Raw genomic sequence first — 56,984 nt, 5'->3', positions numbered from 1 at the left:
GAAGGCCGCCGCCAAGAAGCCGGCCGCCAAGAAGGTCGTGAAGAAGGCCGTGAAGAAGGCCGCGCCGAAGAAGGCCGCTGCCAAGAAGCCGGCTGCCAAGAAGGTCGTGAAGAAGGCCGCGCCGAAGAAGGCCGCCAAGAAGTAGGCCCTTCGAGCCTGCACAACCTGGCTAATATCAGAGAGGCGCGTCGTCGCGCCTCTCTGAGCTGGGTGTCTTCATGAACATCATTGACCGTGTCTCCGCTCTCGAAGTGCTGGACAGCCGTGGGAATCCCACCGTGCTGGCCCGAGTGCTCCTTTCCGATGGAACGGCCGGTCAGGCCATAGTTCCTTCCGGTGCCTCGACGGGAAGTCGTGAGGCGTTGGAACGGCGCGATGGCGACAAGAAGCGGTACCTTGGCAAGGGCGTGCTCGGGGCCGTGGATGCGATCAACGTCGAACTCGCGGGCGCGCTGCAGGGCATGGATCCCTTCCAGCAGGCCGAGCTCGACGAGCTGATGTGCGATCTGGACGGAACCGAGAACAAGGGCCGTCTGGGTGCGAATGCCATCCTGGGTGTGTCCATGGCCCTCGCGGATGCCTCGGCGAAGGCGTCCAGGATGCCGTTGTACCGGTATCTGGGCGGCGCCACCGCCCGCCTGCTCCCCGTGCCGATGATGAACATCCTCAACGGCGGGGCCCATGCCGACAACAACGTGGACATCCAGGAATTCATGGTGCTGCCCGTGGGCGCGCCGAATTTCCGCGAGGCCCTCCGCTGGGGCGCCGAGGTCTACCATGCCCTGAAGGGCGTGCTGAAGGCCCAGAAGCTGGCCACGGGCGTGGGCGATGAGGGCGGCTTCGCCCCGAACCTGGCGTCGAACGAAGAGGCCCTGAACCTGATCGGAGAAGCGATCAAGAAGGCCGGCTACAAGCCCGGGAAGGACATCTACCTGGGCATGGACTGTGCCGCGAGTGAATTCCACACCGGGAAGGGCTACACCCTGGACGGTGCGAACAAGACCGTGCCCCAGATGGTGGCGTATTACGAGGGCCTCGTGTCCCGCCACCCCATCGTGTCCATCGAGGACGGCTTCGCCGAGGGCGACTGGAAGGGCTGGAAGGCTCAGACCGACGCCATGGGCGCCAAGACCCAGCTGGTGGGCGACGACCTCTTCGTGACCAACCCCGCCATCCTGGCCAAGGGCATCAGCGAAGGCGTAGCCAACGCCATCCTCATCAAGCTGAACCAGATCGGCACGGTCACGGAGACCCTCCGGGCCGTGGACATGGCCCACAAGGCCGGCTACCGGGCCATCATCAGCCACCGCAGCGGCGAGACCGAAGACAGCTTCATCGCCGACCTGGCCGTGGCCACCGGCGCGGGCCAGATCAAGACCGGCGCCCCCTGCCGCACGGACCGGGTGGCCAAGTACAACCGCCTGCTCCAGATCGAATGGGAGCTGGGGGCCGCCGCTCGCTACGCGGGCCGCGAAGCCTTCGGATCCCGCCTCAGCTAGGAGGGCCGCATGAACGCCAACTGGCTCCTGAAGTCCTCCACCCTGTGGGGAGTGCTGGGAGCCTCGGCGTTCCTGTCCCTCATGGCCATCCTCTTCTCACAGGGGGGGCTGCCTGAGCTGCGCAAGCGCGAGGCCGAGCTGCAGACGGCCCGGACGCGCCTGATCGAATTGAACCGCCGTAACCGCGAGCTGATGGACGAGGTCCAGCGGCTCGCGGCCAAGGACCCCGAACTGATGGAAGCCCTGGCGCGACGTCAGGGCTATGCGCGCAAGGGCGAGACGGTCTACACCTTCCGCAGCAACCGGGAGCGGTAGCTTGGAACTCCATCTCGCATCTGCCGCCGGCAACGTCTTCGGCTACCTCTGGGCTGAGGAGGCTAAAGGTTGCTCTGGCGAGGATTATGCAAAATTGCTCTGTCCTCGGGGGCATGGTTTTGGTTTAGATGGCTTTTTTTTGATGCAAAGGCCCGAATCGGGTCGCTGGATCCTGGAGCACTGGGATACAGATGGATCTAAATCCTTTTGTTCCAATGGTTCAAGGGCGGCGCTCGCGATTCCGGGGGCACCTGTGGAGCCCCTTGTCGAGGTGATCTCCAGCGGAGAGCGGATTCTCCTTCGTCGCGATGGGAAGGACATCGGCATTCGCATGCCCGAGGGTGAGGGGTTCGGATTGCGCGACGTCCCCATGGCCACGGCGGAGCCCGCAGGCTTCGGATGGATCGGCAATCCACAGCTGGTGCTGCGCGTGCCTTCGGTGGCCGCAGTGGATCTGCCGACCTTGGCGCCGCCGCTCCGCCATCACCCGGCGGTACCCGATGGAACGAACGTGAACGTGATCGAAGTGATCGCACCCGGCGAAGCGCGCATCCGCTCCTGGGAGCGGGGTGTGGAAGGTGAGACGCTCTGCTGCGGCACTGGCAGCGCGGTGGCGGCGGCCTGGCTGATGCGCACGGAAGGTGTTTCGAGCTGGCGCCTCCACACCGCGGGTGGCGAGACGGTGAAGGTGGAACTGGCCTTGGATGCGAACGGTGAATGGCGAGACCTCTGGCTGTCCGGCCCGGTCCGCCGTCTCGGAATCGTGCATCCCGATCCCTCGCTGCTGCTGGAGTTGCGGGGCCGGTGAACGCGGCGCTTCGCCGTGGAACCCAACCTGCTAGACTGGCATGTTCCACACCCGAGGGGATGTCGAGATGTTTGGTTCCGCCAGCACCTGCGTGACGAAGAGGGGCGCCTGATGCGCGCCCGCGTGGTGGCATTGGCGAACCAGAAAGGTGGCGTGGGCAAGACGACCACGGCGATCAACCTCGCCGCGTCTCTCGCGATGATGGAGAAGATGGTCCTGCTCGTGGATTTCGATCCCCAGGGGCACAGCACCACCGGCCTCGGCTTTCCCAAGCCGGACCATCGCGCGGGTTCGTACGCGCTGATGAAGGGCGCGCCGGCGGAGGCGCTGCTGCTGAGCACCGAAGTGCCGATGATGCAGGTGATCCCCGCGGGCAAGGATCTCGCCCAGCTGGAATTCGAACTCTTCGAGATGCCCCAGCTCCAGGTGCTCAAGCAGGGGCTTGCCCCGCTGATGAACCGCTTCGACTACATCCTCATCGACCCGCCCCCGAGCCTCGGCATGATCACACTGAACGCGCTCACGGCCGCCGACGAGGTGATCGTCCCCATGCCCTGCGAGTTCTTCGCGCTCGATGGCCTCGCGGAATTGACGGAGACACTGCGCCGCATCCAGTCCGGTCCGAATCCCAACCTGCAGCTTGGCGGCATCCTCCTCACGATGGCTGAAGAGCGCACCAACCTCGGCGCCGCGGTGGCCAACGAAGTGCGTCACGCCTTCCCGGGCAAGGTCTTCCAGACCATGATCCCGCGCAATATCCGCCTCGCCGAGGCGCCCAGCCACGGCAAGCCCGTGGCCTTCTACGATCTGCGCTCCAAAGGCGCCCAAGCCTACCTCAGCCTTGCGAAGGAGTGGCTTGGACTGGACATCCTTGCGAAGAGGGAAGCCTGATGACCCAGTTGAAGCGACCGGCCCTGGGCCGTGGACTCACCTCGCTCATGAGCCAGATGGCTCCTGAAGATGCCAATCAGCGGGAACTGCCCCTGGGCAGTCTCGTGCCGAACCGCGCCCAGCCGCGCACCCACTTCGACGAGACGGCGCTGGCGGAGCTGGCCGAAAGTCTGAAGCAGCACGGGATGGTTCAGCCCATCGTCGTGCGCAAGGTGGGCGAGCAGTTCGAGATCATCGCCGGCGAGCGCCGTTGGCGGGCCGCCCGCAAGGCGGGCCTCGCCATGGTGCCCGTGGTCATCAAGGAGGTTCCGGACGACCGCCTGCTGGAGATCGCGCTCGTCGAGAACATCCAGCGCCAGGAGTTGAACCCCATCGAGGAGGCCACCGCGTACTGGCAGCTCGGCGAGCACCTGCGGCTGACGCAGGAACAGGTGGCGGACCGCGTGGGCAAGTCCCGGCCCCAGGTCGCGAACACCCTGCGCCTGCTCCGCCTGCCGGCTGAACTCAAGGCCGAGGTGGCCGACGGCCGGCTCAGCACGGGCCACGCGAAGGTGCTGCTCGGCGTTCCGGATCCGCGCCTGCAGGAGCAGCTGGCCTTTGAAGTGGTCGACCAGCAGCTCAGCGTCCGCGCCCTGGAGGCCCGCATCCAGAAGCTTCAGAAACAGACCAAGGCCAAGGGCAAGAAGAAGCACCCCCAGGAGCTCTTCATCAAGGCCGCGGCGGAAGAACTCACCCAGTCCTGGGGCACGAAGATCGAAATCAAGGCCAAGGGCAAGACGGGCACCCTGGTGATGCACTACGGCAGCGAAGGCGAACTCGACCGCCTCTTCGAAGCCCTCAAGCACGGTCCGGCGAAGCGCCGCTAGCACCGCGTCTCAGTAAGGAGTCTCCATGTCGTGGTTCGTCAAGAAACGTCAGCAGAAAACCGCCGTAGAGGAAAAGACCGTCCGGGTGCCTGAGGGCCTTTGGATCAAGTGTGAAGCCTGCAAGGAGCTGATCTACCGCAAGGAACTGGTCAACACCCACAACGTCTGCCCCAAGTGCGGCTACCACTTCCGCATCGGCGTGGACGAGCGGCTCGAGAACCTGATGGATGAGGGCTGGACGACGCTCTTCAGCGACCTCAAGAGCGGGGACCCCCTCGGATTCGTCTCGACCAAGAGCTACAAGGACCAGCTGAAGAAGCTGGAAGAGGCCGGGCATACGGAAGATGCGGTGGTGGTGGTCGAAGGCGCCATCTCGGGCCATCCCGTGGTGGCCGCGGTCATGAACTTCGATTTCCTCGCCGCGAGCATGGGCAGTGTGGTCGGCGAGAAGCTCCGGCTGGCCGCCGAGCGGGCCCTCGAGAAGCAGTGCGCCTACGTCATCGTGAGCTGCAGCGGCGGTGCCCGCATGCAGGAGGGCACCCTGTCGCTGATGCAGATGGCCAAGGTGAGCGCCGCCCTCGCCAAGCTGGACAAGGCCGGCCTGCCCTACCTCAGCATCCTCACGGACCCCACCACCGGCGGCGTGAGCGCCAGCTACGCCATGCTGGGGGATCTCAACATCGCCGAGCCCAAGGCCCAGATCGGGTTCGCGGGGCGCCGCGTCATCGAGCAGACCATCAAGCAGACCCTTCCGGATGACTTCCAGCGCTCGGAGTTCCTCCAGGCCCACGGCATGGTGGACAAGGTGGTCAACCGCGATCACCTCAAGGACTTCATCGCCGCGACCCTGGCGTGGATGATGCCCTCGCCCAGGGACTGATGGCCGGCGAATTCGTACCCATCCACGTCCCGCGCCTCCAGGAGCGGGGCCACCTTGGCATCAAGTGCGGACTGGACAACATCCGGACCCTGCTGGAGAGCCTGGGCCACCCCGATCACGGGTTTCCGGTGGTGCTCATCGCGGGCACCAACGGAAAGGGCAGCACGGGCGCCTTCCTCGCCCACATGTTGAAGGCCGCGGGCTTCGTGGTGGGCTGGACCACCTCGCCGCACCTGGTCGACGTCACCGAGCGCATCTGGGTGGATGGCGAACCCATCGGCGTGGGCGCGCTGGACCTGCTGCTGGGTGAGGCTTTCGAGGCTGAGGAGCGGACCGGGCTGCAGGCCACGTACTTCGAACTGATGATCACCGCCGCGCTGTCCGCCTTCCGGATGACCGGCGTGGAGGTGGCCCTCCTGGAAGTGGGCATGGGCGGGCGCTGGGACGCCACCAACGCCACGGATCCCATCCTCACGGTGCTCACCACGGTGGGGCTCGATCACCAGCAGTACCTGGGGAACACGCGGGAAGCCATTGCGCAAGAAAAGCTCTGCACCGCCCGGGACGACCGTCCGCTCGTGCTGGGCCCGACACTGGATCCGGAGTGGATCCGCCCGCTGCTGCCCTGCCGGCCCACTCTGCATCCGGCCTCCCGCCTCGGGCCTGCCGACATCCGCTGGGACCACTCGCGCGTGGCGGGACAGCGCGTTGGGCTCGCGGGCCTCCACCAGCTGGACAACCTGGCCACGGCCTTCGAAGCCGTGCGCCAACTTCAGGCGCTGGGCTTCCCGATTCCCGACGACCGGCTCTGGGAGGGCGTGGCGGCGGCACGCTGGCCCGGACGCCTGTGGAAGGTGCCGAGCCTGGAAGGCGTGTGGATGGACGGCGCCCACAACCCCGACGGCGCGCGGGCCCTGGCCGATCATGCCCTGGCCTGCGGCGTGAGGCCCCACCTCTATGTCGGCGCCATGGGAGACAAGGATCTCGCGGGCGTGGCACGCGAACTCAAGCGCATGCATCCGTTGTCGGTGACCTTCGTGCAGGGGGATGCGGAACGGTACGCCACGGCCCAGGGCCTGGGCGAAGCCTGGGGACTGGAAGCACCCATGCTCACCCTGCGGCAGGCCGCAGTGCACCTGCGGGCCGCGGCGGAAGCCCCGCGCCTGGTGACAGGATCGCTCTACCTGCTGGGGGACCTCCTCCGCGAGATGGGCATCCGGCCGTACTAAGGAAGATGCCCCCCGCCGACCGATAAGCAGCCCATGCGGTGGTTCTCCCTCTGTCTCGCGCTCTGCGCCGTGCTCGGCGCCCAGGCCCCCCTCCACGTGGTGGCCGTGGAGCGGCGCGGTCCACCGCCCTACGAACCCGGCGATCGGATCTACTGCCTGGATGGCGCGCAGGAGCAGGGCCTCCACGTGGGGGACCGTCTGATCGTCAAGCGGGCGGGGGATCTGCGAACCCTGGGCTACGCCTATGTGACGGGCCTTCGCGGCGCCCAGGCGGAAACGCGCTTCGAGCCCAAGGAGGCGCTCTATCCCATGAAGGGCGACCTCGCCTTTCCAGCCCTTCCCACCTGGGTGCCCAAGGCCCGGGCGCTGAACGTCGATCCGATTCCGGCCGCTCCTGCGCCGATGATGACGTCCGCGGCGCCGCCTCGGGAGGGCATCCTCTATTTCCTGCCCCAGCAGGGCGAGCTCAGTCCGGCCGGCGTGAAGAAGCTGGAGGCCTGGGTGAAAGCCTGGGGCCGGGCGGGCCGCTGGGCGGTGCAGGTGCCCTCGGACAAGGCCACGCCGGCCCTTCAGAAACAGCGGGCGGAATCCCTGCAGGCCGCGCTGCGCGCCCTGGGGGTGGCGCAGGCGGCCGTCGAGGCAGAGCCGAGATCGGCGGACAGCAAGTTCGATCCGACCTGGATCCGTCACTGGGACTGAGGCGGGATCAGGGCAATTCGGAAGCGCCGAGGCGGAAGGTCTGTCCGAGAGCGCCATAGTTGGGGCCGACAACGGAGGCGAGTCGGGACAGGGGCGTCCAGAGGCTGGCATCCGCGCAATCGGCCTCGGCGCTCCAGATGCGCTCGGCCGCATGGCTCACCAGCACATCCAGCAGGACGAGGGTGCTGGCGGGTCCCAGCTCCAGCTCCTGGTTCAGGCGGCACTCCAGGGCCACGGGGGCGTCCTTCAGACGGGGCGGACCCACGCGGAGGGAAGGTTCCGTGGGCAGGCCCAGCCGCTCGACTTCGCTGACCTCCGGAGCTACTTCATCGGCACTGGCGTGAAGCGCTTCCAGCAGGGGCAGGTCCGCCAGGTGCACGACGGCTTCGCGCCGTTCCCTCAGGTTGCGGTGGGTGTCCTTGAGTGATCCGTCCCGCCGCCGACCCAGGGTGACGGCGAGCATGGGGGGTCCGAAGATGCCCATGAAGCTGCTGAAGGGCGCCAGGTTCACGGCCCCCCCTTCATTCAAGGTGGTGATCCAGGCGATGGGCCGCGGGATGACGAGGCTGGACAGCACGCGGTAGACGTCACGCTTGGGCAGGGAGGCCAGGTCGCGGGTGATCATGCTCATTCCCCGATGATCTTGATCAGCACGCGCTTGTCCCGGCGGCCGTCGAATTCGCCGTAGAAGATCTGCTCCCAGGTTCCGAAGTCGAGGCGTCCGCCCGTGATGGCCACGACCACTTCGCGGCCCATGATCTGCCGCTTATGGTGGGCGTCGCCGTTGTCCTCGCCTGTGCGGTTGTGCAGGTAGCCGCCCTGGGCGGGATCGGATCCGGCGTTGAAGGGGGCCAGCTTCTCCAGCCAGCGGAGGTAGTCCTGCTTGAGGCCCGACTCCTCGTCGTTGATGAATACGCTGGAGGTGATGTGCATGGAGTTCACGAGGCAGAGCCCCTCCTGAACCCCGCTTTCGCGCACGGCCTCGGCCACCTGGTCCGTGATGTTCACGAAGCCCGCGCGGCCGGGGAGGCGGAGGGTGAGGACGGTCCGGTGGCTCTTCATGGGTCGAAGCATAACGAAAAACCCCGGGCCGGGGCCCGGGGTTCTTGGCGGGTCGCGAAGGGTCAGTAGCCGGCGATGGCGAAGTCGTCGACGTTCATCCGGTTGGACGTTCCGTCCGTCTTGCGGATCTCGAAGCGGATGGTGCCCGTCACGTTCACCGTGAAGGAGGCCGCGGCCAGGGTGGTGGACGAGGTGGTCACGAGGTTGCCGGCCTGGATCCAGGTGGATCCGCCGTCGGTGGAGTACCAGAGGCCCCAAGTGCTGTTGCCGTCGGTGCCGAACTTGGCGTGCTTCACGGATACGGTCTGGGCGCCGGTGGCGAAATCGAAGCCCATGGTGACCTTGCCGCTGTTGCGGACGCGGACGCTCTGGGCGCCGTTCTTGGCGTCGCTGGTGCTGTTGCCGAGGAGGGCGTCGGTCAGGGTCCAGGTGCCCGTGGGCAGGGTTACGGGGCCCGCGGTGTAGGACGTCTTCGTACCCGTGTCGAAGGACTCGGCGAGCGACGAGCCGGTGGGGACGCTGTTGCTCACGGAGAAACTCAGGGCCGGGGAGCTCCCCACGTTGCCCGCGGCGTCATAGGCCTTGGCCGTCAGCGAGTGGCCGCCGTTGGCCAGGGTGGTGCTGTCCAAGCCCAGGGCGTAGGGCGAGGCCGTGTCCGTGCCCTTCAGGACGCCGTCCACATAGAACTCCACCTTCGTCACGCCCACGTTGTCCGTGGCGGTGGCATTGAAGGTGATGGTGCCGGTGGAGCCGCTCTCGGTGACGGAGACGGTGGGCGGCGTGGTATCCGAACTGCCGCCCGAGGTCGTGACGCTCAGGGCGAAGTCGTCCACGACGAAGGAGGTCTGGTTGGAGCTGTCTTCGGTGCCCACCAGGTAGATCTGGATGGTCTGGCCCTTGTAGGCGGTGAGGTCGAAGCTCTTCTGGGCGAAGCCCGTGCTGGCGTTCAGGTTGGAGTAGATGGCGAGCGTCGCCAGGACGGTACCCGAGCCGTTGCGGACCTGCACCTTCAGGGTGTCGTTGGCCGCCGTGGTGGTGGTTTCCGCGGTATCGACGTGGAGCCAGAAGGTCAGCGTGGCCGCCGTGGCCGTGGGATCGATGGCCACCTGCTGGTAGAGGGAGTCGGTGTGGCTGCTGCCGTAGCCGTCCAGCCAGGCCTTCCAGCTGCCGCTGTGGGCGGCCTCCGACGTGCTGTTGTCAAGGACGCCGGCAGAGGCCGTCCAGGGGCTGGCCGAGCCGGTCTCGAAGCCGGGGTTGCCCAGAATCTGGGTGGTGGTGCCGCCGCCCGTGGGGTTGTTCACGGAGAAGGCCACGGAGGCGGAGGTGCCGACGTTGGCGGCGGCGTCATAGGCCTTGGCCACCAGGGTGTGGGATCCGTTAGCCAGCTTGGTGGAATCGGAGGCCAGGGTGTAGGGCGAGGCCGTATCGGTGCCCACCAGGGCGCCATCCACATAGAACTCAACCTTCGTGACACCCACGTTGTCGGTGGCGGAGGCGCTGAAGGAGATCGTGCCGCTCGTGCCGGATTCAGAGACGGAGACGGTGGGCGGCTGGGTGTCGGCCGTGGGGCTCACCGTGACGGTACGCGTGGCGGAGGCCGCCTGGCCCTGGTTGCTGGTGGCCGTGAAGGTGGCGGTGTAGGTGCCCGCCGTCGTGTAGGTGTGGTTCACCGGGCCCTGGACCGCCGCGGAGGCACCGTCTCCGAAGGACCAGCTGTAGCTGAGGGCGCTGCCGTCGGAGATCGTCGCGCTTCCCTGGAAGCTGACGGACCCGCCGGCCGTGATGGTGGGGTCGGTGGCCGGGGAGCTGATGCTCACTACGGGCACGGGCGCCGTGGTGGCCGCGCCCGCCAGGTAGGCCGTGGCGTTCATGAAGAAGGCTCGGTTGCTGTTGATGGGCCAGCTGGCATGCAGGCTCTTGCCGGAGGTCGTGGTGGTTCCGTCGTCGGCCGGAGCGCTGTCGCTGATGGCCACGACGCGCCCGCTGCCGACGGTGCAGGTGACGATGAAGGAGCCGCTGTCGCCGCTCACCTGCGTGTGGAGGATCTCCTGCACGCTCGGGTTCTGCGCGGTGCTGTAGTTCAGGTAGGAGTAGGAGTGGAAGTCCATCATCCCCAGCGAACCGAAGGAGCCGTTGACGATGGTCTGGGCCGCGGGGGAGGAGCTGGTGGTGAAGGCGGTGCTGGTGGTGTTGGCCTGAGCGTCGCCGGGCCCGTGGCCGGGCACGAAGGTGAAGCCGTAGGGGTTGGTGCCGTTCACCTGGACCATGTCGTTGAAGACGGTGTAGGCGTCCGTGCCTCCGCTGTAGCGGGCGGCGCCCACGTGGTTGCCCACGACGAAGAGCCCGCCGCCGTGCTGGACGTAGCTGAGGATGGCCTGCTTCTCCGCGGCCGTGAACAGGATGTAGGGCTCGTCGATGATGTAGGCCGCGTAATGGGAAAGGTCCTGCGCATTGCTGGTGTCGCCGTAGGTGACTCGGCCCGTGGGCGGCAGGGACTGCACGGTGTAGCCCGCCTTGTAGAGATCGAAGGCCCAGGCGCTGATGCCGCCGTTCCAGTCCGTCTCCGTGGTGGGGTTGGCGGGGCTGGGATCGGGTTCGCTGGCGGTGCAGATCACCCACTCGGCGGAGGTGCCCGCCTCCTCGTGGCGCGTGTGGTCGAAGAGGATCCGTTTGGGTGTCTGCGCGCCCAGGCTCAGGGCCGAAGCCAGGGCCAGACAGCAGAGGGTTCGGAAGGGTTGCATGAGGTGCTCCTGAAAGGGGAATGGAATCCCCCATTGCACCCGGGAGGGATGTGAACGCGAGGTGAATTCACGGGGCTTAACAACAATTAACAACTCGGATGCGGAGGCCTCTCGCGGCACACTGGTAGACCCCCCAGGACGCACCATGCTCATCCTTCCCGCCCTTGTAATGATCCAGGCCCCGGTTCCCGTGCCCGCCGCCAAGCCCGATCCGGTGCCGCTGGCGCGCATCGAACTGACGACGCCCTTCCCCGTGCACCTCGGCAGCGTGGGCCCGCGCGAAGCCCGCGAGGCCCTCTTCGGCATCCGAAGCACCCACGATCGCCCCTTCCGATTCCGCGTGCTCGACCTGTCGCTGGGGCTGAGCCTCGACGAGGCCCAGCTCGCGGCGCCGATGCAACCGGGTGAAGTGCGGACGCTGCGCCTCAAGGTGGATCCCTCGGGGCTGGAAGGCCCCATCAAGGGCGCCGTGCGCCTGGGCACGGATGATCCCGCCCAGCCCAACTACATCCTGCGTTACGACATGACGGTCCGCCCCGAGGTGGCGGTGGACAACACGCGCAAGAGCCTCGGCGACGTGGCACCTCACGAGACCCCCGAGGCGCGCTTCCACTTCACGCGGGAAGGCGGCGACCCCCTCAAGCTCGTGCTGGCCGGCGAGCTGCCCCCGCATCTCGCGGCCGAACTCGTGCACGAAGGCACGACCGCGGATCTGCGGGTCACCCTGCGCCCGAATCGTCTCAAACCGGGCACCACGGCGGGTCTGGAGGTCCTCAAGGTGGAGACGAACGGGCCCCGGCAGCCACAGTTCACCCTTTACCTCGACTGGCGCATCGCCACGCCGGTGGTGCCCACGCCCTCCCGCCTGGTGTTCACGGACCTGAAGACGACCCTGCTGGGATTGGAACTGGCGGCGCGGGATGGCAAGCCCTTCCGCATCCTCGGCGCCGAGATCCAGGGCAGGGGCTTCGAACTCATCGACGCGCCGGGGCCCGAAGCCGTGCGCCACACCTTGCGTGTGCGCCGCACCGGGCGCCAGACCGAGGCTGTGCTGGTGCTTCGCTGCTCGAACCAGGAGACGCCGCTCCAGGTGCCGCTCCGTTTCCTGGATCCAGGAGCTCCCGCAACACCCGAGCCCCGACCTTAGCGATCTTTTAACGGGCCCCCGGCGGGGCCGGGCAAGGCGCCCTGTTAATCTGACGCGCCCCTTGGAGGTGCTCTTTGATCCTCATCGCCGTTCTGCTGCTCGTCGTCGGATTGTTGGCCTGGCGCTGGAAGACCAAGGTCGGGTTTCCGCTGTCGGCCCGCCTGGTGATCGTGCAGTGGGTGGGCCTGGGACTCGGCGTGGTGGTCTTCCTCGCCTCCATGGCCGTCATCGTGCAGCCCGGCCAGGCGGGCGTGGTGGTGCTCTTCGGCCACGTGCAGACCCAGGTGCTGCCCGCGGGCCTGCACTTCATCAACCCCTTCTCCCAGGTGGTGGAGATGGAGGTCCGCACCCGCAACTACACCATGTCCGGCATCGCCGACGAGGGCCAGAAGCGGGGCGATGATTCCATCCCCGTCATCACCTCCGACGGCCTGACCGTGAAGCTGGATTCCACGGTCTTCTACCACCTGGACCAGGAGTACTGCGCCAAGATCTACGAGAAGATCGGCACCGACGTGGAAGGGCAGATCCTCCGCAGCCAGATCCGCACCTCGCTGCGCGATGCGGCGGCGGGCCTCAGCGCCACCGAACTCTACACCACGCATCGCATGGGTTTCGTCGAGAACGTGACGAAGACGCTGACGGCGGCCTTCAAGGAGCGCGGCATCGTCATGGAGCAGGTGCTGCTGCGCAACGTGCTGCTGCCCGACCAGATCACCAAGGCCATCAACGACAAGATCGCCGCCGACCAGGACGCGCAGAAGATGGCCTTCGTGCTGCAGAAGGAAAAGCAGGAGGCCGAGCGCAAGCGCATCGAGGCCGAGGGCCAGGCCCGGGCCCAGCAGATCGTGAGCCAGAGCCTGACGCCCCAGATCATCGAGTACCAGCGCATCCAGGCCCTGCGCGACATCGGCTCCAAGGGCAACCTCATCATCACGCCCATGGGCGGGGCCACGCCCATGATCCAGGTGTCTGGGAAGAAGTGATCAGCCTTTCTAGATGCTGGCGGGCTGGGCTTTGACCTTCTTGCCCGCCTTGGTGTCCTTGAGGTTCAGCTCGATCCTGATGACCTTTCCGTCCCGCTGCACGTCGAAGACGACCTTGTCGCTGGGCGGAATTACTTCCAGCATGGCCATGAACTGGCCTTCGCTTTCGAGGGCCCGTCCTTCGTAGCCCAGCAGGATGTCGCCCATCGATTTGACCTGGCCCGACGCGTCCACCTCCAGTGGTCGGAGTCCGGCCCGCCCGGCCGGCGAATCCGGGTCCACGGTCATGACCAGCAGCCCGCGGGTGATGCCGAAAGTCTGCCGGGCGGCGGCGGTGGTGAAGACTTCGAAGCCCATGCGGGGGGGCTCCAACCGCCCGCGGGCGATGAGCTTGGGCACGATGTCATTCAAGGTGTCCACGGGGATGGCGAAGCCCACTCCCGCCGAACTGCCGCTCGTGCTGGTGATGGCGGTGTTCATGCCGACCAGGCGCCCGCCGCTGTCCAGGAGCGGGCCGCCGGAGTTGCCGGGGTTCACGGCGGCGTCCGTCTGGATGGCGTTCAGGATGCTCGAGTTGTAGCCGGTGTCGATCTTCCGGCTGAGGGCCGAGATGACGCCCCTCGTGAGCGAATGGTCCAGGCCGAAGGGATTGCCGATGGCGAGCACGGACTGGCCCACCTGCAGATCGCTGCTACGGCCGATGGGGATGGGCTTCATGTCCTTCAGCGGGGCGAAGGCCTGGATCACCGCGATGTCGTAGGCGAAGCTGACGCCGATGACGCGGCCCTTGTAGGTCTTCCCGTCGGCGAGGGTGACTTCCACCTCCTGGACCTCGCCGATGCGCAGGCCCTGATCCTCCACCGTGATGACGTGGTGGTTGGTGACGATGTGGCCCCAGTCGTCCCAGACGAAGCCCGTGCCAGATCCCGTGGGGATCTTGGCGATGTCGAGGGTCCGGGGATCCTGTCCCTTCACGATGGCCGACACGAAGACGACGCTGGATTTGGCCTCCTTGAAGCGGCGGATGATGTTGCGCTCTTCCGGGCTGAGCGGGGCCTGAGGCGCCACGGGGCGGGCCTTCGCATGGGCGCGGAAGCGCTCGATGGTGGCCTCTTCAGTGGGGGGCGCGGGCTTGGATGCCGTCTGCGCGGCCAGGGGTAGGGCCATCAGGGCGGTCAGGGCGGCACGGATCATGGGGGCTCCCGGGTCGATTATGGGGTCTCGGGGCGGAGCTGGTTGCCCCGAGTCGAGGCCAAGGGCCCGGATTCCTTTTTGTCTGCGTCACTTCACCAAGACCCCGTCGGGTTCTAAGCTGAGGGTTCATGCTCGACCTCAGGTCACGATCCCCGCGCACGGCCCTGTTTCTGGGGATCGCCTTCCTCGTGTTGCTGGGGGGCGGTAGCGCCATGGCCTGGCTGCTGGCGGGGCAGGGCGTCCGGGCCCCACTGCGCATCCTCCTCGTCACCCCGCCCGCGGCCCCGGCCTCGGGGCTGGAAGCGGCTCAGGGCCGGGCCCTCGGAGCCCTCATCCAGGATCATCTGGAGCACCTCGGCGGATTCGCCGTCACCAGCGTCACCGAGCTGCCCGCGGACCTGGGCCCCCTGATCGGCCAGGCGCGCACCCTGATGGTGCAGACCGAGCCCAGTCGCCAGGGCGAGGATCTGGCGCTCTCCTACCGCTTTGCCTGGGGCAAGCAACTCGCCAAGGGATCGCCGGTGCCCTGGGTGCGGCACGAGGCGGAGCCGCTGCCGCCTTCCCGGGCCTTTGATGCCTTCCTCAGGACCTTTCCCAAGCCCGTGAACCTGCCGGCCGGAAGCCTCGTGCCCAGGTCGGCGGCGGTGTTCTGGGACCTGGTGCGCTCGACCACCTGGCGGCTGCAGAACCAGCATCTGGACGAGGCGATGCAACTCGCCGAGCAGACCACCCGCCTGGAGCCCGACTGCGCGTCCACCTGGATCCTGCTCGGGAACCTCCGCTACCGTCAGATGCTCAACAGCCAGGCGGCTTTCCGTCAGGAGCAGACCGACGCGGAGGCCTGCCTCCAGCGGGGGCTCGCCCTGGCGCCGGGACATCCGCGCGGGACCTTCCTGCTCTCCCTGCTCAAGAGCGACATCGGGAACCAGCGAGAGGCCCTGGACCTGCTCCTGCGGGTGCGGCGCAAGCAGTCGCACAACCCGACCCTTCTCACGGGGATCGCCTACGCCGCGCGCGGGGCGGGCCTGCTGCCGATGGCGCGACGGGCCATGGACCTGCGGGACCGCCTCGCCTTCGCGCAGCTGCAGCCGCAGGCGGTGGATATCACCTGCCTCTACACCGGCGAGATCGCCCGTTTCGAGGCCAGCCTGCAGGAACAGCCGGGGCACCTGAGGAGCACCTCGGGCGTGCTGCCCTTCTACCGCGGCTATCTGGCCCTGGTCCGGGGCAACCAGGCCCTGGCGCACCAGGAATTCGAGGCGGCGGCCAACCTCAATGGCGGCTATCCCAACATCCTGCGCCTGAGCCAGATCTACGATTTGATCCTGGAAGGCCGCAAGGATGAGGCCTGGAAGAAGCTGCGGGAATATGACCAGGAGCGCATCGGCATGCGCGAACCCGACGGCGAGTTCACCATCCGCCTGGCGGAGGCCTACGCGATGATGGGCGACCGGGCCAGTGCCATGGAAATGGCCAGCCGGGCCTTTGCGCGCGGTTTCGGCTGCACCGCCTGGTACGAGCGGAGCCCCATGCTGGAGCCCCTGCGTGGCCTGCCCAAATGGCAGGCCCTCCTGCAGCACCTCCGGGAACGGCAACTCCTGATGGAAGACCGCTTTCCCATCGGCCTGCTGGAGGACCTCTGAGGGGTCGGAAACCATCTCTTCGAAGGAATGGAAAGGGCCGGTAAACTTGGGTTTTCCCCCAATCCGGGAGTCCCATGTCCACACTGACCGCGCCCGCGTCTCTCGACCCTTCTCTCGAGGGTTATGTACCCCAGCACAAGGTGCGCTTCGTCACCGCCGCCAGCCTCTTCGATGGCCACGATGCCAGCATCAACATCATGCGCCGCATCCTTCAGGCCACGGGCTGCGAGGTGATCCACCTGGGCCACAACCGGGCCGTGCAGGACATCGTCGAGACCGCCATCCATGAGGATGCCCAGGGCATCGCGCTATCGAGCTACCAGGGCGGTCACGTGGAGTACTTCAAGTACATGGTGGACCTGCTGCGGGAGCGCGGCGCGGGGCATATCCAAGTCTTCGGCGGCGGTGGCGGCGTCATCTCCCCCGAGGAGATCCGCGAACTGGAAGTCTACGGCGTCGCCCGCATCTACAGCCCCGAGGACGGCCGCCACATGGGCCTCCAGGGCATGATCGACGACATGGTGCGCCGCTGTGACATCGATCCCCGCACCACCCCCGAATTCCATCCGCTCGCCCGCCGCATCACGCGCATCGAGTTGGGTGAAGTGGCCGCCCTGCCTTCGGCCCTCGGCACCCAGAAGATCCCCGTGCTGGGCATCACCGGCACGGGCGGCGCGGGGAAATCCTCCCTCATCGATGAGCTGCTGCGGCGCTTCCTGGTGGACTTCCCCGACAAGCGCGTGGCCGTGCTCAGCGTCGATCCCACCAAGCGCAAGACCGGCGGGGCCCTGCTGGGCGACCGTATCCGCATGAATTCGCTCTACCACCCCGAGCTGCGGGATCGCGTCTTCATGCGCAGCCTCGCCACCCGCAGCGCCGCCCACCGTGCCACCAGCGAGGCCCTGGTGGCCAGCATCGCCGCCGCCAAGGCCGAGGGCTTCGACCTGGTGATCGTCGAGACGGCGGGAATCGGCCAGAGCGATAGCGAAATCGCGGACATGGTGGACCTCTCCATGTACGTGATGACGCCTGAATATGGCGCCGCCAGCCAGCTCGAGAAGATCGACATGCTGGATTTCGCCGACCTCGTCGTGCTCAACAAGGCCGACAAGCGGGGCGCCGAGGATGCCCTGCGCGATGTGCGCAAGCAGTACCAGCGCGCCCACAAGCGCTTCAGCGAGGCGGCCGATGACATGCCCGTCTACGCCACCTGCGCCAGCCAGTTCAACGACCCCGCCACCAACTGGCTTTTCGTGAACCTGGTGAAGGCCATCGCCGCCAAGGCCGGCCTGGACTGGATGCCCAAGCTCGAAGCCCAGGCCGTGAATCCCCGCCGGGCCGCCATTATTCCCCCCGAGCGGGTGCGCTACCTGGCCGAGATCGCCGATACCGTGCAGGGCTTCAAGGCCTGGGCCCGCCGCCAGGCCGACACGGCCGAGATCGCCTTCGCGCTGTGGACCAGTCTGCGGGCCCTGGGCGACAAGGTGCCGCCCGCGGGGGGCTTCTATGACGCCATCCACCTCACGGAGGCCGGCGAGGGCGATCAGGGCGCGGCGATCCTGCTGCTCCGCCAGCGCTACCAGGAGCACCTGGGCGAGCTGCACACCGAAAGCCGCCGCCTCATCCACGATTGGGCCGAGCTGAAGCGCAGCTACACCGAGCCGGAGAATGTCTACGTCGTGCGTGGCAAGGAGATCCGCACCGAGAACTACACCGCCTCGCTCAGTGGCACGCTGGTGCCCAAGGTGGCCCTGCCGCCCTACTCGGGCTGGGGCGAGCTGCTGCGCTGGCAGCTGCTGGAAAACCTGCCGGGCCGCTTCCCCTTCACGGCCGGTGTCTTCGAGTACAAGCGCGTGGGTGAGGATCCCACCCGCATGTTCGCCGGCGAGGGTACGCCTGAGCGCACGAACAAGCGCTTCCACTACGTGAGCCAGGGCCAGCCCGCCGTGCGGCTCAGCACGGCCTTCGATAGCGTCACGCTCTACGGCGAAGACCCCCACGTCCGCCCCGATATCTACGGCAAGGTCGGCAACAGTGGCGTCTCCGTCTGCACGGTGGACGACGCGAAGAAGCTCTACTCGGGCTTCGATCTGCTCTGCCCCACCACCAGCGTGAGCATGACCATCAACGGCCCCGCGCCCACCATGCTGGCCTTCTTCCTCAACGCCGCCATCGATCAGCGCGCCGAGATGTGGCTGAAGGAGCACGGGCAGATGGAAGCCGCCCAGGCCAAGATCGACGCGATGTACGCCGCCAAGGGCCTGTCGCGGCCCCGCTACGAGGGCGGTCTGCCCGAAGGCAACCACGGCCTGGGCCTGGCCTTGCTGGGCGTGACCTCGGACGAGATCCTGCCCGCCGACGTCTACGCCAAGCTCCGCGCCGAGGCGCTGCAGACCGTGCGCGGCACCGTGCAGGCCGACATCCTGAAAGAGGACCAGGCCCAGAACACCTGCATCTTCAGTACGGAGTTCAGCCTCAAGGTGATGGGCGACATCCAGTCGACCTTCATCGAGGAGAAGGTCCGCAACTTCTACTCGGTGAGCATCAGCGGCTACCACATCGCCGAGGCCGGCGCGAACCCCATCAGCCAGCTGGCCTTCACGCTGGCCAACGGCTTCACTTTCGTCGAGTACTACCTGTCGCGCGGCATGCACATTGATGACTTCGCGCCGAACCTCAGCTTCTTCTTCAGCAACGGCCTCGATCCCGAATACAGCGTCATCGGCCGCGTGGCCCGCCGCATCTGGGCCGTGGCCATGAAGGAGAAGTACGGCGCCAACGACCGCAGCCAGAAGCTGAAGTACCACATCCAGACCAGCGGCCGTTCCCTGCACGCCCAGGAGATCGACTTCAACGACATCCGCACGACGCTGCAGGCCCTCTACGCCATCTACGACAACTGCAACAGCCTGCATACGAACGCCTACGACGAGGCCATCACCACGCCCACCGAAGAAAGCGTGCGCCGCGCCATCGCCGTGCAGCTCATCATCAACCGCGAACTGGGCCAGGCGAAGAACGAGAACCCACTGCAGGGCGCCTTCCTCATCGAGCAGATGACCGAGCTGGTGGAGGAGGCGGTGCTCATGGAGTTCCGCCGCATCGCCGACCGCGGCGGCGTGCTGGGGGCCATGGAGACCATGTACCAGCGCGGCAAGATCCAGGAAGAATCCATGCACTACGAGCACCTCAAGCACAGCGGCGAGCTGCCCATCATTGGCGTGAACACCTTCCTGAACCCCCAGCCCGCCGAGCTCGGCGCACCGGAACTGATCCGCAGCACCGAGACCGAAAAGCGCCAGCAGATCACCAACCTCGAAGCCTTCCACGCCCGCAACGCCGACCGCGCCCCCGCGGCCTTGGAGCACCTGAAGGAGGTCGCCCGGGCCAACGGCAACCTCTTCGAGGAGCTTCTCGACGCCGCCAAGGTCTGCAGCCTCGGCCAGATCAGCCAGGCCCTCTACGAAGTCGGCGGGCAGTACCGGAGGAACATGTAAGCGACCGCTGGGTGGCGAAGCGGAGGACTGAATGTCCTCCGCGAAGCCGGGACCCAGCGAGGAGCTTATGCCACGAGACCGCTGGGTGGCGAAGCGGAGGACCTCCGCCGGAGGCTCAGGGCATCAAGCCCTGGGCTCCTGCGCGCCCTTCAGGCTTGCAGCGTCGGAGCCTCTGTCCTCCGCGAAGCCGGGACCCAGCGAGGAGCTTATGCCACGAGACCGCTGGGGCGAAGCCCAGGCGGGTGGCGAGGGGCGCTGCTGTGCAGCGTTCCTCGCCACCCGCCGGGCTGAGCATCACAGCCAGGTTGGCCACCCCGGTCTTCCGATCGAGGCCCGAATGGTCCCCCGACTTGGCACCTACCCTGCAAAGATCACTTGTGACGGGCAGGCGATGCCCCCTACAGGATGATGGGTCTCATCCGGGTCGGGGAGGTTGCCTGGCCCCTGGAGTTCTCGTGTCGCCGGAAGCCATCTCCAACGCCAAGCTGATCGCACTGCTGCGCCGCTTCATGATGGAGCACGCCAAATCCGCCAGCCGATCCATTTGCATGTGCCCCATCTGCGTGGATGCGCGGAAGGTGCTGGACAAGGTCTATGGGGAGAACCGCTGAGCGGGCTAAGTGGCTTTGAGCGAGCGGGGCCTCGAACGCGTCTGGCTCCGCCATCCGCCGGTCTCGTTCCGACGCCACATCTGTGGCGTCTCCACGATCCCACTCGCTGGCCCGAGTCCAACCGGGCGCTGGTGCGGTCGTAGGAAGGCGGGAGCCTCGAACCGCCACCTGCTGGCCCAAGTCCAACTGGGCGCTGGTGCGCCAGGGTGGTGGATATGTGGAGGGGCCTCGAACGCGTCTGGCTTCGCCATCCGCCGGTCTCGTTCCGACGCCACGCCTGTGGCGTCTCCACGATCCCACTCGCTGGCCCGAGTCCAGCCGGGCGCTGGTGCGCCAGGGTGGTGGATATGTGGAGGGGCCTCGAACGCGTCTGGCTCCGCCATCCGCCGGTCTCGTTCCGACGCCACGTTTGTGGCGTCTCACGATCCCACTCGCTGGCCCGAGTCCAGCTGGGCGCTGGTGCGCCCAGCTGGACTCGAACCAGCGACCTGCAGCTTAGAAGGCTGCTGCTCTATCCACCTGAGCTATGGGCGCGCAGCACCCAGTCTAGCGGGTTGCAGTGGCGGCGCCCATCAGGGCCAGCTGTTTCTGGAACTGGGGGCCCTTGTAGCCGAGGGCCTGGGCCTTCATGAAACAGTCCCTGCCCTTGGCGATGTTCTTGGGCACGCCGGGGAAATCGCCGTTGAAGTAACGGTCGCCCATCATGGCCCAGGCCTCCGGGATGTCGTATTTCAGGCAGGTGTCGAGGAAGGGCTGTCCCCTGGGATCGGAGAGCTTTCCGGGCTGGAGGCGCTGGAGGGGTTTCAGCCCCACGGGAATGCCGCGCCCCTGCCAGCTGGAGATCAGCAGGGCGGCGAGGTAGTACTTGGTGGCTTGTGCCGGGTCGGCGGCCTTGTCGCTTTCGGCGGGATCATAGCTCTCGGCGAGCTTCATGTAGTAGGCCACGTTGGGATAACGGTTATCGCTGTCCAGCACCCGGATGGCGGCCAGCCAATACTGGCGGGCCTTGGCGATGTCGCCATCCCGAGCGCTCCGGTCGGCGAGGATGTCCATGGCGATGGGATCGCCCTCCTGGATCTTCTGGTCGAGTTCGGCCTGTCCCATGATCGTCGGGATCTCCCCATAGATTTCCGGGCCTGCCTCGGCGCTGCGGTTGTACTCGACCACCATGGCACGGTAGAACCAGAGGGAGTTGTCGTGCTCGTTGACGAAGAGGCGCTTCAACAGCCCCTCCTGCTTGGTCTGGGTCTCATAGCCGTAGCGGGAATATCCGCTTGAGGATCCACTGGATGGCGTGTAGCTGCCCACGTAGTTCGTGCCGTTTCCGAATTGGTAGAGGTTCTGGACCTCATCGTTGAATCCTGAGTTGGTCTGGCCCAGGCCCTCCTTCTGGATGAAGTCGGTGATGCGGTTCATGTCGGTCAGCTGGGCCTTGACCAGGCTCACGAGCAGGCGTTTCCCCTCCAGCCGCCGGTTGTTCTGGATGAGCAGGCGGACCTTGTCCAGATTGACGTCCAGGTTGTTGGGATTGGCGAGGGTGTATTTCTGGATCCACACGAGGGCGGCCGCAGCATCGAGGGGCGTTCCCTGGCCCGCGGCGGCGTAGCGGGACAGGTAGAGGAAGGCCTCGTTCTGGCCGTTCTCGGCCAGGCGCTGGGCCAGCCGGTAGCGGAACTCGGGCGTGTCACTTCCGGCCTTCAAAAGGTTCATGGCCTTCTGGGTCGCCAGGTCACGGATCTGCGGGGTGAAGTTCGTCAGGTCCGCGTAGAGCCGCTCGTTGGGTTTGACATAGATCTTCTCGTGGAAGGAGGGCCACTCCAGCATCTTGCGCTGGTTCACGAAGGCGTTCAGGTTGACCTTCATTTCCTCGCCGGCGGGGAAGAGGGATTCGACCTTCCGCTCCATGGCCCCGTAGAGGAACATCGATGCGACCAGGGTCAGGCCCCCGCGTCCGGCCACGGTCCAGAACCCGATGCCGAAGGTGTCTTCCAGACGCCGGATCGTGAACCAGAAGATGACGGCCAGGGCCAGCAGGCGCAGGAAGGGAAACATCGTGAAGGGCGCCAGCATGGCGCCGAGCATGGCGAGGATACTCAGGGCCGTTTTGTAGTCGATGTGGGCCCCGTCTTCGATGCGGGAGAGGGCTCCCGCCGTGACGGCAGCCCAAAGCCATCCGACTCCGAACAGGATGAGCGGCAGGGCCAGGTAGGCCATCCAGTAGCCGCGGGCCAGCACGAACACCAGGGGGTAGAGCATGAGCTGGTAGATGGGGTTCGGCGTGGTGGCGTTGTAGAGCGAGGCGCCCGCATGGTAGACCACGCCCAGGATGACCCCCAGCAGCAGCAGCATGATGAAGGGCATGGCCAACGACAGCCCGAAGAGTGAGATCTGGGCCTTGCGGAACCGGGACCAGTCGACTTCCGCCGCGAAGGCCTTGGCGGGGTCGAAGTAGACCTCGGCCACCATGCTCTTGATGGGCGCCAGGCGAGAAGGCCGGGCGGTCGCCTGGGGTTCTGGATCCGCAGGCACGAAGGGTGTGTCGTCGGGCAGGGGTTCAAAGGTCCGCGGCGTGACTTTGCGCGGGGTGGGTTCCTCCGCCAGCAGGATCTTCGGCTCGGGTTCAGGGGCCTTGGGGCTGCCTGCGCCGGAATCGCCGGAGAGGTCGAGAAGGATGTCCAGCGAATCGGAGGGTTCTTGGTTCAAAGGCCACGTCCAGGAAAAAGGGATAGACGGTTGGTGGGGTGGGGTGTCCATTATTGAGCCAGAAAGATGGTGGCTTTTTCCTATGACGTTCGACAAGATTCCATCGCCCTCGCCGCCCCAGTGCAGGGCGATCTGGATCTTGTGCGCCGCCATGACCCGATGGGAGCCCCTCGACTCCAGGGCAGCGGCGGCGCGCCTGGAGGAGGCTGGACGGCGCCTGGATCTGTCGGCGCAGATCGGGGTTCCGCCTTCCTTTCCGGAGCTGCCGCTTCCGCTGGAAGCCTTCACGCAAAGCCTGTCCCTTTTGCGGGAGGCCGCACCCTCGACGCGGCGGCTGGCGCTGCGAGGTGCCCTGGAAGTGGCTCTGGGCCGAGGAACCCTGCCCCTGGCGCAGAACCAAGCCCTTCGCACCGTGACGGAGGCCCTGGCCTTGGGACCGGGCGATCTGGCGGAGCTCATGTCCCAACGGACCGGCGCCGTGCTGCCGGAACCCTGGGATCCGAGTCTGCCGGCCGCATGGCGGGGACGGGATGGAAATGGCCCCGGCCCTGGAGGCCCCTGGGATGACGGCGGACCCCATCCAGGTGCGGTGGCTCCGATGGGCGGGGACCGCCTGGCCCGCATCAAGGCCCTGGGATTGTTGGGGCTCGACGAGGGGGCTTCCGAGGCGGAGATCCGGCGGGCCTTCCTGCGCATCAGCCGCGTGCACCACCCGGACCACTACGCCGCCTCCGGGCCCGAGGCCGCCCAAGAGGCGGACCTGGCCTTCCGCCGCCTCAAGGATGCCTACGAGTTCTTGCTGAAGGTCGAGGCATGAGGGATCTCTACCGAGCCCTGGGCCTTTCCGGCATCGAGGCCGACCGCCCCAGTATCGAGCGGGCCCTCGCCCGGCCCGGATGCCCCGTGGAGCTGCGCGAGGCCGCCCGGTTCGTGCTGCTGGACGCTTCCCGGAAGGCGCGGTACGACTGGGTTTTGAGCCGAGGTCGGGAGCTGTCGGCGGTCCGGTCCAGCCTGGGGCTTGCGGAAGATCCGGGCCTTTCGAATCCTCCTCGGGCCTTTGAAACCCCGGCCCGCGCCCCTGTCCGCGGCCAGGCGCACGCGTCCGCCCGGGGCTTCCGAAGGACGGGTTGGGCGGTGGCGGGCCTGATACTCGTGGCCCTGATCGTGGGAATCGGCATGCGCGCCGCCCGCGTGGTCCCGGGGGCGGAAGTCACCGCGCCGGGACAGGGGCTTCGCGAAACCCGGCCACGACCCGCGGGGGAATCCGCGCCGCGGGCGGAGGAACTGGCGCCCATGCCGCCTCCGGATCACGGCTGGCTTCAGCTGGGCCCGGAGATCCGTCCCACGGTGTCCTGGCGGATCGATACGGAACCCGGCCAGGACTACGTCCTGACCCTGCTCGACGCGAAGTCCCAGGCCCTCGCCCTGACGCTCTACCTGCGCGGTGGCGAGACCTACCAAGGTCTGGCGCCCGAGGGCAGTTTCGAACTGGCCTATGTGACGGGCAGCCACTGGTACGGTCAACAGCAAGGGTTCGGGCCCGGCGCCAAGCAGGTCAAACCTGGCCTGACGTACCAGGTGCAGGCGGGACCCGCCGGTGACGGGAGTTGGAAATTGCGCCTCAATCCCAACGCCTGCGAGGGGATGCCCAGCGTGCCGAAACCCGCCTCCTCGCCGAACCCTGCTCCGGCGGGCGCCGATCCTTCGTTATGATGTGGCAGGCTTCTGCCCAACCTTCGAGTGCCCCATGATGCCGCGATCGAATCGTGCCTGGATCCTTTCCGTTCTTCTGCTGGGTGTGTGCCCCGGAAGGGCCCAGGGGCTCGCGCCCATGGCGACGCCCGTTCCGGCCGCGGCGGACAAGTACTGGGGACGCCTGAGGACCCTGGTCTCCTTTCTCGTCACCGACGAGGGTACGCGGAAGGTCTTCGCCAGCCACCGCGGCCTCGGGGATTCCTTCGGGTCCGAGGAGCACTTCGCCTACTTCGTCGCACCTTGGCGCCCTCGTCTGAGCGCGCTGCCCGCCAACCGCCAGGAGGCGGGAGGCGTGGAGCTGGAAACGCTGCAGAAGGCCGACGGCACCACGACCTGCCTCATGACCTTCCACCATCAGGAGCCTGCCCACGCCATCACGATCCTGAAGACCGTGTGGATGGACGACACCTTGCTGAAGGTGTCCTTCATGAAGGGTTTCGCCGAGATCCCCGACGACAACGCCGCGCGGAACCGCCAGTACGCGCGGGAAGAGGCGTACCGTCAGTACTATCGCCCGGCTCCCGCCAGAAAATAATCGCGAGCTAGGCCGACAGGAAGAGCAGCTTGAGCAGGAAGATCACCGAGAGCACGAGGATGATGGGATTGATCTCCTTCCGGCGGCCGGTGGCGGCCTTCAGCACGGTGTAGGCGATCATGCCGAGGGCGATGCCGTTCACGATGGAGAAGGTGAAGGGCATGACGATGACGGCGAGATAGGCGGGGATGGCGTCGGTGATGTCGTCGAAGCGGATCTCCTTGATCTCCGACAGCATGAAGAAGCCGATCATCATGAGGGCCGGCGAGGTGGCCTGCAGGGGCACCATCAGGAATAAGGGTGAAAGGAAGAGCGCGAGGGCCATCCAGCCGGCGACGACGAGGGCCGTGAGGCCCGTCTTGCCGCCCTCGGCCACGCCCGAGGCGCTTTCGATGTAGGCCGTGATGGCCGTCGTGCCGAACATGGACGCGAAGGTGGTGCCCACGGCGTCGGCCATGAAGGCCTTCGAGGCGCCGGGGAATTTGCCCTCCTTGTCCAGCAGCTTGCCCTGGGCGCCGATGCCCATGAGCGTGCCGATGGTGTCGAACATGTCCACGAAGAGCAGGGTGAAGAGGATGATGAAGATGTTGACCATGCCGCCCAGGGACCTGGTCCAGGACCAGTCGTACTGGAACATCTTCGGCCAGCTCGGGATCTGGAAGAGGGCGCCCTTGGGAAGATGCGTGAACCCGCCGCCGAAGCTGGCGGGCAGCAGGCCCGCCAGGGTGATGGCGAGGATGCCCAGGAGGATGGCGCCCTTCACGCGCCGGGCCACGAGCACGGCGATGAGGAAGAGGCCGACGACGCTCCAGAAGGCGGGGGTCAGGTGGCCGTGGTCCCAGAATTTCGCGATGAAGAGGTTGTTCACGTCGTGCAGGCCGAAGAGGGCCGAGGGGTCGTTCTTCAACACCGGGAAGACCGCGTCGGCGTCGAACTTCAGGCCCACCTGCGTCACGCCCGAATCCACGAAGCCGATGATGGCGATGAAGAGTCCGATGCCCACGGAGATTCCCTTCTTCAGCGAGAAGGGGATGGCGTCCATGAAGGCTTCGCGCACCTTCATGGCGCTGAGGAAGATGAAGACGATGCCTTCGAGCAGCAGGGCCGTGAGGGCCGCCTGGATGGTGTAGCCCATGCCGCCCTGGCTGGCGGGCGCGCAGACGGTGAAGGCGAAGAAGGCCGAGAGGCCGATGCCCGAGGCGAAGGCGATGGGCAGGTTCGCGTAGAAGGCGCCGATGAGGGTCGAGATGATGGCGCAGACGAGGAAGGCCGTGAAACCCTGGGCCGGCGCGATGCCCGCCACCTTGAGGAAGGCGTTGGGGATCAGCGAGATCACGTAGGCCAGCGAAATGAAGGTGGTGGTGCCCGCGAGCACCTCGGTGGCCACCGTCGTGCCCTTGGCTTTCAGGTTGAAGAAGCGATCCATGTCGTCCTCCAGAAAGGGGAGCTCAGTGCGCTGTTTCCGAATCGTTGCTGAGGCCCATGCGGTCGAAGGCCCAGAAGAGCAGGCTGAGGAAGATGGCCACCAGGGTGCCGAGGGCCATGCCGCGCAGTTCCACCGTGCCCAGTTTCACTGTGGCGCCGCTGGTGCCGCTGATGAGCACGACGCTGGTCAGCACGAGGTTGCGGGCCTTCGTGTAGTCCACCTGCTTTTCCACCAGCATGCGGATGCCCGCGGCGGCGATGACGCCGAAGAGCAGGAGGCAGACACCCCCCATGACGGGCACGGGGATGGCGCGGATGGCCGCCGCGGCCTTGCCCACGAAGCTGACGGCGATGGCGATGAGGGCCGCGCCGCGGATCACCCACACGCTGTAGACCTTGGTGATGGCCATGACGCCGATGTTCTCGCCGTAGGTCGTGTTGGGCGTGGCGCCCGCCAGCCCCGACAGGATGTTGGACAGGCCGTCGCCCAGCAGGGAGCGGTGCAGGCCCGGGTCCTTCACCAGATCCCGAGATACGATGTTGCCCGTCACCACCAGGTGGCCGATGTGCTCCGCCAGTACCACCAGGGCCGCGGGCATGATCATGAGAATGGCCTGGGGGCTGAAGATCGGACGGTAGAGCGAGGGCACCTGGAACCAGGGCGCCGCCGCGATGGAAGCGAGATCCACCTTGCCGAGGACCAGCGACAGGGCCGTACCGCCCACGACGCCCAGCAGCACGGGGATCACGCCCCAGAAACCGCGCAGCAGCACCGAGCAGAGGATGGTGAGGCCCAGGGTGAAGAGGGAGACCGCCATGGCCGATCCGGCCGTGAAGGGGCCCGACACCTTGCCTGTGAGGCCGGCCATGTCGGCGGCCACCGGGGCCAGTTCCAGGCCGATCACCGCCACGATGGCGCCCATGGCCGCGGCGGGGAAGATGACGTCGATCCAGCGCGTGCCCGCCACGCGGACGATCTGGCTGACGAGCACGAAGAAGAGGCCGAAGGCGATGAAGCCGCCCTGGGCCGCCGCGTAGCTGCCCAGCGCGGGCTGGGCGAGCACGGCCAATACGGGCGCGATGAAGGCGAAGCTCGATCCCAGGTAGGCGGGGATGCGGCCCCTGCAGATCCACAGGTAGAGCAGGGTGCCCACGCCGTTCATGAGCAGGCTGGTGGCCGGGTTCACATGCAACAGGAAGGGCACCAGCACGGTGGCGCCGAACATGGCGAAGAGGTGCTGCAGGCTGAGGGGAAGCGTCTGTCCCAGGGGCAGGCGTTCCTCGACGTCGATGGCGCGGCGCAGCATGGGGGCCCCGGAGGAAAGGATCCAAGCATCGTGACGGAAGAACCTGTGTTGCGCCGTCAGAAATCGTGTGCTGGATTCTTTCACGGGGGCCGCCGGGCGGGAATCACATCCCTAGGGTCTGAAGCGCGCCAGTTCGGCCTCCAGCTCGGCGATGCGGGTCCGGAGGGGGAGGACCGCCTCCCGGATCTCGGCTTCCGTGTAGCGGGGCGTGATGTGCTGGGGGCAGTTCCAATCGAAGGCTTCGACGCGGATGCGGAACAAGCGCTCCGTGACGGCTTGCTGACCTGGGACGATCAGGGCCTCCGCGAGTTCGGGGTTCGACGCCGCCTCCAGCACCTCGGCGCGGCCGAGGATCTTCAGGCGGGCCTTCAGGGGGTAGTTCATGAGGAAGAGGCAGACCCGGCCGTCCTTCGACAGGTTGCCCGTGCTCAGCAGCTGGCGGTTGCCACGCAGGTCCGCGAAGCCAAGCTCGGCGGGGCCGAGCACCTTCAGGAAACCCTTGGGCCCGCCCCGATGCTGCACATAAGGCCAGCCTTCCTCGCTCACGGTGGCGAGGTAGAAGCTGTCCATCCCGGCGATGAAGGCGGCCTCGTCGGGGCCGAGAACCTGCGGCCCTTCTGTCGTAGGCCTCGCCTGGCTGCGCCCGTAGGCGCGGGCTTGGGCGGCCTGCACGCTCGGGGTCAGCATCAGATCCATGAAGCGGGAAGACATGGGAACTCCCTTCGCGGGGCGGGCCGCACCCTGGTTCGATGCGGCCCAGGCCCGGTTCATTTCAGTCCTGGTCCGTCTCAGACGCGGCTCAGGCGCGCGGCGGCGGGGAAATCAACCTCGGTGCCGGCCACGTGGTTCGTGTAGTTGGTAAGGATGTTCACGGCCACGTTGGCCACGACCTCCAGCAGGTCCTGATCGTCGAGACCGGCCTCGCGGGCGGCCTGCAGATCAAGGGCTGAGACTTGCCCCCGTTCGCGGACCACGGCGCGGGAGAAGGCCGCCAGGGCCGCCTGGCGGGGATTGGCGGGCACGCCCGATCGAGACTGAAGAATGGTGTCGGCGTCCAGGCCCACCATGTGGCCGATGGCGCTGTGGGCCGCCAGGCAGTAGTCGCAGCCGTTGACCTCGGCCACGGCCAGGGCGATCACTTCGCGCTGCTCCGCGTCCAGGCGGCCGCCGCCGATGGCTTCGGAGGCGCCCAGGTAGGCCTTCAGGGCGGCCGGGGCCTGGGCCAGGGTGAGGAAGAGGTTGGGCACCCGGCCCAGCTTGGCCTTCACGGCCTGGAGGATGGGCGCGACTTCCGGGGAAGCCTGGCTGAGGTCGAGAGGCTGGATGGTGGCCATGATGGCTCCTGGGAATGGGTGCTCAGTGCACCGTCCAAAGGTGGCACCCTGATTCCACCCGAAGGTGACTGAGGGTCCGAGAAAGCAGACCCGGAGTCCACGCATGCCGAGCGACGCCCTCCAGCCCCTCTTCGAGCACTTCCGGCTTCGGGCCCAGACCTTCTTCACCGGCAACCTCTGCGCCGTGGCCAGCTTCGAAAAGCCGCAGGATCATGGGCACCTGCACCTGGTGCGGGCGGGCCGCGGGGAGATCCGCTACCAGAGCGGCCGGAAGGCTCTGCGCATCGAGGGCCCGGGCCTGCTCTTCTACCCGCGGAACCTGCCCCATCACCTGGTTCCCGAGGGGCCCGAAGGGTTGGATCTGGTCTGCGCCACCATCACCTTCGGACTGGGCGTGGGCTGCCCGCTCGCCCTGGCCCTGCCCGAGGTCATGCACCTGGGGGTTGGGCAGGTGGGCCCGCTGGCGGAGCTCATCTTCCAGGAGGCCTTCGGGACCGCCCAGGGCCGGCAGGCCGTCGTGGATCGTCTTTGCGAAGTGGTGCTGGTCCACTTCGTCCGCCAGGCGCTCGAGGCGGGGCAGGCGCAGGCGGGGCTGATGGCGGGCCTCATGCATCCGCAGCTGCGGAACGCCCTCACGGCCCTGCACGCGGATCCCGCGCGGGCCTGGTCGCTCGAGGACATGGCCGCGGAGGCGGGTCTGTCGCGCAGCGCCTTCGCGGCGCTCTTCAAGCAGACGGTGGGCACCACGCCGGGTGAGCACCTGGCGCGGTTCCGCGTGGCCACGGCCCAGGAGCGGCTGGCCCGGGGATTGCCCCTGAAGGTGGTCGCCTACGACGTGGGCTACGGCAGTTCCACGGCCCTGTCCCGCGCCTTCCGGGAGCTCACGGGCCTGTCGCCGCGGGCCTGGCTGGACGCGCAGCGGAGCTGACCGGACACCGGGCCTCAGCCGCCTTCGGAGAGCGGGTAGTGGCGGCCGTCGGAGCCGATCATGGCGACCTCGCGGCGGTACTCGGCCGGGGACTTGCCCAGGTGGGCCTTGAAGATGGCGCCGAGGTACTCGCGGTGCTTGAAGCCGGAGCGCTCGGCCACCTCCACCAGGGGCAGGTCCGTTTCCGCCAGCAGGCGCCGGGCGTGGTTGAGGCGCACCTGGATGATCTCCTGCTGGATGGAGCGGCCCGTCTCCGAGCGGAAACGCCGCTGCAGCACGCTGCGCGAGGTCGGGATGCGGGCGATGAGGGCCGAGGCCGACAGGCCCGTGCAGGCCAGATCGCGGATGATGCGCAGGGCCGTGGCCACCTGGCGGTCCGAGGTGGCGAGCACGTCGGAGGAGGCCCGGGTGATGACGCGGTGGGGCTCCACCCGCTCGGCCCGGGTCGGCCGCTCACCGCCGCGCAGGAGGTGATCCAGCAGCTCGGCGGCCTTGTAGCCCACGAGGCGGTGGCCCGCTTCGATGGAGGACAGGGACGGGTTGCACACCTCGCAAAGGGTCTCGTCGTTGTCCACGCTCACGACGGCCACGTCGTCGGGCACGAGGATGCGCGCGCGGCGGCAGGCCTCCAGCAGGTGGTGGCCCAGCTGGTCGCTGGCGACCATGATGCCGATGGGCTTGGGTAGCTGGACGATCCAGCGGGCCAGGGCCTCCATCTGGGTTTCCCAGGGTGAGCGGTCCATGAGCTGGCGTGGCACCTCGAAACGGGGCACGGTCTCGGGCGGCCCCGGCAGTGCGAGGCGGAAGCCTTCGAGGCGCTGTTCGGACCAGTTCTCGGCCTGGATGCCCAGGAAGGCGAAGTGATGGAAGCCGCGCTCGATGAGGTGTTCCGCCGCCAGGGCGGCGATGCGGCGGTCGTCGACGTGCACCAGCGGCAGGCCGGCGGCGGGCACGGCGCCGAGCACGTCCACCACGGGCAGGCCCGTGGCCTGGACCGCCTCGGCCAGGGCGGGATCCTGGACGCGCGCGATGATGCCATCGCCCTCCCAGTGCTGCAGCCAGCCGGGCAGTCCCTCGGCCAGGCTGCGCGGCTCGTGGTAGAGCGCCCAGGGGCCGTGGTTCCGCGCGTACTTCGCGATGCCGCAGAGGATGTCGCGACCGGAGGCGAGGGAGGTTTCCACCAGCAGGGCGATGCGGGGCGTCTTCAGGGGATCCGGCAGGAGTCCGCCTTCGAGCTCGGAGGCTTGAGGTCTTGGGGTGCAGTTCATTTCAGTACACCGATGGGGGAGCCCTGTTCCTTCCAGACGAGGACTTGGGTGGGTTGAAGGGGGTTTTGGCCCAGCAGGGTAGTGCTTCCTGGAGCCAGCGGGAGGGCGGCGGGCGAGGCCGAATAGTTCACGGCGACAAAGAAGCCGTCGCGCCATTCGACGTAGACGCCCTTCGGATAATCCTCGATGGCCACGCCGGCCCGCGCGTAGACGTCGCGCACGAGGGTCCGTTCCAGGGCGCCGTCCAGGGTCTCCACGCCGATGTAGGTGACGCTGCCCTTGCCGAGGCGATGGGTGGTCGCGGCGGCGGCCCCGGCATAGAAGGCGTCGCCGTACGTGGCCAAGGGGGTGGCCTCGGCGCTGGGCCGAAGGATGTCTCCCCAGGTGCGCCAGCGAGTGGTCTGGCCTTGGGCCGACACGCTGGCGGTGCTGTCGCCGGGCAGGGTGTCGAAGCCCTCCAGATGCGCGCCGGTGAGGGCTTCCAGGCGGCTGCCCAGGCGGGTTTCGGGGAAGTGGCCCGAGCCGTCCTTCTGGGCGCTGCGGCAGCTGAGGATGAGGTGGCCCCCGCCTTCCACGTAGCGGCGCCACTTCTCGATGAGCTTGGCATCCGCCAGCTGGTAGGCGGGCGCCACGAGGAAGGGATAGGCGCTGAAGTCGTCGGCCTCGGAGATGAAGGCCATGGGCGCGCCCGTGGATTTCACGGCGGCGCTGAAGCGGCTGCGGTGGCGCCAGGTGGACCAGGTCTCGCTCTGCTTCTGCAGCTCCAGATCCCACATGACGTCGTGGCTCCAGAGCAGGGCCGTGCGACGCGCCGCGAGGCGGGCGGGCATCGTGGCGGCGGCATCGAAGGCGGGCTTCAGCCGCTGGAGTTCGGCGATGGTCTGGGCGAACTCCTGGCCGCCCTGGGAGAGCGAGGTGCCATCGAGACCGACGATGCCCTCGTGGTACATCTCGCTGCCGAAGCGGGGCTGGCGGTAGCGGTAGGTGCAGGCGAAGGAGCAGCCTCCCCCGAAGGCGTGCCAGAGCCACATGCGGACGGCGCCGGGCATGGGCTTGGGGTTGGTGGGTGCCCAGTTGACCTGGCCGGGCTGGAGCTCCATCACGCCCGTCGTGCCCGCGATGGGACGGAAGTAGTCGCAGGCCTCCATCATCCGGAAGGGATTGCCCTGGCGGAAGGTTTCGCCGCCCAGCACGTTGCTGCCTGAGACCGGGTAGAACGTGAAGGTGGGGAAGTCCACCGTGTGGCTGCGCCGGGGATCACTGCCCTGGGTGACATTGGTGTAGTTCGTGGTCACCCACTGGGTGGGTGCGATGTGGCGCTTGAGGATCGCGGCCTGGCGGTCGAGGAAGGCGGCCTGTGTATCGGCGGTGAAGCGCTGGAAATCGAGGAGGGCGTGGGGGCTCGACTTGTCCTCACCGGTGAGGGAGGCGTTGGGCAGCACCACCTGGCTGAAGGCGGCGTAGCGGAAGCTCCAGAAGCTGCCGCCCCAGGCCTCGTTCAGCTTGGCCACGGTGCCGTAGCGCCGCTTCAGCCAGGCCTGGAAGGCCTTGCGGGCCGAGGGGCTGAAGTCGGCTTCGGCGCCGGGCTCGTTGTCCACCTGCCAGCCCCAGATCCGCGGATCATGGCCGTAGCGTTGGGCCAGGGCCCCGACGATGCGGTCGACGAAGGCGTTGAAGCGGGGGTTCGACAGCGAGCCGTTGGCGCGGGTGCCGTGCTCGCGGCGCCGCCCTTCGGAACCCACCAGGTAGATCTCGGGGTACCTCTCCCCCATCCAGGCCGGGGGTGCCGGGGAGGGCGTGCAGAGGATGACCTTGAGGCCCGCCGCCTGGGCCTCGGCGAGGGCCTCGTCCAGCCAGGCGAAGTCGAAGTGGCCCTCCCGGGGTTCCAGGTAGGTCCAGGCGAATTCGGCGAAGTGGGTGAATTCGAAACCCAGCTTGTGGATGTTCTGGAGGTCGCGCGCCCACTGATCCCGCGGCCACTGCTCGGGGTAGTAGTAGACGCCGACGGGCATGAGGTTGGCCTTGGGGAAGAAGGCCTGGGCCCCGGTCCGCGTGGCTTCTCTGCGGGGGGTCTCTGCCGCGCCGAGGCTCGCCGTCAGCGAGACGAGTAAGAATCCGAGGGCCCAATGCCTTCTGTTCATGGCCGCTCCTCAGGGTCGGGCGGAATGCTTCCGCTGGTAGAGGCGCCAGGTGATGGCCCAGCGCCGGGGGTCGTCGAAATCGTCGTGATGGATATGGTGGCAGACGCTGCGGTGGGGCGCCGTCTTCACGGTCTCGGGTTCCGTGTAGGCTTCCTTCGAGATCTGCTCCAGCACGCCCACGTACTCGTCCAGCTCCTCGCGGGAATAGGACTCGGTGGGCTCGATGGTGAAGGGCTGGGGCACGATGAAGGGGTGATGGCTGCTCCAGAGGTGCATGCCGAAATCCGCCATGCGCACGGCGATCTCTTCGGTGGTCACGCCCGTGTCGCGGTGCAGCTGCTCCCAGCTGTAGCGCACCTGCTCGATGCGGCGCCGCCCCACGGCGTAGGGGGCCGAGGCTCCCTTGATGCGCGTGATCTTCTTCAGCAGGTAGTTGTTGTTGAGCACCGCAATTTCGGCGGCCTCCTTGAGGCCCTCGGCGCCCAGGGCGCGGATCCACGTGTAGGCCCGCAGCTGCACCTGGGCCGTGCCGCAGAAGGCGCGCAGCTTGCCGATGGAATGCTTGAGGTCCGAGTCGAGGCGGTAGACGCCATTCTCCTTGACCACCAGGGGCCGGGGCAGGAAGTCGCGCAGGTGCTGCACCACGCCCAGGGCGCCGCCGGCGGGGCCGCCGCAGCCGTGGGGGGTGCTGAAGGTCTTGTGCAGGTTGAAGAAGCACATGTCGAAGCCCGCTTCCCGCGCCCGCGTGATGGCCATGATGCCGTTGAGGTTGGCCTGGTCGTAGCCGCAGAGGCCGCCCGCCTCGTGGACGAGGCGCGTGAATTCGCGGATCTGCGGGTTGAAGATGCCCGTGTCCTCGGGATTGGTGATGAGCAGGCCCGCCGTGCGGGGGCCGACCACCTTCTTTAGATCCTCCACCGTGGGCAGGCCATCCTCGCCCTGCATGAGGGTGATGACCTTGTAGCCCTTCACGGCGGCGGCGGCGGCGTCCGAGGGGTGGCTGAAGATGGTGGTGATGATTTCGTCTCGGGTCTCGGCCTCGCCCCGGGAGGCGTGGTAGGCCTGGATCATGGACACCATGCCGAGGATGGCGGCTGAGCCGGAGGCGGGCTGCATGGAGAAGGCATCCATGCCTGAGATCTCGCGCAGGTAGAGGTCCAGCTCGTGCATCACCTGTAGGAGGCCCTGGACGGTGCGGCCGTCCTGCAGCGGGTGCAGGCGGGCCATCTTGGGGCTGGAGGCCAGCACGTCGTTGATCTTGGGGCTGTACTTCATCGTGCAGGTGCCCTGGCCGATGTCGACGGTGAAATCGGCGCCCAGGGTCTGCTGGGAGAGGCGGAGGAAGTGCTTGAGCACCCGCATCTGGCCCACTTCGGGAAGCCCCGGGGCCTTCGTGCGGACCATGGACGGGGGCAGGGCGGCGACGCCTTTCACTTTTTCCGTGATGCCCTTTTCGACTGGGGCGACGGCCACGCCGACCTCGCCGGGCTTGTGGAGTTCGAAGATGAGTTCCTCATCCCACTTGGCCTGATGAAAGTGGTTGCGGACCTTCAGGGGACGCATGGTGCCCATGTCACTTTCCTCCCAGGAACGCCGCGAGGACGTCGATGGCGCGGTCGATCTCTTCCCGGCTCACCAGCTCGGTGACGGCCCAGAGGGCGCTCTGGCCGAGGGCAGGGAACTCGCCGGACAGATCCTTGCCGCCGAAGATGCCGGCCTTCAGGAGGGCCTCGTTGATCTCGGCGACGCTGCGGCCCGTGCCATTGAAGTCGACGACGAATTCCTTGTAGTAGGGGGCGTTTAGCCCTAGCTTCACGCCGCGCAGAGAAGCCAAGCCCTGGGCGAGGTACTGGGCCTTCTGCAGGATGTGCTCGCCCAGATCCTTCATGCCCACGGGGCCCATGAGGGACAGGTAGACCGCCGCGGCGATGCCGTGCAGGGCGGTGGCCGTGCCGACGAACTCCTTGCCCTTCTCCCGGTGGGCGAAGGAGGTGCGGTCGTAGGCCACGTCGCCAAAGCCGTATTCGCCGGGGACGTCGGTGGTGCTGATGCCGAAGAGACGGCTGGGGTATTCCATGACGAGCTTCTCCTCGTCCCGGGTGGCGATGAAGCCGCCCATGCCGCCACCGAAATGCATGTGGTTGCCCAGCGTCTGGATGTCGCCGCAGACGAGGTCGGCGCCGTACTGGCTGGGGGGCGTCAGAAGCCCCAGGGAATTGGGATCGGCGCCCACCACCAGCAGGCTGCCCTGGGCGTGGGTCAGGTCGGCGATGGCCTGTCCCTGAGTTTCCAGGAAGCCCAGGTAGCCGGGGTTTTCGAAGTAGACGGCGGCGACCTGGCCGTTCAGCTTGGCCCGCAGGTCGGCGAGATCCATGAGGCCCGTGGCCGGATCCCAGCCGAGCAGCTCCAGGCGCATGACGGGTTCGCAGTAGTTGCGGATGGCGGCGAGGCGATCGGGACTGATATTGCCTGCGATCAGGGCCACAGGCCGGTCCGTGTAGCGGCCCGCCATGCGCAGGGCCGTGGAGGCCGCCTGGAACCAGTCGAAGGTGGGCACGTTGCAGATGTCCATATCGAGCAGCTCGGCCATGAGGCTTTCGTACTCCCAGAGGGCCTGGAAGCGGCCGAAGTCCTCGTAGGGTTCGCCGGCGTAGGCCGTGAGGAATTCGGCGCGGCGCGTGATCTCATCGCAGATGGCCGGCACGTAGTGGTTGTAGCAGCCCGCCCCGAGGAAGCTGGTGGCCTCCTCGCAGGACGTGTTGCGGGCCATGATCCGCTCGAGGGTGCGCTTGAGCTGCGCTTCGGCGGGCAGGGCCTCGGGGATGTTCAGCGTGCCGCGGAAACGCAGGGATTCCGGGATGTCGGCATACAGCTCATCCATGCTGGCGGCGCCGATCTCGGCGAGCATGGCGGCCTTGGTGCCGGGCTCGGAATTGGGAATGTAGGGATGGGCCCGCCGGGCCTGAACGGTCATGGATGCTCCGTGCGAAGGGATGAAGGGGGCCTAGGCGATGCCGCCGCCGTCGACCACGACGTGGGTGCCCGTGACCCAGGCGGAAAGGCCCGAGGCGAGGAAGAGCACGGCGTTGGCCACGTCCTGGGGCGTGCCCACGCGGTGGATGGGCCGCGCGGCGGCCTCTTCCATGAACTTGGTTTCGTCCTCACCCAGCTGGGCGCACTCGCTGCGCAGCATGGGCGTGTCGATGTCGCCGGGGCAGACCGCGTTGACGCGGATCTGGTGCTTGCCGAAATCGATGGCCATGGCCCGGGTCATGTTCCACACGCCGCCCTTGGCGGCGCAGTAGGAGACGGCGTCGGCGCCGCCCTTGAGGGCCCAGCCCGAGCCCGTGTTGATGATGGAACCGCCGCGCCCGCCCGCGATCATGTGCGGCACCACCTGGCGGGTGAGCATGTAGACGCCCTTCAGCATCACGTCCAGGACGAGATCCCACTCCTGTTCGAGCAGGTTCACGGCGTTCTTGCGGATGGCGATGCCGGCGTTGTTGAAGAGGATGTCGATGCGGCCGAAGCGGGCCATGGCGGCCTCGGCCGCGGCCCGGCAGTCGGCTTCCACCCGCACGTCGCAGCGCTGGAAGGCGGCCCGGCCGCCGGCGGCTTCGATGAGGCGCACGGTCTCCTGGCCGCCGGCCTCGTTGATGTCGAGCACGAGCACGGCGGCTCCGGCCTCGGCGAGCCTCAGGGCCGTGCCGCGCCCGATGCCCGAGGCGGCGCCGGTGGCGACGGCCACCTGGCCTTCGAGGGAGAGGAGACGGGCGAGATCGGGAGAGAGCGTCATGGCATACCTCTGGGAAAGCATCAGGCCGGACGGGACGATTGCAGGTAAGGCGTTCAATGGTATGCCACTGGTATACCAGAATTCGATTCACACCTTGAAAACATTTTATGAAGGCCCGGCGGCAGGGATCATTCATAGGGAATAAGCGAGAAATGGGCCGAACATCGTGGTATACCATTTGTATGCCGGATTTCGTGACCTGGCTCCGTTTGCGAGAATCCCACCCATGACGACCAAGGGCCGCACCCTTCTGTCCTCCCGCGCGCGTACGGCCGCGGTTCCGGCCCCCGAGGAGGGGCAGAGCCTGGCGGATCAGGCCTACCAGCAGCTCGAGGAAATGATCGTCACGCTGGAACTGGCGCCGGGCGCGGTGCTGTCCGAGGCCGGGCTGAGCGCGCGCATGGGCATCGGGCGCACGCCCATCCGGGAGGCCCTCAAGCGGCTGGAGATCCAACGCCTCGTGAGCAGCGTCCCCCGCCGGGGCCTGCTGGTGCGCGAGATGAACGTGGCCGAGCATTTCGCCCTGCTGGAAGTGATGCGCCCCCTGGATCACCTGCTCGCCACCAAGGCCGCGCGCTGGGCCACGGAGGCGCAACGCAAGGCCCTGCGCGGAGAGGCCAAGGGCATTCTCGAGGCCGCCAAGAAGGGGGACAAGCACGCCTACCTCTTCCATGACCGCGAATGCGACCGCATCGTCATGCAGGCCGCCCACAACCCCTTCGCCATGGACGCCCTCACGCCCCTCTACTCGCACTGCCGGCGGATCTGGTGCTCGTACAGCCGCGGGTCGGACCTGCTCCTGTCCGCAGAGAAGCACGCCCGCCTCATGCTCGCCGTCGCCGAGGGCGACGAAGAAGAGGCCGGGCGTGCGTCCGATGCCCTGCTGGATTTCCTGGAAAGCTTCAGCCGGGCCGTGATCGGTGTGGTCTAGCTAGAAGGTGTGGCGAACGCCGAGCTGGAACCAGCTCGGATTGAGGAACTGATTCCCCGAGGGGCCCTGTCCCAGTTCCACCCACTGAAAGCTGCCGAGGGCGGCCCAGCGGGGCGCGACGCGGTATTCCAGATCGACCCGGGTGCCGAGCTTGGTGCCCACCACGTACTGGGATCCGCCCTGGCCCACGAGATCCGAAGAGAGGTGGTGGCGGTTGGCGGAAAGGCCCAGGTACAGATTCAGATCGGTGGCCAATTCGACGCGGAGGGCGGCGTAGGCCTGGAAGGTGGTCAGGGCGGGGCCCTTCAAACTGAGGTTGGTCTGGGGGTCGCCGTTGGCATCCAGGCCCAGGGACCGGGTGTGGGTGGCGTCCGAAAAGTGGGCCGCGGACAGACCCACGCGGAAGGGCAGGCCCTGGGAGGGTGAATCCCAGGCGCCGTCCAGGGCGAAGCCGTTGGCAGAGCCGGTGAGGGCCTTCATGGCATCGGTACCCTGGGCCAGGCTGAGGGCGGCGGAGAAGGCGCCGGCCTCCTGGGCGGCCACCGGAAGGAGACCGGCGGCCAGGATCAAGACGAGAGAACGCAAGGAGCGGGTCATGGTCAGTCCTCCTAGAAGCGGAAGCCGCAGCTGAATTTGGCCGAACGTCCGTTCGTGTAGAACGTGGAGCCCGTGACATGGGAGGTGCCCCAGTAGGTGGGGTTCTTCATGAAGAGCTGGGTCCGGCCGTTCGACGAGTCGTTCGTGAAGCTGCCGTAGGTGGACATGGGCATGGTCACGTTGAAGACGTTGGAAATGCTGGCGTCGCCGATGAAGTGGACGCTGGAGGTGGAGAGCGGGATGTCCCAGGTGGCCTTCATGTCGACGTTGTAGATGTCATTGAAGGAGTAGGCGCCCAGCGCGGCGTAGTACTGGCGGTAGACGGCATCGGGCGAAACGCCGAGGTTCGGGTATTTCGCGTTGAGGTCGACGCCCCACTTGGTCTGGTCGATGGCGGCGTAGTTCCGCGCGTTCCAGGGCTTGCCGCTGTCGTAGCTGGCCATGAGGGAGAGGGTCATGCGGCCGTTCTTCCCCACGGGCAGCACGTGGAGCAGGGCGAGCCGGGCCTTCTGGCTCTGGTTGTTCGCGAGCAGGCCCGAAGCGCCGTAATCCGCGCGGCTGAGGCCCATGTTCTGCAGCACGATGGGGTTCCACATGATGGTGCCCATGGTGGGATCGTTGTTCCGCCAGCCGCCCCAGGCGATGTCGCCGTCGTCGTTGTTGCCGGTCAGGCGGCTATAGGTGTAGTTGCCCTGGACGCTCCAGCGGGGGCCGAAATGCCGCACGAACTCCACCTCGACGGCCTTGTACTGGCGGGTGAGGTCGTTGCTGTTGTCGTAGCGGCGGGTGATGTCCTGCATGGCGGGCAGGCCCGAGTGGGAGGGATCCTGCACGGTGATGACATAGGGATCCGCGAAGTCCCAGCGCTGGGCCCACATGTCCAGCCAGCGGCGGTAGACGAAGGTGATGCCCACGCGGGACTGGTCGGCGTAGCCGCGTTTGTAGCCGAGGGTGAACTCCTGGGTGCGGGGGGGGCGCAGGTCCGGCGCCAGGGCGTTTCGCTTGGTCTGGTCGACGAAGGAGACGATGCGGCTGTAGTTGGCCAGGTCCACCAGGGTCTTGTAGTCGACGAAGTTCACGACCTGGGAGGGCGTGCCTGCGCCCAGGTCCGCCGCATTGGCGCCCCAGCCGCGGTCCACCTCCACCGTGGTCTTCTTGGCGGTGAACTGCCCGAAGAGGGCTTGGTTGAAGTTGCCCGCGTTGTTGGCGGCCGTGAAGGTCACGAGATGGCTGCTGTCCCCCCTGGGATCCCATCGGAAGATGAAGGAGTAGGTGGGATCCGTGGATTTGGCCATGACGCGCCCGTCCACATCGGTGGCCTTGTTGGTGTCGAAGCGCAGGCCCGCGCCGACCTGGATGTTGGGATTGATGGTCCAGGTCTCGTTGGCGTAGGTGCCGAACTGGCTGCAGTGGGCCCGGCCCTTGGGCCCCAGGGCCTGGCGGACGAAGGGCGCGGCGCCGTAGCTGTGGCCGTCGTCGGGGCTGTGGTAGACGTAGTAGTCCGACGGGTTTTTCGGATAGTTGAGCACCGGGAAGAGGTAGCTCTTCGTCTGATCGTTGTAGTAGGCGCCGCCTACGTCGAAGCGCAGGCTGCGCTTGCCCCAGTCCTCGCCGTTGTCGGTGTAGCTGTCGAAGTACTCGAAGCCCAGGTCGATGTCGTGTGATCCCGCGGCCTGCGGGGCCAGGTTGAGGTTGAGGGCGGCGCTGACGTTGCCATGCACTTCGGGAGTCGCCCCCAGGGCGAAGCCGAAGGGAAGGCCGAATCCCTGCAGGCCGTTATCGGGGAAGCCCGCCTGGCCCAGCTGCACGTAGACGCCTTCCTGGCCGCCATAGGCCGGATCGCCCGTGTCCTGTCCCCAAGTCGTCTTGCTGGTGGTGTAGCGTCCCTCGAGGAAGGCTGCCGGGCCCAGCACGCCTTTGTAATTGAAGCTGGCCATCTGGTACTTGTTGAACTGGTTGCCCAGGGAGGCGAGGCTCAGGGCCTGGCCCGAAGGATCGGCGTTGGAGTAGACCTGCTTCTGGTCCACGAAGCTCAGCTCGACGATGTGATCCGTCGTGACGGCGCCGGTGAGCTTGCCCTCGTAGTAGTGGGAATCGAACTTCTCGGTGTAGAACTTCCCGTTGTCGAAGCTGGCCACCTTGTAGCCGTTCCCGGGCCCCGCGTTCAGCAGGGCGTCCACACCGGCATCGCCGGTCTGCATGGGCGCGTTGGCCTCGGCGGGAAACTGGGCCAGGCCCTGGCTCCAGGCCTGGTTGGGCTTGAGGATGGTGCCGACGGCGAACCAGAGGCGGTCCTTGACGAGGGGACCGCGGAAGGTGAGGTCGTACTCGCGGTTGAGCGTATCGGCCCACTGGGCGTCGGGCGTCGTGTCAGGCGTGCGGGCCCGCCAGTCGTCGCGGGAGAGCTTGACGCGCAGCGAGCCCTCGAAGGTGTTGCCGCCGCTCTTGGTGACGATGTTCACGGCGCCGCCCAGGGCGCGGCCGAAGCGCACGTTCACCTGGGAGGTGACCACCTGGGCGTCCTCGATGTTGTCGTCGATGGCCCAGGTGGCGCCGAGGCCGTTGGCGTAGTCGTCCTTCACCTCGGCGCCGTTCACGCGGAAGTTCGTGTAGGTGTTGGAGCCGCCGCGGATGATGTACGAGCCGTCGATGCTGGCGGAGGTTCCCGCCGTCATGTCGAGGGCGCCGAAGAAGTTCCGGTCCACCAGGGGCAGCTCCGACATGGCTTCGGCCGAATAGTTGGCGCCGGAATTCACCTGGGTCTTGTCGATGACGCTGCCGCTCGCGGCCAGCACTTCCACGACGGCGGACTTGATGGGTGCCAGGGCGAGGTCGATGCGGACATTGCTGCCGATGCCCAGGCGGATGTCGCCGCGGTGGGTGGAATCGAAGCCATCTTTGGCCACCGTGACCTTGAAGCTGCCGATGGGCAGCAGGGGCGCGCGCCATTCGCCGTTCTTGTTGGTGGTGAGGACGCGGGGACTGAAGAGGGCGGGGGATTCCAGCGTGACCCGGGCCTCGGGGATGCCCTGGCCGTCGGGGCCTTTGACGACGCCGTGCAGGATGGCGCTTTCCTGGGCCTGGAGGCCGGTGCCCACCAGCAGGAAGAGGATGGAGCTGGAGAGGGGAAACAGACGGTTGCGCAACATGGATTCTCCCTGGTCTCAGAAGCGGAAGCGGTAGCTGAACTCGACGGCCAGGCGCATCCGGGAGCGCTCCTCCAGGTGGTCTCCGGCGTAGACGAGGTGGGAACCGGGCCGGGTGAGATCGCCGGACACCAGGGGTGCGCCGGGCGTGTGCTGGAACTCGATGGCCGTGTAGGAAAGCCCGATGAGGTTCAGTTCCACCGCGCCGTCGCGGTCGATGTCGTACTGCAGCCCGGCGAAGGGGCTCAGCTTCAGGGCGGACTTCACGGGCACGCCGTTGTAGGTGTCCTGATACAGCCGGTTCGCGTCGATGGTGTTGCCGATGTACTCCTGCGTGAAGCGGCTGTTGCCGATCTGCAGGCCGCCCTGCATCGACCATCCGGAGGACAGGGCCTGGATGCCGCTGAGGCGCAGCGTCAGGCCTTCCAGCTTGTTCTTGCGGACGTCGGCGGACTTGGTGGGATCGGGCTGGGCCTGGCCCGGCGCGGCGGGCAGGAAGTCGGTGCGGTACGTGCGCCCGGCCTCGTAGAAGTAGGCCAGCTCACCCCGGAGGGTCTGGGTGCTGCTGAGCGCGTAGTCGCCGGACAGACCCAGGCCGAACAGGCTCGGATTGAGGTGGTCCTGCGTGCTCAGGCTGTAGCCCGTGCGCAGGGCCAAGCCCATCTGGAAGGGCGTCTCGGCTGATCGAGCCGGGAGGCCGACGAGGCCGGCCGCGAGGGCCACGAGAAGGGTGGAACGAATCATGAGGCCACCTTGGAAAAGGGGGTTGGGAGGGGAGGAGGGGGATCGCATGAGACTCCTGGGGGCATGGAGGCAAAACCCGGGCAGCCCCGCGTCGAGGCGGAGAGGTCCAGGAAGGGGTGCCCTCTCGGAGGGCCGCCCTGTGTTGGGTGGATGTGGGGGTGGGTGGGGCTCGGTATAGAAGCTGAAGGTGAACGGAGAAGAAAAACGGGAATGTTGGTTTTCGTTTGGGGAGTCGAATGAATGGGCGGGTGGATGGTCAGAGAGAGAATAAGGCGGGGCGCTGGGGCGGGACAGGAGGCTGCCGGTCAATCTTGGAAGGGTTTAGGTCAGGCCGTATCGCCGCGGGCGCCGCGTGTTCATCATCGAGGTGGGGCGAAGCGGCGCACCGGCATTTCCTTCGGAGTTTTCATGCGGAGATCGGCCTTCTTTCGAACCTGCCTGGTGGTCCTGCTTTGCGTGATGGGTCTCCGCGCCGCGTTTCCCGTGGACCTGCGCCACACCTTCTTCAGCCGCCGGGACTCCTGGATCGCGCTGTATCCGACGGACAAGCCCGCCACCCTCCGCTACGTGTTCAGCCGCATGCTGGAGGAGAAGGGCTCCTGGCTGGACCTGACCTTTCTCGTGAACGGCAAGCTCCGCCCCCTGGCCCTCACAGCCACGGCAAGCCACATCCAGGTCAGCGCGGGCGGCCGCGTCGCGCCCCATGCCCAGGTCTACCTGCTGGGGCGCTGCGATGCCGTGATCGATGGGTGGGACATGGACGTGGACCTCGCGGGTGTGAAGACGGGATTGAACCTCGGTGCTTCGAAAGAAGACCCCGTGCGGCGCTTCTCCATGGAAGCAGAGGGTTGGACACTGGATGTCCAGATGCTGCAGGGGCGTGCCGAACGCCAGGAGAAGGGCTGGCGCCTAAGGGCCACTGAGGGACGACTGCGCGTGGCCCTGCGCATGCATCAGGGCGCGGAAACCGAGTGGCTGCATCCGGAGCCCGCGAAGGATCTCGCGGCCATCGAGGCCTCCTGGGAGGCTTTCCGTACGAAGCTGCCGAGCGTCCCGCCGGAGCGTCGTGCCATGGCCGAGGCCGCCTGGTGGAACCTCTGGAGCCTCTACGCGCCGCCCGATACGAACTTCCCCACGGAAGCCGTCCTGGTGGCCAAGGTGGACATGAACGCGGTCTGGCCCTGGGACCACTGCTTCCCGGCCCTGGCCCTGGGGCGCACGGATCTAGAGGCGGGCCTGGAGCAGTTCCTCCTGCCCTTTCTCAATGCCGACGTCAACGGCCAGCTACCCGATGAAACCGCGCCCGACTTCATGTACCGCGGCGTGACCAAGCCGCCCATCCACGGCTGGGCCCTGATGAAGCTGATGGACTGGCACCCCTTCACGAAGGCGCAGCTGGAGCGGGTCTATCCGCCGCTGAAGAAGTGGACCGAATTCTGGTTCGCCCATCGCGACCTGAACCACGACGGCATCCCCGCCTACGCCGGCGAGCATTCGGGATGGGAAAGCGGGTGGGACAACGCGAGCGTCCTCGGGGATCCCAAGGCCGCCTACCAGTCTCCGGACCTGCAGGCTTACCTGGTGCTGCAGATGAAGGCCCTCGCGCGGGTGGCTCGGGGGTTGGACCGCCCCGCCGAGGCGGCCGAATGGGAGTGCCGCGCCGAGGCCCATCTCAAGCGGCTCATGGCGCGCTTCTGGAATGGCCGTCACTTCGTCGTGCGCAAAGTGGGCACAGAGGCTGTGGAGGCCGAACCGACCTCCCTGCTCAACCTGATACCCCTGGTGCTGGGGGAGCATCTGGACAAGGCCGTGTTCAACCGGATGGCCGAGGAACTGGAGCAGCGGTTCCTCACGCCCTATGGCCCGGCCACCGAGGATCCCATGAGTTCCCACTACCAACCCGATGGCTACTGGCTGGGGCCGATCTGGGCGCCGACGACCTACCTGCTAGTGGACGGATTGCGTCGGGGAGGCCGACCGGATCTCTCACGTGAAATCGCTCGACGTTTCTGTGACACGGTGGCTCTGGCTGGTGGACACTATGAAAACTACGACTCGCTGTCTGGGAAAGGCCTTCGTTGTCGCGGCTTTGCCTGGACCTCGGCGGTGGATCTCCTCCTGATGCATGAGTACCTCCAGGCTCCGAAGGTCGAAAAATAGGTGACCTGATTCCTTACAAAATTGACCGGCGGGCTTCTGGGATATCAGGGCCGGGCGCCCTATCATCCACTCGGGCCCTTGCCCATCGACCTGGAGAGGCCCATGAGCGGCATCCCGAGCATCCAGCTTGGCCCCATCGACTGGACCATCCTCGTCCTGTATTTCTCCTTCGTCGTCGGCATCGGCGTGGTGCTCAAGCGCGGCATGAAGAGCTCCACGGACTTCTTCCTGTCGGGCCGGGCCATCCCCGCCTGGATCGCGGGCCTGGCCTTCCTGAGCGCGAACCTGGGTGCGCAGGAGGTCATGGGCATGGCGGCCTCGGGCGCGAAATACGGCATGATGACCGCCCACTTCTACTGGGTGGGCGCCGTGCCGGCCATGGTCTTCGTCGGCGTCTTCATGATGCCCTTCTACTACGGCTCCAAGGCCCGCAGCGTGCCGGAATACCTGAAGCTGCGCTACGACGAGAAGACGCGCACCTTCAACGCCTTCAGCTTCGCCATCATGACCGTCTTTTCCAGCGGCATCTCGATGTACGCCATGGCCAAGCTGTTGAACCTGCTCCTGGGTTGGAACTTCAACGTCTCTCTCTGGATCAGCGCCGCCATCGTGCTGGCCTACATCTTCCTCGGCGGCCTGACCTCGGCCATCTACAACGAGGTGATGCAGTTCTTCCTCATCGTGCTGGGATTTGCGCCCCTCGTCTTCCTGGGCCTGAAGGACTGCGGCGGTTGGACGGGCCTCGTGCAGCGCCTCAACCTCGTCGCGGGCAGCAGCCACAATCTACAGGGCCAGGCCTACGCGGGCGGCGCTTGGGTGAGCACCTGGCGGCACATGGGCACGCCGGGTGCCAATCCCATGGGCGTCGAGTGGTTCGGCATGGCCATGGGTCTGGGCTTTGTGCTCTCCTTCGGCTACTGGTGCACGGACTTCCTCGTCGTGCAGCGGGCCATGGTGGCCGAGAACGAAACGGCCGCGCGCAAGGTGCCGCTCATCGCCGCCGTGCCCAAGATGCTTTTCCCCTTCCTCGTCATCCTGCCGGGCATGATCGCCATCGGCCTCACCTACAAGAGCGGCCAGACGGGCTTCGCGCTGCCGGTGAAGGGCGCGTCCTACGACTACGACATGACGATCCCGCTCATGCTCAAGCACTACTTCCCCACGGGCCTGCTGGGCCTGGGCCTGACGGCGCTGATGGCCAGCTTCATGAGCGGCATGGCGGGCAACGTGACGGCCTTCAACACGGTGTGGACCTACGACATCTACCAGAGCCACATCGCGAAAGATAAGAGCGACAGCCACTACCTCTGGATGGGCCGCATGGCGACGGTGGGCGGCATCCTGCTGTCGATCCTCACGGCCTACATGGCGGTGCACTTCAACAACATCATGGACATGCTGCAGCTGATCTTCGCGTTCGTGAACGCGCCGCTCTTCGCGACCTTCCTGCTGGGCATGTTCTGGAAGCGGACGACGGGCCACGGCGCCTTCTTCGGCCTGCTTTCGGGCACGGCGGCGGCGGCGCTCCACCACGGACTGACCGTGCCCATCGGCGCCGAAAGCCTCTTCAAGGGCGGCTGGATCGGCCATGTGCTGCACGTCTACCCGAGCGAAATGGCGCAGAACTTCTGGACGGCCATCTGGTCCTGGAGCACCTGCTTCATCGTCACGATTCTGATCAGCCTCGCGACCCGCCGCACGAAGAGCGACGAGGAGCTGCGCGGCCTCGTATACAGCCTCACCGAGCGGCACGCCGAAGGGCACCTGCCCTGGTACAAGCGGCCGCTCTACCTGGGGGCCCTGATCCTTCTCGTGGCCCTCGTCCTAAACATCCTTTTCGCCTGAGGGGAACGCCATGAACTTCGACCTGCGCCTTCCCATCGGTTTGTTGTTCTCCATCCTCGGCGTGCTGCTGAGTGTCTTCGGCCTGCTCACGCCCGCCGAGCTCTACCGGAAATCCCTGGGCCTCAACATGAACCTGTGGTGCGGCGCACTCATCCTCGTCTTCGGGGCGGTCATGCTCGGGTTCGCCCTGCGCGCCCGTCGCGCGGAAATGAAATAAGGAACCCTCGATGTTCGACCGCTCCCATCGCCGCCTGAACCCGCTGACCGGCGAGTACGTCCTTGTGAGTCCGCACCGGACCCAACGGCCCTGGCAGGGCAAGGTCGAACGGGAAGCCGGAGAGGATCGGCCCGCCTACGATCCGGCCTGCTATCTCTGCCCGGGCAACGCCCGCGCCGGAGGGCATCAGAACCCGGCCTACACGGGCACCTTCGTGTTCGGCAACGATTTCGCCGCGCTCACGCCCAAGGAATCCGGGAGCAAGGTCCCTTCCAGGAAAAGCCTCCTGGTGGCCGAGCCCGAAAGCGGGGAATGCCGCGTGCTCTGCTTTTCCCCGCGCCATGACCTCAGCCTGCCCGAGATGAGCCTGCCCGAGCTGGAGGCGGTCCTGGACGCCTGGACCTCGGAGACCCGCGCCCTGAGCGCCCGGGAAGACATCGTGTGCGTGCAGGTCTTCGAAAACAAGGGCGAGCTGATGGGCTGTTCCAACCCCCATCCCCACAGCCAGATCTGGGCGACCGAACATCTGCCCAACGAATCCCTGAAGGAACTCCACCATCAGCGGGCCCATTTCGCCAAGGCGGGCCACCCGCTCCTGATGGACCTCCTCGCCGAAGAATTGAAGGCGGGCGAGCGCATCGTCGTCGAGAACGAAGGCTTCGTGGCCCTGGTGCCCTTCTGGGCCGCCTGGCCCTTCGAGACCCTCGTGCTCCCCCGCCGGCCGCTGCGCACGCTGCTGGATCTTGATGCCCGGGACCGGCTGCTGCTCGCGGACCTGATCAAGCGGCTCACGACGCGCTACGACAACCTGTTCGACACGAGCTTCCCCTACAGCATGGGTTTCCACCAGGCGCCCTTCGACGGGGATGCCCACCCGGAGTGGATCCTGCACATGCACTTCTATCCGCCCCTGCTGCGCAGCGCCAAGGTGCGCAAGTTCATGGTCGGTTTCGAAATGCTCGGCATGCCCGGCCGCGACATCACGCCCGAGGTCGCCGCCGCGCGCCTGCGCGAGATGCCGGAGATTCACTACAAGGCCGCCCGATGAGGCGCTCCGGCCTTCACCGGAACCTGACCTGCGGCCTCGCCATCGGGCTCGCCGTGCTGGCGCTGCGCGCGGAGGCACCGCGTCCCCTCATCCTGCACACGGCCCATACGACCCTCTTCCTGCAGCAGGACCAGCAGGTGCGGCTGCGCTACTTCGGCCCCCGCCTCGCGGACGCGGACCTGTGCGCCCTGCCCGCGGGCGGAGAAGCCTTTCATGCGGCCTACGGGGATCAGAACGCCTTCGGCGGACTCGCCGTCACCCACGACAACGGGGATCCGACCCTGGATCTGGCCTGCACCGGCAGCAGCCAGGTGCAGGAAGCCACGGGTTCCATCCTCACGACCCTGGAATTCAAGGACCGGACGCACCCCTTCTACCTCAGCGTGTTCATCCGCGCCCACCAGGATTCGGACACCTTCGATACCTGGACGCGGATCCGCCACGAGGAGGGACGCCCCCTCACCCTGCACCGGGCGGATTCGGCGGCCATGCTCTTCGACCACATGCCCGAAACGGCGTGGGTGACCTCGTTCCCCTCCTCCTGGGCCTCAGAAGGCCGGCGTTCAGGAACGGCCCTCGGCACGGAGCGGAGCCTGACCCTGGAAAACCGCGCCGGGGTGCGGGGCGCCTTCGGCACCAACCCCTCCTTCCTGCTCTCGCTGGACGGTCCGGCCGCTGAAACCACGGGTCGCGTGATCGCCGGTGCCCTGGCCTGGAGCGGGGCCTGGCACATCAGCCTGCGGCGGGATGTCGATGGACTGATGTCCCTGGAGGCGGGCCTCAACGCCGCGAACCTCAGCTACCATCTGAAGCCGCGCACCCCTTTCGAAACGCCCCATTTCCTCTTCACCTTCAGCGCCCAGGGCAAGGGTCAGGCCAGCCGTAACCTCCACCGGTGGGCTCGCAAGGTGGGCCTTCGCGACGGCGACAAACTGCGCCCCATTCTCCTCAACAGCTGGGAGGGCGCCTACTTCACCTTCGACGAGGCGCGGCTCCTCAAGATGATGGATGGCGTGAAGACCATGGGCGGAGAAATGTTCGTGGTGGACGACGGCTGGTTCGGCAACGGCGCCTTTGCCCGCGACGACGACAAACGGGGCCTGGGCGACTGGCAGGTGAACGCGACCAAGCTGCCGCACGGCCTCTCCTACCTGGCCAAGGAGGCGGAATCCCGCGGCCTGAAGTTCGGGCTCTGGGTGGAACCGGAGATGGCCAACACCGAAAGCCAGCTGGTGAAGGACCATCCCGACTGGATCCTGCAGACAGCAGGGCGGCCCCTCAACAAGGGGCGGGGCGGCACCCAGGTGGTGCTGGACCTGTCCAACCCCAAGGTGCAGGACTTCATCGTGGGCTTCATGGACAAGCTGCTGACGGAGCATCCGGGCATCTCGTACATCAAGTGGGACGCGAACGCGGACTTCCTGAATGTGGGATCGACCTTCCTGGGACCCCAGGACCAGAGCCACATCTGGGTGGAGTACACCCGTGGGCTCTATTCGGTTTTGGGCCGCATCCAGGCCAAGCACCCGGCGGTGCTCTTCAAGGACTGCGCTTCGGGCGGGGGGCGTATGGACTACGGCAACCTGGCCTATGCCCACGAGTTCTGGACCAGCGACAACACGGACGCCCTCCAGCGGCTCTTCATCCAGTGGAGCGCCAGCCACGTCTATCCGGCCAATGCCATGGCTTCCCATGTGACGGTGGTGCCCAATCACACGACGGGTCGCACCGTGCCCCTCAAGTTCCGTTTCGATGTGGCCATGACAGGACGCCTGGGCTTCGAACTGGATCCCGCCAAGATGAGTGCCGAGGATCTGGCTTTTTCGAAATCCGCGGTGGATGTCTACAAGGGCATCCGGCCCGTGGTGCAGCAGGGGGACCTCTATCGCCTGCTCTCACCCTTCGATGGGCCCTTCGCGGCCCTCATGTATGTCGCGGAGGACCGGGGGCGGGCCGTCGTGTTCAGCTACAGCCTCCGACACCTCGTGGGACAGGAGCTGAACAGCCTGCGCCTGCAGGGTCTGGATCCCGAAGCCACCTATACGATCCGCGAGCTGAACGGGCTGCCCAAGCGGCGCCACAGCGCGTGGGAGGGCCGGACCTTCTCGGGTCGGACCCTTCTGGAGATGGGCCTCCCCGTCGACCTCAACCATGAATACGATTCCGCCGTGTTCGAACTGGTGAAGGTGCAGGGATGATGATCTTCTCTTCGATTTCCGCATGCCAGGAGCCTTCATGACCGCGCACGTCCTCGTCACCGGCGGAGCCGGCTTCATCGGCAGCCACACGGTGGACCTCCTCATCCGCGAGGGCTATGCCGTCACGGTCCTGGACAGCCTGGAGAAGGGTCATCGCGCCGCCGTTCATCCCGAGGCCGCCTTCGTCCAGGGCGACTGCGGGGATCCGGTGCTGCTGGACATGATCTTCGCCGAGCGGCCCGTCGACGCCGTGCTCCACTTCGCCGCCTACATCGAGGCGGGCGAATCCATGCGCGAACCGGGGCGCTTCTTCGTGAACAACACGGCCCGCCCCATGGTGCTGCTGGATGCGATGATGCGCGCCGGGGTGAAGCAGTTCGTCTTCAGCTCCACGGCAGCGACCTACGGCGAGCCCCTGTACACGCCCATCGATGAAAAGCACCCCCAGTCACCCACCAATGCCTATGGCTACGCCAAGCTGCTGGTGGAAGGCGCCCTGGACTGGATGCACCGGCTGCGGGGCCTGGACTACGCGGCCCTGCGCTACTTCAACGCCTCGGGCTGCTCCGAGCGGTTGGGCGAGGACCACCATCCCGAAACCCACCTCATCCCGCTGATCCTCGACGTGGCGGCGGGACGGCGGGACGCCATCAAGCTCTTCGGCACGGACTACCCGACCCCGGACGGCACCTGCATCCGCGACTACATCCACGTGGAGGACCTGGCCGCCGCCCACCTGCTGGCCCTGCGGGCCCTGGGCAAGGGCACGCCGCTCATCTACAACCTGGGCAATGGCCAGGGCTATTCGGTCCGCCAGGTCATCGACGTGGCCCGCCGGATCACGGGCCATCCCATTCCCGTGGAGGTCGAGCCGCGCCGGGCCGGAGATCCGGCCGTGCTGGTGGCCTCCAGCGACAAGATCCGCCAGGAACTGGGCTGGGAGCCCCGCTACCCGAGCCTGGAATCCATCGTCCAGAGCACCTGGAACTGGCGTCGGCAACATCCTGTGGGGTACGGGGCCTAGGGGGGACCCGTTGCGGAAGGCCCCGATCCGGGGGCCTTCCGCTGGTTGGGGATGGAAGGATTGGATGGGAGCCTCCATTTGGGGGCTCCCATTTTTTGAGGAGGGGGGCGGGGACTCGAACTGCGTCTGGCTTCGCCATCTGCCGGTCCCGCTCCCGACAGCGCCCCGCGCTGTCTCCGCGGTCCCCTCCGCCTGACGGCTCAGGGAGGCGGAGCCTCCGCCGATTCGAGCCCTCGGGTAACCCCAAACGAAAAGCCCCCCGAATGGGGGGCCTTTCGTTTGGGGCGGCTGACCGGACTCGAACCGGCGACAACTGGAATCACAATCCAGTGCTCTAACCAACTGAACTACAGCCGCCGTTGGACCACTCAGATTATCCTGGTCGCCCTGGAAAGGCCAGCGGGAACCTTCGGGGGACTGCGGTCATCGAAAGATTACGCCGGGACCCCGGCCAAGTGAGGGATGTCATGAAGCGTCAGGTAAAGCAGGTTCTGGGCTTGTCGGCCTTTGCGGCCGGGTGCATGGCCTTGGGCATGGGCCTCAGCCACGGTTGGGTGGCTTCGGCTCAGGAAGAAAAACCCGTGACGGTGGAGGCGAGGGGGATGGACCACCTGCCGCCCATCGCGGAAGTGGCCGAGAAGCTCAACCCCACGGTGGTGGCCATCACCAACACCAGTTTCGTGAAGAACCGGTTCGAGCACCCCCAGGTCGGAGGCCAGGATTTCTTTGATTTCTTCTTCGGCCCCGGCGGGCCCCAGCAGCGGCGCAGCCCCCGCGGTGGTGAGGACGAGCAGCGGGCCGTCTCCGGCGGTTCGGGCGTGATCATCAGCCCCCAGGGCGAGATCCTCACGAACTACCACGTGATCGCCAGCATGGGCGGATCGGACAATGCCCTGGAAGTGAAGGTCAGCGACGGGAAGTCCTACAAGGCGACGGTACTGGGCAAGGACAAGGAGCTGGACATCGCCCTCATCAAGATCGACGCGGCCCATCTGCCTTACGCCAAGCTCGGCGATTCGGACGCCCTGCGCATCGGCGAATGGGTGGTGGCCATCGGCAACCCCCTGGGTCTGGAGCACACGGTCACCCAGGGCATCCTCAGCGCCCGGGGCCGCAAGCTCGATGCGGGCGTGAGCTCGTACCTGCAGACGGACGCCGCCATCAACCGCGGCAATTCCGGCGGGCCGCTGCTGAACCTCAAGGGCGAGGTGATCGGCATCAACACCGCCATCAATCCTGCGGGCCAGAACATCGGCTTCGCGGTGCCCATCAGCATGGTGAACCGCATCCTCAAGGACCTGCGCAGCGGCAAGCCCGTGAGCCGCGGCTACCTGGGCGTGCGGCCCATGGACCTGGACCAGGCCTACCAGGACGCCCTCGGCGCCAAGCAGGGTGTGGTGGTGAGCACGGTCGAAAAGGGGCAGGCCGCCGACAAGGCCGGCGTGCAGCGCCTGGACGTGATCACGGCGGTGGACGGCCAGGCCGTCAACAGCCAGGATGAACTGGTGGCCGCCGTCTCCAGCCGCCGGGCGGGCGAGACCATCAAGCTGAGCCTCCTGCGCGACGGCAAGGCGATCAGCCTGAACGTCACCCTCGGCGACCGGAAGGCCATCGAGGACCAGCGCCGCCGGGAATCCGGTGAGGAGTCCGAGGACGAGGCCTCGCCGAAGTCCCCGGACGATGCCAAGAGCCTGAACCTGGAGAAGACCTACGGCTTCAAGGTGGAATCCGCCGATCCCAAGAATCGCATCAAGGGCGTGGTGGTGACCACGGTGGACCCCCGCTCCCCCGCCGCCGACCGCGGGCTGGCCCCGGGCATGATCATCACGGCGGTGGGCCGGCAGGCCGTGAACAATGTGGCGGAATTCAACGCCCAGGTGAAGAGGGCCGGGGGCCGCACCCTGCTGCTCTTCATCCAGACCCCCAACGGGAACCAGGAAGTCACCCTGGCCATTTCGCCCCGCTGAGGGTCGAAGCCACCGCCAAGTTGATCGGAGTGAAGCCCCGGATTCCCCGGGGCTTCGTTCATTCCGCTAGACTTGGGGGTTCAACCAAAGCCTAAGGATCGACCATGGGCCAACGCCTCCTGCTTGTGGACAGCGACCGGAGCTTCCTCAAAGAGCACCAAGTCAGTCTTGAGGCGGCCTTCGATCTCGAGGTGGCGTCCTCGCCGGATGGCGTGCTGGCGCGCCTGGAGGGTGGAGCCTACGCCGCCGTGTTCATCTGCGTGGAGGTGGCCGACAACAAGGGCTACGCGCTGTGCTCCTCCATCCGGAAGAACCCGAAGCTCGATGGCGTGAAGATCGCGCTCATCAGCGCCAAGGCGACGGAAGAGGAGTACCGGCGCCACCAGAATCTGAACCAGGGCAAGAGCAAGGCCGACCTCTACCTCCACAAGCCCATCGCGCCCAGCGCCCTGGTGGCGGCCCTGACGCCCCTGGTGCCGAGCCGCACGCTGGATCCGGACAACCCCTTCGGCGAGCTGGTGGACACCGAGCTGGGCGACGACTGGCTGGACGGCCTCAAGAACGTGCTGGAAAGCCCCGCCGCCAATCCGGATTCGACGCCCGTCTTCGGAGTGCGTCCCACCTCGCCGGTGCAGACCACCCATCTGGATGCCAGGGGCGAAGTGCCCCCGGATTCGCGCCACGTCAAGCTGCTGGAAGAGCAGGTCGCCGCGCTGCACGAGGAGCTCCGCGCCAAGGATCAGCGCCTCGCGGCGGCGGACCAGCGCATCCAGCAGGCCGAGGCCGATGCGCAGCAGGTCCAGCGCCAGCTGAATTCGGTGACCCTGAATCTGGACGAGCTGGAACGGAGCAACCGTGAATCCGAAGCGCTGAAGGCGCGCCTGGCGGAAACCGAGGCGGCCCTGCGGGCCCTCGAAGACAGCCGCGGCCGCGAGGGGGAAAGCGCCGAGACGCTCAAGGCCCAGTTGAAGGAGGCGCTCGGCGAGCGCACGGACCTGATCCACCAGGTGGAGACCCTCAACCACCAGGTGGGGGAGAAGTCCCAGCGGGCCATCGAACTGCTCAAGGAACGCGACCGTCTCCTGCACGAGAACCTCGATCTGGAGCCCTTCCGCGCCAAGGCCCAGGAACTCGAGACGGCCCTGGCGTCGAAGATCCATGAGATGGAAGCGGCCCTGGCCGCCAAGCAGCAGGAGATGGACCTCGCCCTGGCCGACAAGGCCCTGGAGATGGAAGCCCTGTCGAACGCCAAGGAGGAGGCCATCGCCGCCCTCGGGCGGGAGCTGGAGGAATCCCAGATTGCGCAGGGCCAGCTGAACGCCACCCTCGAAGGCCTCGTGGCGCAGCACGCTGCGCTCGAAGGCGTGCATCAGGCGGCGCTGCTGGAGGTGACGGGCTACAAGGAGAAGGCCCACGTCTACCAGATGGAGATCGCGGGGCTGGAAGCGACCATGCGCGGCCAGGGCCGGGATCTGGCCGAACTGGGGACCCGCCTGCAGGAGGTGGAGGCGGCCCTGGAGGCCAGCCAGGCCCAGGTGCTCGAACGCGACCAGTTGCTGACGGAGCGCCAGGAGGCCATCCACAAGCACCAGGAGGAGATCGGCATGCTCACGATCCGCCTGGGGGGAACCTGCCAGGAGCTGGATGAGGCCCGGATCCTGCACGAGGGGGAACGGCTCGAACTGATGAACGGCCTGGACCAGAAGGAGGCCGAGATCGCCCGCATGAACCAGGCCCTCGATCAGCAGCAGGAGGCCTATGTGGCGCTGGACCGCGAGAAGGCCGCCATCCTCGGCCAGCTCGCCGAGCACCGGGAGCGCCTGCAGAACCTCGACGGCCTGTTCCAGGACATCCAGGACAAGGCCCGGCGCGGCTCGGACCTGACCAGGGGCTGATCGCTGTGACCCTCGCCGCGGCCCTGATCTGCGCCGCCCTCATCTTCGCCAGCGCCTTTTTCGTCATGGCCGAATTCGCGGCGGTGCGCGTGCGCGCGACCCAGCTGGAAGCGTTGGCGGAAGAGGACGCCCGCGCCCAGCGCGCCCTGGAGGTCCACCGCGGCCTCTCCCACCACCTCTCGGCCATCCAGGCGGGCATCGTGCTCTGCGCCCTGGCCCTGGGCGCCGTGGGCGAGGGGCTGTTCAGCCACGCCTTCCTCACCCTCTTCGGCCATCTGCCCTGGCCCCGCCTCGTGCTGCCCTTCAGCACGGGTCTGGCCCTGCTGCTGATGACCACGCTTCACGTCGTGCTGGCCGAACTGGTGCCCCGCAGCCTCGCCATCCGCTCGGCGCTTCCCTGGGCCCTGCGCACCGCGGCGCCCCTGCTGGCCTGGTCGCGGCTGGTGCGGCCGCTCACCTGGGGCCTCACCAAACTCAGCCACGGCGTGCTGTGGCTGCTTCGCGTGCAGCCCGAGGCGGACGCGGAGGACCTGCTGCCCTCGGAGGCCGAGTTCCGGCGGATGCTGGAGCGCAGCCAGGCCGAGGGGCACCTCGAGCTCGACCGGAAGGAGCTCATCGAGAACCTCTTCGATTTCAGCCGCCGCATGGTGAAGGAGATCTCCGTGCCCCGGGCCCAGGTGGTCTGCTTCGACCTGACCCGCAGCCTCGCGGACAACCTGGCCCTGGCCCGCAGCACGCCCCACACGCGCATCCCCCTGGTGGAAGGCGACCTCGATCGCGTGGTCGGCATCATCCACCTGAAAGAGCTGCTGTGGGCCATGCAGGATCTGAACGGCGCGGTGGATCTGCGCGACCTGGCGCGGCCCGCCTTCTTCGTGCCGGAGATGAAGCCCATCCAGGGACTCCTGATGGACTTCCAGCTTCGAAAGCAGCACCTCGCGCTGGTGGTGAACGAGCACGGCGGCGTCGACGGACTGGTGACCCTGGAGGACGTGCTGGAAGAGCTGGTGGGCGAGATCCAGGACGAGTTCGACCGGGAGGCGATCCAGCTCCGGCGCACCCGCAGCGGCGCCTGGCTGGCCCAGGGGAACGTCCTGTTGGAGCAGCTGGCGGATCACCTGGGGCTGAACCTGGAGACCGTGGCCGGCTCCGTCAGCCTCGGAGGCTTCTTCCAGGAGCAGCTGGGCCGGGTCCTGCGGCCCGGCGACGAGCTGCGCCTCGAGGGCTGGCGCGTGCGCGTGCTGTCCATGCGGGGCCTGGCGCCGGGCCAGTTCCTGCTCAAGCCGCTGCCTCCGGAGCACGTCAACGAGCCTGCCCATGACTGAGCCGCTGGAGGGCTTCCTGCTCGCGGCGGGCCTGGGGCTGCGCATGGGGGCCCTCAGCCAGTGCCTGCCCAAGCCCGCCTGGACGCTGAGGGGAAGACCCCTCCTCCAATGGGGAGCCGAGGCCCTGCGCGGAGCCGGGCTGCGCCACCTCGGATGCAACGCCCACCTGCACACGGACCTTCTCCGCGGCGTGGCCCATGGGCTGGAGGTCTTCGAGGAACCGGAGCTGCTGGGCAGCGCGGGCGGCCTGCGGCACGCCCAGGGCCGCGTGGCCTCGGAGCTGCTGACCTGGAATGCCGATGTGTGGGCCGAAGCCGTGCCCTTCGCCCGCCTGCGGGAAGCCCACCGGGCCGCGGCGGCGACGCTGAGCTGGCTGCTCATACCCCATCCGGGCGGGGACTGGAACCCGGTGTGGCTGGACGAGGCGGACCGTGTGCTGCCCAAGGGCGTGGCCGGGCCTAAGGGGCCCTTCCATTTCACGGGAGCCGCCGCCTGGTCGCCCGAGGCCCTGGCCCTCCTGCCCCAGGGGCCCAGTGAAGTGAACGATCTGCGCCCGCGGCTGGCCCTCCACCTGGGCGTGGTGGTGGAACCCTTCCCCTGGCGCGAGGTGGGCAGTCCGCAGGCGCT

The 56,984-nt window shown here is 67.1% G+C and carries 46 protein-coding genes and 2 tRNA genes (2 of these 48 only partly in view); 29 read left to right on the top strand and 19 right to left on the bottom strand.

The window, feature by feature from the left end; genetic code table 11:
* The 9 genes from QSJ34_RS08410 to QSJ34_RS08370 form a co-directional block, all read left to right on the top strand.
* Positions 1–145 carry the final stretch of an indole-3-glycerol-phosphate synthase gene (locus QSJ34_RS08410; RefSeq protein ID WP_285573827.1) on the top strand. 1,304 nt of this gene lie to the left of the window's left edge, so only the last 145 of its 1,449 coding nucleotides appear in the window; its start codon lies beyond the left edge, outside the window; the stop codon is at positions 143–145.
* A gap of 73 nt (positions 146–218) precedes the next feature.
* Positions 219–1,499, top strand: coding sequence for a phosphopyruvate hydratase (gene eno, locus QSJ34_RS08405; protein ID WP_285573826.1), 1,281 nt, complete (start codon positions 219–221; stop codon positions 1,497–1,499).
* Between the two features lie 9 nt (positions 1,500–1,508).
* Positions 1,509–1,814, top strand: coding sequence for an FtsB family cell division protein (locus QSJ34_RS08400; RefSeq protein ID WP_285573824.1), 306 nt, complete (start codon positions 1,509–1,511; stop codon positions 1,812–1,814).
* Between the two features lies 1 nt (position 1,815).
* The gene (locus QSJ34_RS08395) at positions 1,816–2,622 is read left to right on the top strand and encodes a diaminopimelate epimerase (protein ID WP_285573822.1); all 807 of its coding nucleotides are present in this window, start codon (positions 1,816–1,818) and stop codon (positions 2,620–2,622) included.
* 111 nt (positions 2,623–2,733) lie between these two features.
* Entirely contained in the window at positions 2,734–3,513 is a 780-nt protein-coding gene (locus QSJ34_RS08390; protein ID WP_285573820.1) for a ParA family protein, read from the top strand.
* Positions 3,513–4,379 (top strand): ParB/RepB/Spo0J family partition protein, encoded by an 867-nt coding sequence (locus tag QSJ34_RS08385; RefSeq protein WP_285573818.1) that lies wholly within the window; start codon positions 3,513–3,515, stop codon positions 4,377–4,379. Before QSJ34_RS08390 ends, QSJ34_RS08385 begins: the two co-directional genes overlap by 1 nt.
* A 25-nt stretch (positions 4,380–4,404) precedes the next feature.
* A complete protein-coding gene (gene accD / locus QSJ34_RS08380; protein ID WP_285573816.1) occupies positions 4,405–5,259 on the top strand; it encodes an acetyl-CoA carboxylase, carboxyltransferase subunit beta in 855 nt (284 codons plus the stop codon).
* The gene (locus QSJ34_RS08375; protein WP_285573814.1) at positions 5,232–6,488 is read left to right on the top strand and encodes a bifunctional folylpolyglutamate synthase/dihydrofolate synthase; all 1,257 of its coding nucleotides are present in this window, start codon (positions 5,232–5,234) and stop codon (positions 6,486–6,488) included. Before accD ends, QSJ34_RS08375 begins: the two co-directional genes overlap by 28 nt.
* Before the next feature lie 33 nt (positions 6,489–6,521).
* Positions 6,522–7,187, top strand: a complete 666-nt coding sequence (locus QSJ34_RS08370; RefSeq protein WP_285573812.1) for a hypothetical protein — start codon at positions 6,522–6,524, stop codon at positions 7,185–7,187.
* Positions 7,188–7,194: 7 nt separating this feature from the next.
* On the opposite strand, the gene QSJ34_RS08365 is transcribed toward QSJ34_RS08370, so the two are convergent.
* From QSJ34_RS08365 to QSJ34_RS08355, 3 genes are all read right to left on the bottom strand, one after another.
* Positions 7,195–7,812, bottom strand: a complete 618-nt coding sequence (locus QSJ34_RS08365) for a flavin reductase family protein (protein ID WP_285573811.1) — start codon at positions 7,810–7,812, stop codon at positions 7,195–7,197.
* Positions 7,813–7,814: 2 nt separating this feature from the next.
* Positions 7,815–8,249, bottom strand: coding sequence for a secondary thiamine-phosphate synthase enzyme YjbQ (locus QSJ34_RS08360; protein ID WP_420798837.1), 435 nt, complete (start codon positions 8,247–8,249; stop codon positions 7,815–7,817).
* A gap of 62 nt (positions 8,250–8,311) precedes the next feature.
* Positions 8,312–10,990 (bottom strand): Ig-like domain-containing protein, encoded by a 2,679-nt coding sequence (locus tag QSJ34_RS08355; RefSeq protein ID WP_285573808.1) that lies wholly within the window; start codon positions 10,988–10,990, stop codon positions 8,312–8,314.
* Positions 10,991–11,135: 145 nt separating this feature from the next.
* Between QSJ34_RS08355 and QSJ34_RS08350 the strand changes: the two genes are divergently transcribed.
* Both QSJ34_RS08350 and QSJ34_RS08345 read left to right on the top strand, forming a co-directional pair.
* Positions 11,136–12,137, top strand: a complete 1,002-nt coding sequence (locus QSJ34_RS08350) for a hypothetical protein (RefSeq protein WP_285573806.1) — start codon at positions 11,136–11,138, stop codon at positions 12,135–12,137.
* A gap of 74 nt (positions 12,138–12,211) precedes the next feature.
* Positions 12,212–13,123 (top strand): prohibitin family protein, encoded by a 912-nt coding sequence (locus tag QSJ34_RS08345; protein ID WP_285573805.1) that lies wholly within the window; start codon positions 12,212–12,214, stop codon positions 13,121–13,123.
* 9 nt (positions 13,124–13,132) lie between these two features.
* On the opposite strand, the gene QSJ34_RS08340 is transcribed toward QSJ34_RS08345, so the two are convergent.
* Positions 13,133–14,317, bottom strand: a complete 1,185-nt coding sequence (locus QSJ34_RS08340; RefSeq protein WP_285573804.1) for a S1C family serine protease — start codon at positions 14,315–14,317, stop codon at positions 13,133–13,135.
* Positions 14,318–14,445: 128 nt separating this feature from the next.
* Here QSJ34_RS08340 and QSJ34_RS08335 point away from each other — a divergent pair, with 128 nt between their 5' ends.
* The 3 genes from QSJ34_RS08335 to QSJ34_RS08325 all read left to right on the top strand — a co-directional run bounded on the left by QSJ34_RS08335 (position 14,446) and on the right by QSJ34_RS08325 (position 20,068).
* Positions 14,446–15,960, top strand: coding sequence for a tetratricopeptide repeat protein (locus QSJ34_RS08335; protein ID WP_285573797.1), 1,515 nt, complete (start codon positions 14,446–14,448; stop codon positions 15,958–15,960).
* Between the two features lie 74 nt (positions 15,961–16,034).
* Positions 16,035–19,457 (top strand): methylmalonyl-CoA mutase family protein, encoded by a 3,423-nt coding sequence (locus tag QSJ34_RS08330; protein ID WP_285573794.1) that lies wholly within the window; start codon positions 16,035–16,037, stop codon positions 19,455–19,457.
* 455 nt (positions 19,458–19,912) lie between these two features.
* Complete coding sequence (locus tag QSJ34_RS08325) at positions 19,913–20,068, top strand: hypothetical protein (RefSeq protein ID WP_285573792.1); 156 nt, start codon at positions 19,913–19,915, stop codon at positions 20,066–20,068.
* A 457-nt stretch (positions 20,069–20,525) separates the two neighbouring features.
* Here the strand turns inward: QSJ34_RS08325 and QSJ34_RS08320 are convergent.
* Positions 20,526–20,602, bottom strand: a tRNA-Arg gene (locus QSJ34_RS08320).
* A gap of 12 nt (positions 20,603–20,614) precedes the next feature.
* A complete protein-coding gene (locus QSJ34_RS08315; RefSeq protein ID WP_285573791.1) occupies positions 20,615–22,771 on the bottom strand; it encodes a hypothetical protein in 2,157 nt (718 codons plus the stop codon).
* Positions 22,772–22,922: 151 nt separating this feature from the next.
* On the opposite strand from QSJ34_RS08315, the gene QSJ34_RS08310 reads away from it, so the two are divergent.
* The 3 genes from QSJ34_RS08310 to QSJ34_RS08300 are packed head-to-tail and all read left to right on the top strand — an operon-like array spanning position 22,923 to position 25,061.
* On the top strand, positions 22,923–23,588 hold the full coding sequence (locus QSJ34_RS08310) for a J domain-containing protein (protein WP_285573789.1): 666 nt from the start codon (positions 22,923–22,925) through the stop codon (positions 23,586–23,588).
* Positions 23,585–24,484 (top strand): hypothetical protein, encoded by a 900-nt coding sequence (locus QSJ34_RS08305; protein WP_285573786.1) that lies wholly within the window; start codon positions 23,585–23,587, stop codon positions 24,482–24,484. The genes QSJ34_RS08310 and QSJ34_RS08305 overlap by 4 nt, the downstream gene beginning before the upstream one ends.
* Positions 24,485–24,518: 34 nt before the next feature.
* A complete protein-coding gene (locus QSJ34_RS08300; protein WP_285573783.1) occupies positions 24,519–25,061 on the top strand; it encodes a hypothetical protein in 543 nt (180 codons plus the stop codon).
* A gap of 7 nt (positions 25,062–25,068) precedes the next feature.
* Here QSJ34_RS08300 and QSJ34_RS08295 read toward each other — a convergent pair whose 3' ends face one another.
* The 4 genes from QSJ34_RS08295 to QSJ34_RS08280 form a co-directional block, all read right to left on the bottom strand.
* Positions 25,069–26,487, bottom strand: coding sequence for an NCS2 family permease (locus QSJ34_RS08295; RefSeq protein WP_285573781.1), 1,419 nt, complete (start codon positions 26,485–26,487; stop codon positions 25,069–25,071).
* Positions 26,488–26,509: 22 nt separating this feature from the next.
* Positions 26,510–27,793, bottom strand: a complete 1,284-nt coding sequence (gene uraA, locus QSJ34_RS08290) for a uracil permease (RefSeq protein WP_285573778.1) — start codon at positions 27,791–27,793, stop codon at positions 26,510–26,512.
* Positions 27,794–27,904: 111 nt separating this feature from the next.
* Positions 27,905–28,504 carry a pyridoxamine 5'-phosphate oxidase family protein gene (locus QSJ34_RS08285; protein WP_285573776.1) on the bottom strand — a complete coding sequence of 200 codons (600 nt, stop codon included), beginning with the start codon at positions 28,502–28,504 and terminating at the stop codon, positions 27,905–27,907.
* Between the two features lie 77 nt (positions 28,505–28,581).
* Positions 28,582–29,127, bottom strand: a complete 546-nt coding sequence (locus QSJ34_RS08280) for a carboxymuconolactone decarboxylase family protein (RefSeq protein ID WP_285573774.1) — start codon at positions 29,125–29,127, stop codon at positions 28,582–28,584.
* A gap of 103 nt (positions 29,128–29,230) precedes the next feature.
* On the opposite strand from QSJ34_RS08280, the gene QSJ34_RS08275 reads away from it, so the two are divergent.
* On the top strand, positions 29,231–30,055 hold the full coding sequence (locus QSJ34_RS08275; protein WP_285573772.1) for an AraC family transcriptional regulator: 825 nt from the start codon (positions 29,231–29,233) through the stop codon (positions 30,053–30,055).
* 14 nt (positions 30,056–30,069) lie between these two features.
* Here the strand turns inward: QSJ34_RS08275 and QSJ34_RS08270 are convergent, their stop codons facing one another.
* From QSJ34_RS08270 to QSJ34_RS08250, 5 genes are read right to left on the bottom strand one after another with little or no spacing between them, the layout of a single operon-like run.
* On the bottom strand, positions 30,070–31,323 hold the full coding sequence (locus QSJ34_RS08270) for a XylR family transcriptional regulator (RefSeq protein ID WP_285573771.1): 1,254 nt from the start codon (positions 31,321–31,323) through the stop codon (positions 30,070–30,072).
* On the bottom strand, positions 31,320–33,464 hold the full coding sequence (locus QSJ34_RS08265; protein WP_285573769.1) for a beta-galactosidase: 2,145 nt from the start codon (positions 33,462–33,464) through the stop codon (positions 31,320–31,322). Before QSJ34_RS08265 ends, QSJ34_RS08270 begins: the two co-directional genes overlap by 4 nt.
* Before the next feature lie 9 nt (positions 33,465–33,473).
* Positions 33,474–35,036, bottom strand: coding sequence for an aminomethyl-transferring glycine dehydrogenase subunit GcvPB (gcvPB, locus tag QSJ34_RS08260; RefSeq protein ID WP_285573765.1), 1,563 nt, complete (start codon positions 35,034–35,036; stop codon positions 33,474–33,476).
* A gap of 1 nt (position 35,037) precedes the next feature.
* Positions 35,038–36,438, bottom strand: coding sequence for an aminomethyl-transferring glycine dehydrogenase subunit GcvPA (gcvPA, locus tag QSJ34_RS08255; protein ID WP_285573762.1), 1,401 nt, complete (start codon positions 36,436–36,438; stop codon positions 35,038–35,040).
* A 30-nt stretch (positions 36,439–36,468) separates the two neighbouring features.
* On the bottom strand, positions 36,469–37,260 hold the full coding sequence (locus tag QSJ34_RS08250; RefSeq protein WP_285573759.1) for an SDR family NAD(P)-dependent oxidoreductase: 792 nt from the start codon (positions 37,258–37,260) through the stop codon (positions 36,469–36,471).
* Positions 37,261–37,486: 226 nt separating this feature from the next.
* On the opposite strand from QSJ34_RS08250, the gene QSJ34_RS08245 reads away from it, so the two are divergent.
* Entirely contained in the window at positions 37,487–38,191 is a 705-nt protein-coding gene (locus tag QSJ34_RS08245) for a GntR family transcriptional regulator (RefSeq protein WP_285573757.1), read from the top strand.
* Here the strand turns inward: QSJ34_RS08245 and QSJ34_RS08240 are convergent, their stop codons facing one another.
* The 3 genes from QSJ34_RS08240 to QSJ34_RS08230 are packed head-to-tail and all read right to left on the bottom strand — an operon-like array spanning position 38,192 to position 42,678.
* A complete protein-coding gene (locus QSJ34_RS08240) occupies positions 38,192–38,788 on the bottom strand; it encodes a hypothetical protein (protein ID WP_285573755.1) in 597 nt (198 codons plus the stop codon). It lies immediately after the preceding gene.
* An 11-nt stretch (positions 38,789–38,799) separates the two neighbouring features.
* Entirely contained in the window at positions 38,800–41,937 is a 3,138-nt protein-coding gene (locus QSJ34_RS08235; RefSeq protein WP_285573752.1) for a TonB-dependent receptor, read from the bottom strand.
* Between the two features lie 15 nt (positions 41,938–41,952).
* Positions 41,953–42,678, bottom strand: coding sequence for a hypothetical protein (locus tag QSJ34_RS08230; protein WP_285573749.1), 726 nt, complete (start codon positions 42,676–42,678; stop codon positions 41,953–41,955).
* Between the two features lie 408 nt (positions 42,679–43,086).
* Here QSJ34_RS08230 and QSJ34_RS08225 point away from each other — a divergent pair, with 408 nt between their 5' ends.
* The 6 genes from QSJ34_RS08225 to galE all read left to right on the top strand — a co-directional run bounded on the left by QSJ34_RS08225 (position 43,087) and on the right by galE (position 51,170).
* The gene (locus QSJ34_RS08225) at positions 43,087–44,838 is read left to right on the top strand and encodes an amylo-alpha-1,6-glucosidase (RefSeq protein WP_285573746.1); all 1,752 of its coding nucleotides are present in this window, start codon (positions 43,087–43,089) and stop codon (positions 44,836–44,838) included.
* 102 nt (positions 44,839–44,940) lie between these two features.
* Entirely contained in the window at positions 44,941–46,683 is a 1,743-nt protein-coding gene (locus tag QSJ34_RS08220) for a sodium:solute symporter family protein (RefSeq protein WP_285573743.1), read from the top strand.
* Between the two features lie 10 nt (positions 46,684–46,693).
* Positions 46,694–46,900, top strand: coding sequence for a hypothetical protein (locus tag QSJ34_RS08215; RefSeq protein WP_285573740.1), 207 nt, complete (start codon positions 46,694–46,696; stop codon positions 46,898–46,900).
* A 10-nt stretch (positions 46,901–46,910) separates the two neighbouring features.
* Entirely contained in the window at positions 46,911–47,948 is a 1,038-nt protein-coding gene (locus tag QSJ34_RS08210; RefSeq protein ID WP_285573737.1) for a UDP-glucose--hexose-1-phosphate uridylyltransferase, read from the top strand.
* Positions 47,945–50,146: an alpha-galactosidase gene (locus tag QSJ34_RS08205; RefSeq protein WP_285573733.1), complete on the top strand. Its 2,202-nt coding sequence runs from the start codon at positions 47,945–47,947 to the stop codon at positions 50,144–50,146. Before QSJ34_RS08210 ends, QSJ34_RS08205 begins: the two co-directional genes overlap by 4 nt.
* Before the next feature lie 37 nt (positions 50,147–50,183).
* Positions 50,184–51,170 carry a UDP-glucose 4-epimerase GalE gene (gene galE / locus QSJ34_RS08200; RefSeq protein WP_285573731.1) on the top strand — a complete coding sequence of 329 codons (987 nt, stop codon included), beginning with the start codon at positions 50,184–50,186 and terminating at the stop codon, positions 51,168–51,170.
* 280 nt (positions 51,171–51,450) lie between these two features.
* Here galE and QSJ34_RS08195 read toward each other — a convergent pair.
* Positions 51,451–51,527, bottom strand: a tRNA-His gene (locus QSJ34_RS08195).
* 110 nt (positions 51,528–51,637) lie between these two features.
* On the opposite strand from QSJ34_RS08195, the gene QSJ34_RS08190 reads away from it, so the two are divergent.
* The 4 genes from QSJ34_RS08190 to QSJ34_RS08175 all read left to right on the top strand — a co-directional run.
* Positions 51,638–53,137, top strand: a complete 1,500-nt coding sequence (locus QSJ34_RS08190; protein ID WP_285573730.1) for a trypsin-like peptidase domain-containing protein — start codon at positions 51,638–51,640, stop codon at positions 53,135–53,137.
* A gap of 104 nt (positions 53,138–53,241) precedes the next feature.
* Positions 53,242–55,032 carry a hypothetical protein gene (locus QSJ34_RS08185; RefSeq protein ID WP_285573727.1) on the top strand — a complete coding sequence of 597 codons (1,791 nt, stop codon included), beginning with the start codon at positions 53,242–53,244 and terminating at the stop codon, positions 55,030–55,032.
* Positions 55,033–55,037: 5 nt separating this feature from the next.
* Positions 55,038–56,357 (top strand): hemolysin family protein, encoded by a 1,320-nt coding sequence (locus QSJ34_RS08180; protein WP_285573725.1) that lies wholly within the window; start codon positions 55,038–55,040, stop codon positions 56,355–56,357.
* Positions 56,350–56,984: the 5' portion of an NTP transferase domain-containing protein gene (locus tag QSJ34_RS08175; protein WP_285573722.1), read on the top strand. The gene runs 196 nt beyond the window's last position; the window shows 635 of its 831 coding nt (coding positions 1–635); its start codon is at positions 56,350–56,352; its stop codon lies off the right edge, out of view. Before QSJ34_RS08180 ends, QSJ34_RS08175 begins: the two co-directional genes overlap by 8 nt.

Source organism: Geothrix limicola (genome assembly GCF_030268085.1).
In the GTDB taxonomy this organism is placed as follows: Bacteria; Acidobacteriota; Holophagae; order Holophagales; family Holophagaceae; genus Geothrix; species Geothrix limicola.
Note: the sequence above shows the minus strand (reverse complement) of the source record. Positions and strands in the feature narration are given on the sequence as shown.

What these genes read in the sequence shown, in the direction of transcription:
- eno (WP_285573826.1), top strand. Translation starts at nt 219, where the DNA reads ATGAACATCATTGACCGTGTCTCCGCTCTCGAAGTGCTGGACAGCCGT.
- QSJ34_RS08400 (WP_285573824.1), top strand. Translation starts at nt 1,509, where the DNA reads ATGAACGCCAACTGGCTCCTGAAGTCCTCCACCCTGTGGGGAGTGCTG.
- QSJ34_RS08390 (WP_285573820.1), top strand. Translation starts at nt 2,734, where the DNA reads ATGCGCGCCCGCGTGGTGGCATTGGCGAACCAGAAAGGTGGCGTGGGC.
- QSJ34_RS08385 (WP_285573818.1), top strand. Translation starts at nt 3,513, where the DNA reads ATGACCCAGTTGAAGCGACCGGCCCTGGGCCGTGGACTCACCTCGCTC.
- accD (WP_285573816.1), top strand. Translation starts at nt 4,405, where the DNA reads ATGTCGTGGTTCGTCAAGAAACGTCAGCAGAAAACCGCCGTAGAGGAA.
- QSJ34_RS08370 (WP_285573812.1), top strand. Translation starts at nt 6,522, where the DNA reads ATGCGGTGGTTCTCCCTCTGTCTCGCGCTCTGCGCCGTGCTCGGCGCC.
- QSJ34_RS08365 (WP_285573811.1), bottom strand. Translation starts at nt 7,812, where the DNA reads ATGATCACCCGCGACCTGGCCTCCCTGCCCAAGCGTGACGTCTACCGC.
- QSJ34_RS08360 (WP_420798837.1), bottom strand. Translation starts at nt 8,249, where the DNA reads ATGAAGAGCCACCGGACCGTCCTCACCCTCCGCCTCCCCGGCCGCGCG.
- QSJ34_RS08355 (WP_285573808.1), bottom strand. Translation starts at nt 10,990, where the DNA reads ATGCAACCCTTCCGAACCCTCTGCTGTCTGGCCCTGGCTTCGGCCCTG.
- QSJ34_RS08350 (WP_285573806.1), top strand. Translation starts at nt 11,136, where the DNA reads ATGCTCATCCTTCCCGCCCTTGTAATGATCCAGGCCCCGGTTCCCGTG.
- QSJ34_RS08340 (WP_285573804.1), bottom strand. Translation starts at nt 14,317, where the DNA reads ATGATCCGTGCCGCCCTGACCGCCCTGATGGCCCTACCCCTGGCCGCG.
- QSJ34_RS08335 (WP_285573797.1), top strand. Translation starts at nt 14,446, where the DNA reads ATGCTCGACCTCAGGTCACGATCCCCGCGCACGGCCCTGTTTCTGGGG.
- QSJ34_RS08330 (WP_285573794.1), top strand. Translation starts at nt 16,035, where the DNA reads ATGTCCACACTGACCGCGCCCGCGTCTCTCGACCCTTCTCTCGAGGGT.
- QSJ34_RS08310 (WP_285573789.1), top strand. Translation starts at nt 22,923, where the DNA reads ATGACCCGATGGGAGCCCCTCGACTCCAGGGCAGCGGCGGCGCGCCTG.
- QSJ34_RS08305 (WP_285573786.1), top strand. Translation starts at nt 23,585, where the DNA reads ATGAGGGATCTCTACCGAGCCCTGGGCCTTTCCGGCATCGAGGCCGAC.
- QSJ34_RS08300 (WP_285573783.1), top strand. Translation starts at nt 24,519, where the DNA reads ATGATGCCGCGATCGAATCGTGCCTGGATCCTTTCCGTTCTTCTGCTG.
- QSJ34_RS08295 (WP_285573781.1), bottom strand. Translation starts at nt 26,487, where the DNA reads ATGGATCGCTTCTTCAACCTGAAAGCCAAGGGCACGACGGTGGCCACC.
- uraA (WP_285573778.1), bottom strand. Translation starts at nt 27,793, where the DNA reads ATGCTGCGCCGCGCCATCGACGTCGAGGAACGCCTGCCCCTGGGACAG.
- QSJ34_RS08285 (WP_285573776.1), bottom strand. Translation starts at nt 28,504, where the DNA reads ATGTCTTCCCGCTTCATGGATCTGATGCTGACCCCGAGCGTGCAGGCC.
- QSJ34_RS08280 (WP_285573774.1), bottom strand. Translation starts at nt 29,127, where the DNA reads ATGGCCACCATCCAGCCTCTCGACCTCAGCCAGGCTTCCCCGGAAGTC.
- QSJ34_RS08275 (WP_285573772.1), top strand. Translation starts at nt 29,231, where the DNA reads ATGCCGAGCGACGCCCTCCAGCCCCTCTTCGAGCACTTCCGGCTTCGG.
- QSJ34_RS08270 (WP_285573771.1), bottom strand. Translation starts at nt 31,323, where the DNA reads ATGAACTGCACCCCAAGACCTCAAGCCTCCGAGCTCGAAGGCGGACTC.
- QSJ34_RS08265 (WP_285573769.1), bottom strand. Translation starts at nt 33,464, where the DNA reads ATGAACAGAAGGCATTGGGCCCTCGGATTCTTACTCGTCTCGCTGACG.
- gcvPB (WP_285573765.1), bottom strand. Translation starts at nt 35,036, where the DNA reads ATGGGCACCATGCGTCCCCTGAAGGTCCGCAACCACTTTCATCAGGCC.
- gcvPA (WP_285573762.1), bottom strand. Translation starts at nt 36,438, where the DNA reads ATGACCGTTCAGGCCCGGCGGGCCCATCCCTACATTCCCAATTCCGAG.
- QSJ34_RS08250 (WP_285573759.1), bottom strand. Translation starts at nt 37,260, where the DNA reads ATGACGCTCTCTCCCGATCTCGCCCGTCTCCTCTCCCTCGAAGGCCAG.
- QSJ34_RS08245 (WP_285573757.1), top strand. Translation starts at nt 37,487, where the DNA reads ATGACGACCAAGGGCCGCACCCTTCTGTCCTCCCGCGCGCGTACGGCC.
- QSJ34_RS08240 (WP_285573755.1), bottom strand. Translation starts at nt 38,788, where the DNA reads ATGACCCGCTCCTTGCGTTCTCTCGTCTTGATCCTGGCCGCCGGTCTC.
- QSJ34_RS08235 (WP_285573752.1), bottom strand. Translation starts at nt 41,937, where the DNA reads ATGTTGCGCAACCGTCTGTTTCCCCTCTCCAGCTCCATCCTCTTCCTG.
- QSJ34_RS08230 (WP_285573749.1), bottom strand. Translation starts at nt 42,678, where the DNA reads ATGATTCGTTCCACCCTTCTCGTGGCCCTCGCGGCCGGCCTCGTCGGC.
- QSJ34_RS08225 (WP_285573746.1), top strand. Translation starts at nt 43,087, where the DNA reads ATGCGGAGATCGGCCTTCTTTCGAACCTGCCTGGTGGTCCTGCTTTGC.
- QSJ34_RS08220 (WP_285573743.1), top strand. Translation starts at nt 44,941, where the DNA reads ATGAGCGGCATCCCGAGCATCCAGCTTGGCCCCATCGACTGGACCATC.
- QSJ34_RS08215 (WP_285573740.1), top strand. Translation starts at nt 46,694, where the DNA reads ATGAACTTCGACCTGCGCCTTCCCATCGGTTTGTTGTTCTCCATCCTC.
- QSJ34_RS08210 (WP_285573737.1), top strand. Translation starts at nt 46,911, where the DNA reads ATGTTCGACCGCTCCCATCGCCGCCTGAACCCGCTGACCGGCGAGTAC.
- QSJ34_RS08205 (WP_285573733.1), top strand. Translation starts at nt 47,945, where the DNA reads ATGAGGCGCTCCGGCCTTCACCGGAACCTGACCTGCGGCCTCGCCATC.
- galE (WP_285573731.1), top strand. Translation starts at nt 50,184, where the DNA reads ATGACCGCGCACGTCCTCGTCACCGGCGGAGCCGGCTTCATCGGCAGC.
- QSJ34_RS08190 (WP_285573730.1), top strand. Translation starts at nt 51,638, where the DNA reads ATGAAGCGTCAGGTAAAGCAGGTTCTGGGCTTGTCGGCCTTTGCGGCC.
- QSJ34_RS08185 (WP_285573727.1), top strand. Translation starts at nt 53,242, where the DNA reads ATGGGCCAACGCCTCCTGCTTGTGGACAGCGACCGGAGCTTCCTCAAA.